Source organism: Martinezella sp. CNPSo 3964 (assembly GCF_057784375.1).
In genome coordinates this window covers 56,477-111,396 of record NZ_JBXSOW010000015.1, presented here as the reverse complement: position 1 = coordinate 111,396, position 54,920 = coordinate 56,477, and the positions used below count along the sequence as shown (strand labels likewise).

The following is a 54,920-nucleotide window of genomic DNA, read 5'->3' as shown; positions in this document are numbered from 1 at the left end:
GGTTGTCGAAGCCGATCTGTTTCAGCACGCTGCGCTTGATTTCGGCGACGGTCACCTTGAGCGTTACCTGATCTTCGCCTTCGATCTGCAACATGTTGACGATCTGTGACGTCTGCCGCGCTTCGGCGAAGATGGCGACCGCATTGTTGTCGCCGCTGCCCGAGGCAGTCTGGTTTCTGGTCGTCGCTTCGCCGCCTTTGAGGAAAGCCTGTGCAAGCTGCTCGGCGCGTGTCGCATCCTGCGGCGTACGCACCGTACCGGTCATGACGATGTTGTCGGAAACGATCTCGACGTTGATATCGGAGTCCGGAATGAAGCGTTTGAGGTTGGCCTGCAGGCCGGCAATGTCGCGCTCGATCTGGAGATCGAGGCTGACGATCTCCTTGCCGTCGGCGCCGAAGATGAAGATGTTGGTCTGGCCGACCGTCTTGCCGAAAAGGTAGATGCGGCGCGAGGTCCGCGTCACCGCATCCGCCATCTTGGGATCGGAGACAAGGATGTCGTGGGCATCGGCCGGCAGATCGACGACGAGCGCCTTGTTGAGACCAAGCTTCAATGTGCGCTTCGTGCCAAGGCCGGCTATCGTGACGATGCTGTCTGAGCCGCCCGCAAAAGCGGTGGGCATGCGCAGAAAGGCCGGGACATCTGCCAAGGGCAGGCCGGCGAAGGCAACCGAGAAGGAGAGGCTCACGGCAAGGGGGAGGCTGGCTTTCTTGCTTGTCTTTAACATGGTCTCGCCCCTTCTCACTGCGGTTTCGGCCCGCTTGGGCCGTCGGTCACGATCGCTCCCGATTTGATGACCTGGATCATGCTGCCGCCATTGTCGCCGGCCAGCAAATAGTCGGCCGCTGTCGTATCGGGCTGCTGCGCGTCAGCAACGGAGCGCAATGCCAGCGTGAGGCGATCGGCCATCTGATGCGCGACGGCCAGGACCTTCGTCTGGTCCGGCGTCAGCTCCAGCGTCGCCGTTGCGCCGACGACGGCCTTGCTTCCGTCCTGCTTTTCCTCGATCTGCTGATCGACAGCCAGCACGCGAACGTTGCTGAGCACGGTTTCGGTGACGAGTTGCTGCTGCGAACCCTTGCGCACCATGATGACATCGACACGGTCATTCGGAAGGATGAAACCGCCCGCGCCGGTAGCGACGGAAATCTCGGTGGCGACGGCCCGCTTGCCTGCCGGCAGCAATGAGGAAAGGATACGGCTGTTGGAATCGGCGACCTTTTCCTCGCGGATCGGCTCACCCTCGAATATGGGTAGGCGAACAACCGCGCCGGTCATATCCTTCAGCGCACCGGGCCGCTCGCGTTCGGTGATTAAGCCTTTGACGATGCCGCTTTCCGGCCAGGGCATCCAATGGATCGATTGTTCATTCAGACGCGAACCGACCGGCAGATTGGCACCGGCAACGAGGACATTGATCGTTGCCTCCTTCTCCACCACCGCCGCAATCTGCTGGGGAACGATATCGCGCGAACCAGCCAGACGCATCGCGAGCAGACCGGCCATCCCGGCCGCGACGGCTGCCACTGCGAGTATCATTATGCGAGCGGGTTTCATGGTCATTCCTTGAGGAACAGGATTCTTCGCCCTGCAGAATGACCGGCAATTGGTGTAATTATGGTTAATGGGAGGTTACATTTATTGTTACTTAACCATGATTACTTGATGTATATTAGAAATTATATATGTTTGAGTTTAATTTTACTCGACAGCTTCCGGCTCAAGACATGCTGTGCGTCGCCGCGATCAAAAGCGGGGAAGAGGGAAAGGCCATAATGCCGCCGATGGCGATGGCAATGCCGTAGGGGATTTTTTTTGCAACCAACAATGAATTCGGCAATGGAAGCCCGATTGCCATGATGCTCGTCGCTTGCGAGCGAAGCAGAACGATCAGAAACGTGACCATGCCGCCGATAAACGCGACATAGGCGAGGAATTCCACCAGCGACGCATCAAAGCCGAACCAAAGTGTTGCAGCAGCTAAAAGCTTCGCGTCGCCTCCGCCCATCACATTTAATGCGAAAAGGGCAAAGCAGGCCAGGAAGACGGCTATGGCGCCGACGAAATGCATGCCGATCTCTACGAACGGCAGGCCGAAAACCGGCGCGAGCACCAGAAATGCGAGTGCAAGTACCAAAGAAACACGATTGGGTATCGTCATGGTTAGCAGATCAGAGATCGCTGCGATCGACATGCAAAGTGGAAAAATTAGCAATGTCGCGACTTCAAGCATGACGTTGTTCCAATTTCTCGTACCAGAAGATAAAACCGCCCATTTTACTGGGCGGTTTCCGGGATAAACATACCGTGTCGGTAGTTTTTCCGATCAGTGCGCGACCGAAGCAGTGTTCATCTTGGTCGAGATATTCTGGAAGGTCGTGCTCAGCGTGTTACCCAGGGTGGTTGCACCGGTGATGATGGCAACCGAGATCAGGGCAGCGATCAGGCCGTATTCAATTGCGGTTGCGCCCGACTCATCCTTCAGGAAGCGCGAAAAAAGCTTGGACATTAATTTAACTCCACTTTGTTGACAGCACGTCCGCCAACTGTTGCCGTTGATCGGATGAGTTGCACGGTAGCTTCCCGCCGTTTCCATCGCTTTAAAGAATTAGGTTAATGTGCTGTAAATACAGAGGCGAAAATAGAATAGTTAATGTGATCTCCATGTTATTCCGTACGTTTTTAAAGAAAATCTTTAGCTGAATAGAAATTATTAGATGTATGAATATTAGCGCGATATACGATTTGGGTCGAAACAATACATGATCTGCGCAATCAGGTGGCGATGAAGGTCTGCGTGGGACACCTGCACCATAATTGCATGGCGGTAGACGACCTTAATCGTTCATTCACCATTCTTTCTCATTCTATCCAGAAATTCTTTCCACTATCGCTTTCCAAGAGGCCAAATCATGCCAATCGGCGGCAGAACAGCATTCCTTGCCGGCATTGTCGCCATGGCCGGCATGATGCCGCAGCTTTCACACGCTGCCGGAGAAAGCATGCTGCGCGTCTATATGGATCACGCGCGCGTATTGAAGCTTGATCGCCCCGTCAGCAAGGTCATCGTCGGCAACTCGCAAGTCGCCGACGCGACGGTCGCCGATCCGAAAACCATTGTGCTGACCGGCCGCAGCTTCGGCACGACAAACATCATCCTGCTCGACGCCGACGGCAATGCCATCGTGGACGAGCAGATTCTTGTGTCGATCGACGAAGGCAATACAGTGCGCGTTTTCCGCCAGACGGATCGCGCCGTACTGTCGTGCACGCCCAATTGCGAACAGCATGCCCAGCAGAATAATACGACAACGACCCCAACGGCTGCTGCCGGACAATAACTACATTCGATAACGCGAATATTCTAAAGTACTTTCAAAGAATTGTGCAGCAAACGATAATCCTAGTTTCCTCTAAATATGAAGAGAGAAGAGAAACGGATTATCAAGGAAGCAATTCTAGTGTCGTCCGCGTGTAAATCGCCGCGGGCTTCCCATGACGCCAGACAATATCCTTCACGCGAATACAGGCCCTGCACGGCGAAGTGCCCGCGGCAGCTTGCGTGAATTCGTGCGCTCCCGGGACGGGACAGCAGCAATCGAATTTGCCTTGCTTGCAATCCCCTATTTTCTGATTGTCTTTGCGATCATCGAAACCTTCGTCGCCTTTACTGCGGAACAGGTCGTTTCAAACGCTGTCGATGCTCTCGCGCGCCAGATCAGGACGGGCCAGATTACAGCAGCCAACACGACTTCACAGCAATTCCGGCAGTCATTCTGCAACGAGATTGCCGTACTGATCACCTGCTCGTCGACTGAAGTCGCAACACCGGCGAACCTCTACCTCGATGTGGAGAGCTATTCGAGTTTCGCGTCCATGCCGACGACGATCCCGCGCAAGTCGTCGACCGATCCTTATTCCGATCTCAGCACCACCGGGTTCACTTTTACGCCCGGCGGCGCCAAGTCGCTGAACATGGTGCGCGCCTATTATCGCTGGCAGATCATAACGGACCTGCTGCGCCCCTATCTCACCAACGTGCATCCAACCGACGGCTCGGCGTCAGTCTATCTCATCGTCGCAACCGCGGCCTTTCAGAACGAGAATTATCCGTGAGCGGCCTCAAGAGCATGACCGGGAAAGAAAGTACGCGCGTCGGTATCCTGAGACGCTTCGCTCGTGACGAACGCGGTGTCGGCGCGATCGAATTCGCCATTCTTTTTCCCGTCCTGCTGATGCTCTATCTCGGTGCCTTCGAGCTTACCGTCGGCCTGAACGCCTCGAAACGTGCCAGCCGTTCTGCGGGTTCGATTGCGGACATCATCTCGCAGCAATCGTCGGTCACCAAGTCCGTGCTCGCGACGATGCCTTCCGTTGCCGGCGCGATCTTTGCGCCCTATAGCACGACCGGACTGACACTGAAGATCAGCGGCATTGCGATCGACACCACAGGCAAGGCGACCATCGCCTGGTCCTGGGCACAGGACGGAACCACGCCCTACACGGCTGGCTCGACCGTTACGGTGCCGGCCAACATGAATCAGGCGAGCACTTTCCTCGTCCGCAGCGAGCTTGCCCTTCCCTATCAGCTCATGAGCTTCGGCGCCAATTTCCTGCCAAGCGGCACCAGCCAGATCACCATCAGCCGGCAATATTACTACCGACAGCGCGTCGGCAATTCGATCAGCTGCAGCGATTGCTGAGAGCCCGATCGGCGAAACCGTAGCTGAAGCGCTGCTCCAAAACGGAAAATTGCCAAGTCGATGCCTCCGTTATATGGGTGACGTCCTATACCTCGGAAGACCTCCCCGGGGGACGACGACATTCTTATCGGGTGATCTATGGCGCGCGCCTTTCTCTTGGTTCTGGATTCTTTCGGTGTCGGCGGCGGCCCGGATGCGGCAAGCTATGGCGATGAGGGTGCCGATACGCTTGGCCATATCGCCGAGTTCTGCGCCGCCGGCGCTGCCGACCGCGACGGCCTGCGCCAAGGCCCTCTTACCCTGCCGGTCATGTCCGGCCTCGGTCTGCTGGAGATCGCCAAAGCGGCAACGGGCAGCTATCCCGCCGGCATGCCTTTGCCGGAAAAGCTATATGGCCTTTATGGCTGTGCGAACGAAACCTCCCGCGGCAAGGATACGCCATCGGGTCATTGGGAGATCGCCGGCACGCCCGTTATGTTCGACTGGGGTTACTTTCCGGCCGAGGGTGATGCCTTCCCGCCGGAGCTGGTGAAGGCGATCTGCGAGGCAGCCGATTTGCCCGGCATTCTCGGCAATTGCCATGCCTCGGGCACGGATATCATTGCAAGATTGGGTGAAGAACACATCCGCAGCGGCAAGCCCATCTGCTACACCTCGTCCGATTCCGTCTTCCAGATCGCCGCGCACGAGCAGCATTTCGGCCTCGACCGGCTGATCGGCCTCTGCAAGATCGTGCGGACCCTTCTCGATTCCTACAATATCGGCCGCGTCATCGCCCGCCCCTTCATCGGCGAGACGGTGGCGACCTTCGAGCGCACCGGCAACCGCCGCGATTTCTCGGTGCTACCGCCGGAACCGACGCTTCTCGACCGCCTGGTCAAGGCCGAACGCACGGTGCATGCCGTCGGCAAGATCGGTGATATCTTTGCCCATCAGGGTATTTCCAGGGTCATCAAGGCCAATGGCAACATGGCGCTGATGGATGCGACGCTGAAGGCCATGGACGAGGCCGAGGATGGCGATCTGGTCTTCACCAATTTCGTCGATTTCGACATGCTCTATGGTCATCGCCGCGACGTGCCGGGCTATGCCGCAGCGCTCGAAGCCTTCGATGCGCGCCTGCCTGAGGTACATAAGAAGCTGAAGGCCGGCGATCTCGTCATTCTGACGGCCGACCATGGGTGTGATCCCACGTGGCGCGGCACGGACCACACGCGCGAGCGCGTGCCCGTCATGGCTTACGGACCAGGCATTCGCTCCCGTTCTATCGGCGTCCAGCAGACCTATGCCGATATCGGTGAGACGGTCGCGAAACATTTGGGAATTGCGGCCGGGCCGCACGGGAGGAGTTTCCTTTGACATCGCATTTGAAGAAAGTGGAGCTGCACTGCCATCTGGAGGGCGCAGCCCCGCCGGCATTGACGCTGGCGCAGGCAGAGAAATACGGCGTCGATACCAGCGTCTTCCTGAAGGACGGCGTTTATCTCTGGAACGATTTTGCCGAATTCCTCGTCTGCTACGACAAGGTTTCCGAGGTCTATCGCACCGAGGAAGACTATGCGCTGCTGACGGAAACCTATCTGGAAGAGCTTGCCGGCATCGGCACGATCTATAGCGAGCTCATCGTTTCGCCCGACCATGGCGACCGCATCGGCCTCGGCGCCGACGCCTATATGGTGGGTGTTTCGGCCGGTATCCGTGCCGCCAAGGCAAAGACCGGCATCGAGGCACGACTCATCGTGACGGGCGAACGCCATTTCGGTCCGGACCGCGTGGTGAAGGCAGCGGAATATGCCGCCAAGAGCGACAATGCGCTGATAACAGGCTTCAACATGGCCGGCGAAGAGCGCATGGGCCGCGTTGCCGATTATGCCCGCGCCTTCGACATCGCCCGGGAGGCCGGCCTCGGCATCACCATCCATGCCGGCGAGGTCTGCGGCGCCTTTTCCGTCGCCGATGCCGTCGAGCTGGTGCGCCCTGATCGTATCGGCCATGGCGTGCGCGCCATCGAGGATACGGATCTCGTCAAGCGCCTTGCCGATCTCGGCACCGTGCTGGAGGTCTGCCCTGGCTCCAACATCGCACTCAAGGTCTTCCCGGACTTCCACTCGCATCCGCTGCGCAAGCTGCGCGATGCCGGCGTAAAGGTCACGATCAATTCCGACGATCCGCCGTTCTTCCACACCTCACTGAAGCGCGAGTATGAGCTGGCCTCGACAGCCTTCGGCTTTAGCGACGACGAGATCAATGCGATGACGCGCACGGCAATCGAAGCGGCCTTTGTGGACGAGCCGACACGAGCAGCATTGCTTGCGAAGCTGTAAAACGAGGATTTTGGCCGCAGATTGGGGATGAAATCTGCCAAAGCGGCCTATTTTCTTGCACCAGAGGCGATTTCCGTGGAAGAACCATCTCATATCACGGAATTACTGGAAGGCTGAAACCATGGACGGCGTCACTGTCATCGATCACCCGCTTGTGCAGCACAAGCTCACAATCATGCGCAAGAAGGACACGTCGACGGGAAGCTTCCGCCGGCTGCTGCGCGAGATCTCGACGCTGCTCTGTTACGAAGTGACGCGCGACCTCGAACTGACGATCGAGACCATCGAAACGCCGCTGCAGCCGATGGATGCGCCGATCCTCGAAGGCAAGAAGCTGGTCTTCGCCTCGATCCTGCGCGCCGGCAACGGCCTGCTCGAAGGTATGCTCGATCTCGTGCCCTCGGCCCGCGTCTCGCATATCGGCGTCTATCGCGATCATGAAACGCTGCAGCCGGTTGAATATTACTTCAAGGCGCCCGAGGATATCTCCGAACGCCTCATCATCGTCGTCGACCCGATGCTGGCGACCGGCAATTCCTCGATCGCCGCGATCGAAAAGCTGAAGGAGCGCGGCGCGCACAATATCCGCTTCCTCTGCCTGCTGGCTGCTCCCGAAGGCATCGCCAACTTCCGCAAGGCGCATCCGGACGTGCCGGTCTTTACCGCAGCCATCGACAGCCATCTGAACGAGAAGGGCTACATCGTGCCCGGCCTCGGCGACGCCGGCGACCGCATGTACGGCACCAAGTAACGTCCAGAATTATACTTTTTATCGAGCCCAGCAGTTATTCAACTGCCGGGCTTTTTATTGATTGCATTAGCGGCATTTCAGCAAAGCTGGCCTATAGATGGCATGGCCCGCTGGAGGGGCTTTGCCGATGCTCGTTCGCGTTCTTGTCTTTGCCGGTATTATTGCCGCTGCGGCGACCCAGGTGCCGATGCTGGTGAATAGCTATGGCGGGTACGCCGCAAAGCCTGCACCGGTCGAAGCAGTTTCTCTTGCACCGCCAAAGGTGGAGGCAGCTATTTCCTATGGCAGCGTTCAGCTGCGCGCCAATGCAGGCGGCCACTATGAGGGTGATTTCACCATCAACGGCCGGTCCGTACACGGGATGATCGATACCGGCGCAACCTATGTGGCGATGAACGAGAGCACTGCGCGCAGTCTCGGTTTCAGCGGCGTCGATCTCGACTATCGCTACACGGTCCAAACCGCGAATGGCACTTCCAAAGTCGCCTACATCAAACTCGACCGTCTGGAGATCGGCACGATCCGGGTTCGCGATGTCGACGCCGTGGTGGCAAAGGACAGCGCACTAAGCACGACGCTGATCGGCATGAGCTTCATGAAGAAACTGAATTCCTATGGCGTGCAGAATGGCACCCTGCTTCTGAAGCAATAAGACGACGCATCTCACGCGACTGCCAAGCGGCCCTAACACTGCCGCCTTCAGATCAAATCCTGCTGACAATGACAGGTGAGAGAGCAGGCGCCGTATCCGCGATGCGATAGTTAGCCGACAAATCGGCCGTAGCCTTCCGCGCACTTGCCTCGTCCGCCGCATGAACGATGGCGATGCGGTCGCCCCTGCTGATCTTCGTGCCGAGCGGCAGAATATCGCTGAACCCGACGCGATGATCGATCTTGTCCTGCGGACGCCGGCGGCCACCACCGAGATCGATCACGCTCATGCCAATTCCGCGCGCATCGCAGGCACCGAGCCAGCCATCGGCGACGGCCAGAACCGGCTTCTGCACCGGCGCGCTCGCCAGATAGCGATCGGGATGTTCGAGCAGATCGACCGGCCCGCCAAGTGCATGCACCATGCGGCCGAAGATCTCTGCCGCCTTGCCGGAAGCCAAAGCCTCACGCGCCCTGCTCTCCGCCTCGGCGGCATTCGCGGCGATGCCGGCCTGAACCAGCATTTCGGATGCGAAGGCTAGAACGACTGTTTCGAGGCGTGTGCCTGCCTTGTTACCCTTCAGGAAGTCGAGGCAATTTTGAAGTTCGACCACGTTGCCGGCGGCATCGGCCAACGGCTCGTTCATGTCGGTGATCAGCGCCAAGGTCTTGACCCCGCCGCCATTGGCTACCTCTACCAGCGAACGCGCCAACGTTTCAGCTTCCTCCAACGACGTCATGAAGGCGCCGCTGCCGATCTTCACGTCCAGCACCAACGTTTCCAGCCCTGCGGCCAGCTTCTTCGACAGGATGGAGGCAGTAATCAAGGGTACGGAGTCAACCGTCGCAGTCACATCACGAACCGCATAGAGCTTGCCATCGGCTGGCGCCAGCGCGCCGGTCTGGCCGATAATGGCGCAACCGATCTCGTCGACCACCTTGCGGAACCGTGCCGCATCCGGCGTAATTCCATAGCCGGGAATGGATTCCAGTTTGTCGAGCGTGCCGCCGGTGTGGCCGAGGCCACGGCCCGAGATCATCGGCACGGCGAGACCGCAGGCGGCTGCGATCGGCGCCAGCATCAGCGAGACATTGTCGCCGACGCCGCCCGTCGAATGCTTGTCGGCGATCGGCTTGTCGATCCCCTTCCAGGACAAGATATCGCCAGAGCGGGCCATGGCGAGCGTCAGGGCCACGGTCTCCTCCCGTGTCATGCCGCGAAACCAGACGGCCATGGCAAAGGCGCCGATCTGGCTTTCAGCCAGTTCGCCACGGCCCAATGCGCCGATAAATGCATCGATATCGGCGACCGAAAGGATCGCGCCGTTACGCTTCTGCCGGATGATCTCCTGCGGGATCATGGGTCAGTAGCCTGAAGACGCCGTCTTGGACTCGCCGCCGGCCAATACGTTCAGAATGTCGTCGAGCAGGCTCGAGGCACCGAAACGGAAGGTCGAGGGCATGGCCCAATCGGGCGCCATGATGGTCTCGGCAAGGCTCAGATAAAGAGCCGCATCAGCAACCGAACCGATGCCGCCGGCGGGCTTGAAACCGACCTTGCGGCCACTGGCGCGGATCGCCCGCAGCATGATGTCGGCAGCCTCGAGCGTCGCGTTAACGGCGACCTTGCCCGTAGAGGTCTTGATGAAATCGGAGCCGGCGTCGATCGCAAGTTCCGACGCACGCCGGATCAGCGTGGTATCCTTGAGCTCACCGGTTTCGAGGATGGTCTTCAGGAGAACCGTGCCTGTGCATTCAGCGCGGATGGCCGCGACCATATCGGTGACTGCCTGCTCATTGCCGGCCAGAAAGGTGCGATAGGGAATGACGAGATCTATCTCGTCGGCGCCGTCGGCAATGGCTTCACGCGCTTCGGCAGCGACATCGGCCACCTCCATGTCGCCGCCTGGGAAGTTCACCACGGTCGCGATCTTCACGGCGTGATCGGCACCGAGAATGCCGCGCGCCTGGGCGACGAAACGCGGCCAGATACAGATGGCGGCGGTATTGCCATAGGGCGATTGCGCGCGGGCGCACAGCGCCTCGATCTGAGCCGGCGTGCAGTCGTCCTTGAGATTGGTCAGGTCGAGAAGGGAAAGCGCAACAGCTGCCGTTTCTCTCAGGGAATGGCCCGTCATTCTGGGTCTCCTTCGTCCGCGATCATTTCTTTCAGGATAGCGGCGAGGCGTGCGCCGCCGACCGGAGCCATGTCCTTCGTCTCGTCATGCGAGAGCTCGCCACCGGTCATGCCAGCACCATAGTTAGTGATGACGGAAGCAGCGGCAACCCTTAAATCGAAAAGCCGCGCCAGGATGACTTCCGGCACCGTCGACATGCCGACGGCATCGGCGCCCAGGATTCGCGCCATGCGGATCTCTGCCGGCGTTTCGAAGCTCGGGCCGGAAAACCACATATAGACGCCGTGTGACAGCTTGATCTCGGCCTTTTCCGCCGCCTTGCGCATGCGCATGATCAGATCGATGTCATAGGCGCTCGTCATGCCGACGAAGCGCCTGTCGCTTTCCTCGCCGATCAGCGGGTTCATGCCGGAATAGTTGATATGATCGGTGATCTGCATCACCGAGCCCGGGGCCATCTCTTCTCGCAGCGATCCGGCCGAGTTCGTCAGGATCAGCGTGTCGACGCCGAGAGCCTTCAGGGTCTCGATCGGCTCGCGCATGGCATTGGCGTCACCCTTTTCGTAATAATGCACCCGGCCGGACAACATGATGACCGGGACATCGCCGAGCTTGCCTGCGACCAGCGTGCCGGCATGGCCGGAAACCGCGCTGACCGGGAAGCCGGGCAGATCGGTATAGGGAATACGCAGGGCATCTTTGACCTCGTCCACGAGAGAGCCGAGGCCGGAACCCAGGATGATACCGTAGCGCGGCTTCAGTTCGCCGAGCTTCTCGGTGAGGATATCGACGGCCGCGCTCATCCGAGCACCTCCGTTTCGAAGCTGAATGGCAGCATCTCGTCCATGGTCATGGTCTTCTTCACGCCGGTTTCGTCGCAAAGATAGATCCGCGTTCCCTTATCTGCAAATTCGGCGATCTTCTGCCGACAGCCGCCGCAAGGCGGGCAAAGCGGCAGCTTCTCGGCGATGACGGCCATTTCGACGATCTTCTTGGCGCCGGCCATGATCATGTGGCTGATCGCGGTCGGTTCGGCGCACCAGCCCTGCGGGAAGGACAGGTTCTCGATATTGGCGCCGGTGTATATCTTGCCGTCCTCGGCACGGATCGCCGCGCCGACCGGAAATTTCGAATAAGGAGCATGGGCAAAGGCCATCGCGCCGCGAGCGGCCTCGAACAGATCATGCGACATGGTTTAGCGCTCCTTGGTATAGGGCACGCCACCGGCCTTCGGGGGCTTGGCGACACCGATAAAGCCTGCAAGCAGGATGCAGGTGAGGATATAGGGCAGCGCCTGGAAAATCTGTACCGGCACCTCGCCAATGCCCGGAACCGACTTGCCCTGCATGAAATTGGCGAAGGCATCGAGGAAGCCAAAGAGAAGGCAGGTGAACATGACCGGCACAGGCTTCCACTTGGCGAAGATCAGTGCGGCGAGAGCGATATAGCCCTTGCCCGCCGACATGTTGTTGATGAAGGCTGCCGACTGGGCAATAGCAAGATAGGTGCCGGAGAAGCCGCAGAGGATACCGGCAACGATCAGCGAGCGATAGCGCAACCATTCGACCGAGATGCCGGCAGTATCGACGGCGCCGGGATTTTCACCGACGGCGCGCAACCGCAGACCGAAACGGGTTTGATAGAGAATCCACCAGGAAATCGGCACCGCCAGGAAGGCGAGATAGGTCAGGATATTGTTGCCGGAGATGACATTGGCGTAGAGCGGTCCGATGAACGGGACCTCGCGAATGGCATCAGCGCCCGGCAGAGTGATGCCGGAGAAGCGCGCGGTAGCAGGCAAAGTCGGCGTACGGCCACCCTGGCCGAACCAGGCCTGGCCAAGAACGATTGTCAGGCCGGCCATCAGGAAGTTGATCGCTACGCCCGAAACGATCTGATTGCCGCGGTTGGTGATCGATGCGAAACCATGCAGCAGACCGACGAGGACGGAGACGAGAACACCGGCGCCAAGGCCAGCCCAGGGCGAGCCGCTGATCGAGGCGACGCAAGCCGCAGCGAAGGCCGACGCCAGCATCTTGCCTTCGAGGCCGATATCGAAAATGCCGGCGCGCTCGGAAAACAGGCCTGCCAGCGCGGTGAAGATCAGCGGAATCGACAGACGGATGGTCGAGCCCAATATGCTGATGAGAAGATCATAATAATCCATCGTCCGATCCTCACGTCCTGGCGAATGTCTGGTAGATGCGCACGAGCGCAGGTCGGAACATATATTCGAGCGCACCGGCAAACAGGATGACGAGACCCTGGATCACCACGATCATGTCGCGCGTGATGTTCGGCATGTCGAAGGAGAGCGCATCGCCGCCCTGATAGAGAATGCCGAACAGGATCGCCGCCAGGATGATGCCCAGCGGATGGTTGCGTCCCATCAGCGACACGGCGATACCGACAAAGCCCGCACCAAGCACGAATTCCACCTGCAGGCGCGCAGAAGCGCCCATGACGGGATTAAGCGCCATCATGCCGGCAAGACCGCCCGAAATCAGCATGGCGATAACGACCGTGCGAGCATAGGGAATGCCTGCATAAACAGCAGCGGTGGGGCTGAGGCCGAGCGTGCGCATCTCATAGCCGAGCTTGGTGCGCCAGACGAGCACCCAGACCAGGAAACACATGACGAGCGCGATCAGGAAGGACACGTTGAGCGGAGCGGCACCGATGGTCGAACCGAATATTTCCATCAGCCAATCAAGCTTGGGAAGCTGACCGCCCTCGAGGAAGGTACGGGTCTCAGGCGCCATCTTGCCGGGCACGATCAGCACATGCACCAGCAGGAAGTTCATCATCGCCGAGGCGATGAAGTTGAACATGATCGTGGTGATGACGACGTGGCTGCCGCGCTTGGCCTGAAGCCAGGCCGGAATGAAGGCCCAGAGCGCCCCGAAGATCGCAGCACCAATGACCGCAAACGGCATCGTCACATACCAGGGCACGTAACGATCAAGCGTCAGCGCCACGAGGGCACAGCCGAGACCCCCGAGATAGGCCTGGCCTTCCGAGCCGATATTGAACAGACCGGCATGGATGGCGACGGCGACCGAAAGACCGGTGAAGATGAAGCTCGTGGCATAATAGAGGGTGAAGCCGATGCCTTCGCCGCTGCCCAGAGCGCCCTGCAACAGTAGCACGAGCGCATCGAGCGGGCTCTCGCCAATGAACCAGACGACGAGGCCGGAAATCAGGAAGGCAACAATCAGGTTGAGAAGGGGGATCAGGCCGTAGGTGATCCAGTTGGGGAGCGGAACGGAAGCCGTGCTCATATACGCCTCACGCGGCAATGCCGGCCATCATCAGGCCGAGTGTTTGTTCACCGGCCTCAGCCGACTTTTCACCGACGATGTGGCCGGCGAACATGACGAGGATACGGTCCGAAAGCGCACGGATCTCATCCAGCTCCACCGAAACCAGCAGGATGGCCTTGCCGGCGTCGCGCATCTCGATGATGCGGCGATGGATGAATTCGATGGCGCCGATATCGACACCGCGTGTTGGCTGACCGATCAGCAGAGCCTGCGGGTCGCGCTCGATCTCGCGGGCGACGACGATCTTCTGCTGGTTGCCGCCGGAGAAGTTTGCGGTCTTCAGTCGCGCATTCGGCGGGCGGATATCGTATTTCTCGATCTTCTCGATCGCATCCTTACGCATGGCATCGAGATCGAGCATGCCGCCACGCCCGTATTTACGGTCGCGATGATAGCCGAGCATGGAATTCTCATATTCCTCGAACTTGAGGACGAGGCCCATGTGATGGCGATCTTCGGGAATATGAGCAAGACCAAGGTCGCGAAGTGCGGAGGGATCGGCATTGCCGATCGGCTTGCCATGGAGCAGGATCTCACCCGAGGCCGGCTTGCGGATACCGGCGATGGCTTCCAGCAGTTCCGACTGGCCGTTGCCGGCAACACCGGCAATGCCGACGATCTCGCCGGCGCGGACATCGAAGGAGACGTTGTCGACCATGGTGACGCCACGGCCGTCCTTGACGGTGAGGTTGCGCACCGACAGCAGGATCTCGCCCGGATTGGGCGCACCCTTCTCCACGCGCAACAGCACGCGGCGGCCAACCATCAGCTCAGCCAGCTCCTCGACGGTGGTTTCCGCCGTCTTGCGGGTGGCAACCATCTCGCCACGGCGCATGACCGATACCGTGTCGGTGATCGCCATGATCTCGCGCAGCTTGTGGGTGATGAGGATGATCGTCTTGCCCTGGTCGCGCAGGACGCGAAGAATACGGAAGAGGTTGTCGGCTTCGGCAGGCGTCAGAACGCCGGTGGGTTCGTCGAGAATGAGAATCTCGGCGCCGCGATACATCGCCTTCAGGATCTCGACACGCTGCTGCTGGCCAACGGGAAGCTCTTCGATCAACGCATCCGGATCGACTTCCAGGCCATAATCCTTCTCCAGCCGGTTAAGCTCGGCACGCGCGGCCGCGACGCCCTTGGCGAGAAGCGCGCCGCCTTCGGCGCCCAGCATCACATTTTCAAGAACGGTGAAATTGTCGACCAGCATAAAATGCTGGTGCACCATGCCGATGCCGGCTGCGATCGCCGTCTGGCTGTCGCGGATGGCGATAGGATTGCCGTTGATGCGGATCTCACCGCTATCGGCCTGATAGAATCCGTAGATGATCGACATGAGAGTCGATTTCCCAGCACCGTTTTCGCCGATGATCCCGTGGATCGAGCCCTTGGCGACGGTGAGATTGATATCTTTATTGGCGTGGACAGCACCGAACTTCTTGTCGATGCCCACGAGTTCGATGGCAAAGGTTTGGTTCACTATAGGGGCTCCAGAAACCGGTTTCCGGATAAGAAAAGGGCGTATGACGTTTTTGCCTCGTCATACGCCCTTGTTTCATATCAGTTCTTCGGGCAGGCGTTGTCGGTCAGATAGTCGTGAACCTTGATGGTACCGGCCACGATGCCAGCCTTTGCCTTGTCGACGGCCGTCTGGATTTCCGGCGTGACGAGCGGCTTGTTGTTATCGTCCATGGCAACGGCAACGCCGTCTTCCTTCAGTCCGAGCTCCTGGGTGCCGGGCGTGAACTTGCCATTCTTGGCGTCGCTGAAGGCGTTGTAGACGGCGAGGTCGACACGCTTGACGACGGAGGTCAGAACGGAACCCGGATGCAGGTAGTTCTGGTTGCTGTCGACGCCGATCGACAGCTTCTTGTTATCGGCAGCCGTCTGCAGCACGCCGAGGCCGGTCGCGCCGGCAGCCGCGTAAACAACGTCGGCACCCTGGTCGATCTGGTTCTTGGTGAGTTCGCCGCCGCGAACCGGGTCGTTCCAGGCCGCACCGGTCGTGCCGGTCATGTTCTGGAGGACTTCGATCTTCGGATTGGTGGCGCGGGCACCGAGCTCATAGCCGCACTCGAACTTGCGGATCAACGGAATATCCATGCCGCCGACGAAGCCGACCTTGCCGGTCTTCGAGGCCAGGGCGGCCATGACGCCAGCGAGGTAGGAGCCTTCGTTTTCCTTGAACTTGACCGAGCGAACGTTCGGCAGATCGAGGCTATCGTCGATCAGGACGAATTCGGTCTTGGGATATTCGGCAGCAACCTTCTGGAGAGCCGAGGTCCAGGCGAAAGAAACGGCGATAACTGGATTGAAGCCCTTGCTGGCGAAGTTGCGCAGCGCCTGTTCGCCCTGGGTGTCGCCCGTCGGCTCGAAGTCACGGTAAGCGATGCCGGTTTCCTTCTTGAACTTCTCGGCGCCGTTATAGGCAGCTTCGTTGAAGGACTTGTCGAACTTGCCACCGGTTCCGTAAACGATTGCCGGCTTGATGTCGGCCGCAAGCGCCGTTGCCGACATGGCAGCCAGGGCGAAAAGGGTCAAAAGGGATTTTTTCATGTGTTGCAGCCCTATTGTTTCTATCTTGTTGGGTCCTCCCGCAAGCCCGTTGATCGGGCAAGTCTGCGGAACCGCCGGCCTCCCCCGAGGCCAAGCTGGCGCGCATCCTTGCATGGCTGCACGAAAAATTCACGAGAAATTTTTCAGTTGGTAAAGATTTGTGGGAATTGGTGAAAACCCATCCAAACGACCCGTTTTTTAAACAATTTCGGCCCAAAACTGCAATTTTATTGGTCAGAATAGCTGTCGATCGACTCTCCGCAATCGCTAGCTCCGCTCGTTGCGACCATGCAATAGGCCGATCGTCGAATGCTCCCCAACGTCACCGAAATCCAGCAATGGCACAGGCCAGAGGGGCCGGCGATGTCCCGATCAGGCGCTGAAGCGGCCGGCGGCGGGCTGGCGCTTGTAGGCGACCATCCACAGCAACAGGGAAATCACCAGAAAGACCGCGAAGGCCGGCTGAAACAGGAGCCATTGCATCGCCATGTCATAGAAGCGGGGATGGACGTAATAGGCAATCGCCGAGCGAAGGCTTGCCAACGACGAAGGGCTGACATCGTTCCAGGCATCGCCCATCGGGGTCATGACCACGGCAGAAGCCGCAACGGATTGAATGGAATCGATAGTGCCGGCGATAACGGCCACCACCAGCGCGACAAGGCTCGCAAAACGCAACAGGAAACGCATAAACCCCTCCGGATACTCCCTACGGCCGGCCTTTTCGGGCCGATCGGTCTTACGCCGCCTCATCTATTTCCTTAGATAGGTTGCGCGCCAAATAAGCGCAATGGGGAGGAGATTCGGAGTTTTGCGCCGACAAGTCAAAAATCTGTCAGATTCGGGTTGATTGCCAGGAATTCATCGGTATATATCGCGGCCGTTCCGACGATTTGCTTCCTGACCGGGTGCGAAACGCCAAAGGACAGGTGGCCGAGTGGTTTAAGGCGCACGCCTGGAACGCGTGTGTACGTGAAAGCGTACCGAGGGTTCGAATCCCTCCCTGTCCGCCATTTTATCCTTTCCATACCGGAGACATGGGTAACGGCTTATCCCTGAGAGATGGGAGGCAATTTCGTCCCGAACCATCGCGACGCGGCCGCTGCTGCTTCTCCCATGTCCGGCTCAGCTTCACCAACCCAGGCAACCACGCCGTCGGGCCGCACGAGCAGCGCGCTCAAGCCCAGCCGATCTTTTGCGTCGGTCGCGACATAGGTGATCCGGTCACTCCAGCGACTTGCTAGCGCTTCAAGCGGTGCACAGACATCAAAGTCCAGCAACAGGCCTTTGCCCGTTCTGAGGTGATCGCCAAGTTTCGTCCCATCGGTCAGCTCGAAATCGGGGGCGCTGCGGCCGACCAGCGGATTGGCGTCGCCAAGATCGTAACGCAGAGAGACGCCCCAGACACGCTCGGCGAAATAGGTGGCGCCGTCGCACGTATCGACCAGATCGCGGATGATGGCTTCGAGCGCACGCGAACTGCGGCTTGGGCGCATGAGCGCGACCTGGGCGCGCGACCAGTCGAGCACCTGCGCGCCGACCGGATGCCGTTCGCTGAAATAGGTATCGAGCAAGCCCTCCGGCGCCTCGCCGCGGATGGTGGCGGCAAGCTTCCATCCCAGATTCATTGCGTCGCCCAGACCAAGATTGAGGCCTTGGCCGCCCAGGGGGGAATGGATGTGCGCGGCGTCGCCGGCTAGCAGCACGCGTCCTCTTCTATAGGCTGTCGCCTGGTAGGCACGATCCGTCCATGTGGTGGCAAGCTTGAGCGCCGTCACCGTGACATCGGTGCCGGAAATGCGGCGCAGCACGGCCTGCACATGCTCGCGCGTGATTGGCTGGATCCGATGGAAAGCGCCGCCATCGAAATCGACCATCGCGATCGTCCCCGGCGGCGAATAGGTGTACATGCCCGTCGCAGTGTAATGGCGGCCGGAACGAAGCTCGTCCGGGTCCGCCATCTCGATTTCGGCGGAATAGCCGGTGAATTCGGGATCCGTCCCGACAAACTCGAAGCCGCCGGCCTTGCGGACGCTGCTGCGGCCGCCATCGCAGCCGACGAGCCAGCGCCCGCGAAAGGTCTCGCCTCCGGCGCAGACGGTGACACCTCCATCCGACTGCGCGAAGCTCTCGACACCGAAGCCGCGCCTGATCTCGGCCCCCATCGCCTCCGCGCGAGCGGCCAGGATGGTTTCTAGGCCTTCCATCTCGACCATCATGCTGGTGCCGGCTGGGCTCGGCAGGCGATAGGGCCACTTCGAAGTATCAATCTTATCGTGGAAAAACTGGATGCCGGCGAAATGACCGCCTGGGCGACGCGACTGGTGCATCCAGTGCGCAGCCGATGAGGCGCGATCGCCCGAGCCGTCCTTCGCAGGCTTGGGCGCAGCGACGTCGTCCAGCAGGCCGCGACGATAGAAGGCTTCGATGGTCGGGGCGGAAAGGCCGCGCATGCCGAACGGAAGGCGCTTCAGGGGCGCGCGCGGATCCTCGGCCCGCTCCAGCACCAATACGGAGAGACCGGCGAGACGCAGCTCACAGGCGAGAAACAAGCCGACAGGTCCGCCGCCGGCAATCAGAACATCATAAATCAAGACGGAACTCCTCAAGCGAGCGGCGCCGCAAGGGCGCCAAACATTCCGGCTTCGATCACTCTCGGCCGGCGCGAGTCGTTGGAAAAAGCCCAGCCCTATTCGGGCAGGCGACGGTCCGGTCACAGGAACAGCCATAAAGTCTGTGCCGATTGCACCGATTTTGTGATCACAACACAATTTTTACACTCGGTATAAATTTACCTATGGTATAAATATCTCCATGTCAAACCGAATCAAACTCCGGGACCGAAAGAAGGAGATGACGCGTCAGGCGATCTCCGAGGTCGCAACGCGCCTGTTCGTCGAACATGGCTTCGATAATGTCTCCGTCGCCGATATCGCCTATGAGGCTGAAGTCGCCAGAAAGACGGTGTTCAACTACTTCCGCCGCAAGGAGGATCTGGTCTTCGATCGCGAGGATGAGGTGCGGGAGCTGGTGCGCAAGGCAATTGCCGATCGCGGCCAGCAGCCGCCGGTCCGCGCCTTCCAGACGCTGATGCGGGAACTTTTGGAAGCGCAGCATCCCTTGTTCAGGATTACGGAGCGACCGATTGCGTTCTGGCGCATGGTGGGGGAGAGCTCGGCGCTGACGGCGCATGCGTGCGGACTGCAGGTGAGCCTTGCCGACGATCTCTCGGGAATGCTGTCCGACGCTGTGGGCCGGCCCGCTTCCGATCCCGAAGCGCGGCTCGCCGGCACCATGCTGATGGCGACACTGGTGACGGCCTATGGCGAGGCGCTTCGCGCCTTTCGCGAGAACCGAAAGCCCGAGGCAGCGCTGTCGAGCGTCATGGACCGAGGCTTTGCCGGCGTCGACGCCGCACTTGCGGGGACGCCGTACGTCTGACTCTGGAAATCTCCAGATCGCAGCCTGAAAAGGCAAAAACCCGGCCGAGGGAGCGGCCGGGTTTTCGAATGCGTGGTCAGTCAGACCGTCGACCATTCGTGGATCAGCTTGCCGGCACCGGCATCACGCCGCGGATACCTGCAGCCTTGCAAGATCCTCAAGCAGCATCGGGCCGGTCGGCTCCCAGCCGAGCTTCTGCCGTGTCTTGGCGCTGGAGGCCGGCATGTCGTGGCCGGCGAACAGGGAGAGCCAACCGAAATAATCCTGGGCCTCTTCCTTGGCGACGGATTTGACCGGCAGGTTCAGACGCCGTCCAATGGTCTCGACGATATCGCGCATCGGCACGCCTTCCTCGGCGGCCGCGTGATATTTGGCGTTCGGCTCGGCGCGTTCCACGACGAGGCGATAGAGGCGGCCGACATCGGTAAAATGCGCCGCCGGCCAGCGGCTTGATCCATCTCCGACATAGGCGCAGACGCCCTTTTGCCTGAATATCTCGATCAACGGGGTAATAAGCCCCTGGCTGACCGGATCATGCACCTGCGGCAGCCGCACCACCGAGACATTGACGCCGATCTCGCTCGCCAAAATTCCAGCTTCCTCCGTGGCCGCCCGGGGATGCCTGTCGGAGCCGACGATCGGATTGTCTTCCCTGGCCGGTTCGCCCGGCACCGTGTTGGCGATCGGCGTGCCTGAGGTGATGACCAGCGGACGGGGCGAGCCGGCGAGCGCCGAGGCGAGCGTTGCAATGACGCGGCGGTCATCCTCGCAATTCTGCGCGAATCTCGAGAAGTCGTGGCTGAAGGCAAGGTGAATGACGCCATCCGATTGCGAGGCGCCGCTTTTCAGGATTTCCGCATCCTCGATCGCGCCGTGAAGGACCTCGGCGCCGGCGGCGGCAAGCGCCACCGCCTTTTCTTTCGAGCGCGAAAGGCCGAGCACCTGATGGCCGGCTCCGATCAACTCCCTGACGACATGCGAGCCGATATTTCCGGTCGCACCGGTAACGAATATACGCATATGCACTGTCTCCTTATTTCGTCGGAGACAAATCTGTGCCCATCGTTTATTCTGGTAAAGTAGTGACCTTATCATAGTAAAGACACTAACAGGATGACCGATCTCATCGAAACCGAAAACGTGCTCGGGACCTATCTGAGGGATCGCCGCGCCAAACTCGACCCATCCGCGCTCGGCTTTGGCGGCGAGCGGCGGCGCACGCCCGGGCTTCGGCGCGAAGAGGTGGCGCAGCGCGCCAACATCAGCCCGACATGGTACACTTGGCTGGAACAGGGGCGCGGCGGTGCGCCTTCCGCCGACGTGCTCGACCGGATCGCCCGCGCGCTGATGCTGACGGAAGTGGAGCGCGAGCACCTGTTCCTGCTTGGCCTCGGCCGGCCGCCGGAAGCGCGTTACCGCAGGAATGATGGCGTGACGCCGCGCTTGCAGCGCGTGCTCGATGCGCTGGAGCCGAGCCCTGCCCTCATCCGGACCGCCACCTGGGACGTCATTGCGTGGAACCGGGCCGCACCCGTGATGCTGATCGACTACGGATCGCTGCCGCCGGAAGAACGCAATATCCTGCGCTACATCTTCCTCGATCCGCGTGCGCGCGCCGTGCAATATGACTGGGAAAGTGTCGCCCGTTTCGCCCTGGGCGCGTTCCGTGTCGATGCGGCCCGCGCAGGCGCATCAAGCGAGATCGAGCCTTTCGTGGCGGAGCTGTGCCGCATCAGCCCGGAATTCAGGGCCATGTGGCGCGAAAACGATGTCCCCGGTGCGCATACCGAAGCCGTCAAACATATACGCCATCCGATCCTCGGCCCGCTGGCGTTCGAATATTCGGCCTTTTCGGTCGATGGTCGCACGGATCTCAGCATGATCGTCTACAACCCCGCGACGCCAGACGATGCCGAGCGGATCAGATCGCTGCTGCCCGCCTCGCCCCCGCATCGTGCCGCTTCCGACAGCGCGCCACATGGGGAAGAGCAAGCTTCATGAGCATAGGCAGCGACGCCCGTTTCTGGGACCGGGCTTCACGCAATTACGCCAAGGGCGCGGTTGCCGACCCGGCAGGATACGAGCGCACGCTCACCCGCACACGCGCCCTGCTAGGCCCGGGCGACAGGGTTCTGGAACTGGGTTGCGGGACAGGAACGACGGCGCTGCGGCTTGCCGGGAATGTTAGAGACTATCTTGCAACGGATTTTTCCGCGGAGATGATTGCAATTGCCAAGGAACGGCACGCCGCCGAACCGATGCCAACCCTCACCTTCCAAGTCGCCACCGTTGAAACGCTCACATCCGAACCGACGCGATTTAACGCCGTACTGGGCTTCAACTATCTCCATCTGGTCCGGGACCTGCTGGGCACGCTGTGCCACATCCACGGCTCGCTTACCCCGGAAGGCCTGTTCATCTCCAAGACACCCTGTGTCGGCGAGATGAACCCGCTCATCCGGCTGGCCCTCCTGCCGGCGATGCGCGCTATCGGAAAGGCACCCTATGCCGGCGTCTTTCGGGCATCGGAACTCGGCGAGCAGATATCCGCGGCAGGCTTCGATATCCTTGCCACGGAAAATCACGCAACCAAGGGCAACGACAACAGGCCCTACATTGTCGCCCGCAAGAGGTAACGACACCAGCCAGGGTCAATCTCCCCATTGACGCCGGTCTCGAAGCGGACCTAAATTCCTTTCGTCGAAAATGGCTGGCTTGGTCTCGGTAGGCCCAGGCCCTTCTCCTCGGACGGAGAAGCTCTGTTCCGCGCCCGGCGCGGATACCCCGACAGTCCCTGCGCCTCGTGCGCGTTTCGGGTCTGCGCGGTAGCCATTTGACGATGCTCCCTCGGCAGACCCTGTTTGAAGGAGCCGTTTGATGTCCACTATCGATCAATCCCAGCCGATTCTCATCTATCTCGCCGCCGGCGTGCAAGGCAGCGCCGTCGTTCGCGCCGCACTTCGACGCGGCCTCAAGGTCAGGGCGCTTGTCCGGGACCGAAGGCGCGCTTCGGCACTCTCGGCGCTCGGCATCGAGCTTGCCGAAGGCGACCTTAGCGATCCCACCTCGCTTCGCACCGCCAGCGCCGGCATCGCGCATGCCGTGTTGCAAATCCCGATCGGATCTCGGGAGGACATGCGCATCCAGGCCGGCAATGCGGTATCCGCATCTCTCGCCTGCGGTTTGAAATCCGTTGTCCTGAAGCTCGCCAGCGCCAGTCGCCTGGCACCTTGCGAGGAACCAAGCTTCGTCGCCAATGCCATGATCGAAGAGGTGGTTCGCGCATCCGGGCTGCACTTTTCCATCGTCCGCCCGACCATGTATCTCGACAATCTCTTGAAGCCGTCGGCACGCATGGACATTGTCAGACATGGGGTCTTCGCGCCGCCGATTGCTGAATCCCAACGCATCGCGTGGACCTCGGTCGATGATTGCGCCCGCGCCGCCGTCACCCTCTTGGAACGGGGCATTTCATCCGGCGACCATCGCATCGCCGGGCCGGAAGGCGTTGATGGAAACGAGCTCGTCGCGCGGATCGGGGTCGGGCTCGGCCACACCATCGCCTATCGCCAGCAGCCCCTCGACGAGTTCGAGCGGGATGTCGATGCGGCGATGGGGCCGGGAACGGGGCGCCGCGTCGCCTCGAAATTCCGCTTCTTCGCATCGCATCCGGACGAAGCAGATACAATGCTGGCCGCGCCCTTCAAGCCGCAGGCCGGTCTTGAGGGCTTCCGGCCGACCGGTATCGAGGAATGGGTTCGGCAGCATCGGGCACGGTTCTTCGATGCGGAGCAAGTGCCATCAGGCGAACGAGGCTGATCGATAGCATGGGCTTCAATCGTAATAGGCTGGGGCCTGCATGAACCGAGGCCATGCCTCGGGATCATGCCCCGTGACCACCATGGCATCGGTCTCTTCGGCAAGTGCGCGCAGCTTGCCGACGGATCGCACCGTGTCGACGGCGGAGGCCATGAAGCCGGGGAGCGCCCTTTCGTTCCAGTGATCAAGGGTATAGGCGGCGTCGATCGCCAGTAATATCGCGCCGCTCTTTGGCAGCTGCACGAGGAAGGATTGGTGGCCGATGCTGTGGCCCGGCGTGAAGATCATTCGCAGCACTCCGTCGCCGTAGAGATCGTAGGTATCGGCCTCGAGGAGGTGCCATTTCAAGCCGGGCCGGTCGAAATCCCTTCGGGCATAGGCGCCGGCGGCGAACCAGTCCGGCGCGAAGGCATATTCATATTCCCGGCGTTGGACGATGTGGGTCGCGTTGGGGAAGCGGCCGATGGCGCCGCTATGGTCGGAATGCAGATGGGAGAGCGCGACGAAGCGGATGTCCTCACGAGAGATGCCGAGCCTTGCCAGCTGCGCGACGCATCCCTGCTCCTCCGTCATCACAGGCTGATAGCTGTCGACCACATCGCCCCAATAGCCGCGCGGATCGCCAAGGCCCTCGGCCGCCAGCCCGCCATCGATGACGACATTGCCTTTGGGATGGGTGAGCAGAAACCATGGCACCGGGATTTCATAATCGGCATCGCCGCCCTGGTTCATCCTGATGTCATGGGCCTTGCACCGCTGCGTGCCCGATTGAAACATGTAAAGCCTGATATCGCTCATGTGCCCGACCTGTGGTTGACGTTCGAGCGCCGTTTTCTGTTATCGAGGCCTCCACCACTAGGTGGCATCATCCACTTACATTTATCGGCTGAGCCGATATATTGCGCTCATGGATCTGCTAGTGGCGATGCGCGTCTATGTCAGGGTGGTGGAAAGGGGCAGCATGTCGGCGGCTGCTCGCGACCTCGGCATGGGCCAACCCGCCGTCAGCGAGCGGATTGATCGGCTGGAGCAATATCTCGGCGCGCGGCTGCTCATCAGAAATACCCGCAAGCTTGCCGTCACCGATGCCGGCGCCGCCTTCTACGAACGAAGCAAGCAGGTGCTGGAAAGTGCCGACGACGCGCTCGCCGTCGTTAACGGCGATCAGTCCTTGCGCGGCACGCTGAGGATTGCGGCGCCGCATGGCATCGGCGAGGTCGTCCTGCCCTCGATCCTGCTAGAGATGCGCAACCGCCATCCGCTGCTGAAGATCGAGTTGATCCTCAACGACAGGATCGTCGATCCGGTGACGGAGGGTGTCGATATCTCGTTGCGGCTGGGCGATCTCGGTGAAGGCAACTTCATCGCCCGCAAGCTCGGCCATATCGGCCGCGTGCTGGTGGCATCGCCAGACTATCTTCAGCGGAATGGGACGCCGACGAAGCCTGAAGAGCTTGCCGACCACCCTTTCCTGCGGGTCGCCGGCCTATCAACGGCGGGCGGCTTTCGTTGATAGGCCTAGGCGGGCAGAGCGAACTTGCCGCCATCGACATCGTCCTCAGCACCAGCCATTGGCGGCCGCTGCACAGCCTCCTTCTCGATGGTGCCGGCATCGGCGTCTTGCAGGCGCCGGTCTGCACGGAAGATCTGGCGAGCGGCAGGCTGATCCGCCTGCTGCCGGAATTCTCCGTGCCGGGATTCGATCTGCATGCGCTCTATCCGGCCACAAGGCCGATTCCACCGCGCATTCGGGCAGTCCTCTCGCTGTTGGAAGAGCAATTAGGTCCCGTTTCCCTGCGCGAAAGCTAGATGGTAGCCCGATCGACGCTTTGCGTCGCCACCTCAGGCGTTGCCCGCAGGGTGAGTGCCCAGAAGAGCAGCGTTGCGAGGCTTATGGCGGCACCGGAAATGCAGACGCCCGTCCAGCCCGCATGGGCATAGATGATCGTCGATGTCGATGATCCCACGGCGCTGCCGATCGAGTAGAACACCATGTAAGCGGCGGTCAGCCTGTTTTGCGCATCGGGCCTCACACGATAGATCATGCCCTGGTTGGTGACGTGCGTCGCCTGCAAGCCGAAATCGATGACGAGGACGCCGAGGATCAGCCAGAGGATCGAGCGATCCAGCATGGAGATCGGTAGCCAGGCAAGCAACATCAAAGCAAGCGCGATACCCGTGGTGCGCTGGCCGTAGCCACGGTCAGCCCAGCGCCCTGCCCTTATGGCGCCGAGGGCACCCGCCGCGCCGGCAAGGCCGAACAGGCCAACTTCGGTGTGGGACAGAGAGTAAGGCGGCGCCGTCAACGGCAGCACGAGCGGCGCAAGCAGCGTGGTGATATTGGCGAAGATGAGCATTGCGATGATCGCGCGGATGCGCAGCACCGGCTCTTCGACCAGCAGGGTGCCCAGCGAGCGGATGAGACCGAAGTAGGACAGCCCGCCCTTCGGCTTTTCCTGCCGCGGCAGCGCCCGGCAGAGGAGAAGTGCGATCACCAGCGTCAGCACCGCGGAGACGATATAGACAGTCCGCCAGCCGGAGAGATCGGTCAGCGTTCCCGCAACGCTGCGCGCCAAAAGGATGCCGAGCACGATGCCGCTGGTGACCATGCCGACGATATGGCCGCGCTCTGCGGGATGCGCCAGGCTCGCCGCATAGGCAACCAGCGCCTGCGTGACCACTGCCAGAAAGCCGACCGCAGCCATGGAGGCAAGCAGCATCGCCGCGCTGGAGGAAAGGCCGACACTGACAAGTGCCGCAACGCTCAACAACGACTGCACGATGATGAACTTGCGCCGATCGATCAGATCGCCAAGCGGCACCAGCAGAATGAGGCCGAGGCCATAGCCGAGCTGCGTCGCGCCGACGATCAGGCCGGCAACCGTGCGCGACAGTTTGAGATCATCGGCCATGACATCGAGAAGCGGATGGGCGAAATAGGCATTGGCGACGGCAAGGCCGCTCGCGACGGCAAACAGGAAAATCGTCGCTCGTGTCAGCGGCGAATTGGCCTTTTCAGAATATTCGCTCCCCTCAAGTGAACTTTCTCGCGCGGAATGAAGGCGCACGCCATCCTTCGCGCTGCCGGCCGGCGGCGCGTCCTGATCGATTGTCATTGCAAAGCTCCCGATTATTCGGTTTAATAATGAAACCATCGATCGAGTAACATTATTGGTTTAATCATGCAACCATTCTTGCAGACAAAAGACCGGGAAGGCTGAGCGCATGGTCGCGCGGAAAAGCCTGAAGGGTGATTATTGCCCGAGCGCCCGCTCACTCGACGTGATCGGCGACTGGTGGTCGCTGCTGATCGTGCGCGACGCCTTCGACGGGCTGACGCGCTTTGGCGAGTTTCAAAAGAGCCTTGGCATTGCCAAGAACATTTTGACCGAACGCCTACGCACGCTTGTCGCCAGCGGCATCCTGGAGCTGGTGCCGGCGAGCGACAGCGGCACGCGTATGGAATATCGGCTGACAACGATGGGAAAGGATCTTTTCCCGGTCATGGTGGCGCTGCGCCAATTCGGCGAGCGCTATCTCTTCGCACCGGCAGAAGAGCATTCGCTGCTGGTGGACCGGACGACGGGTCAGCCGGTGCGGCTTGACATCCGGGCGCAGGACGGCAGGTCCGTCGGCCCGGACGAGACGATTATCTTGAAGGTGCCGGAAGAGACCTAGGCGAAGAACCGGGGTCGCGCGAAGCGGTCAGTCCTGTTCTTCCGCCTCCCCGCTTCTTTCCAGCTTGCTGCGCAGAGCCAGCATGACATCCCGCATCGTTTCGATATCCTCGATCCGAAGCCCTTCCGCCAATTCGTTGACCCATGGCGCCTGCAGCCGCATGGCGGCATCGAAGGTTTGCTTGCCTTTATCCGTCAGCACGACTAGCTGCGCCCGCCGGTGATGCGGATTGGTCTCGAAGGTAACGAGGCCTTCCTTTTCCAGATCATTGACGATGCGCTGGATGTTCTGGCGATTGGCACCCATGTCGCGTGCCAGCCACGCAACCGGCTGCGGCCTGCCTGCCGCGATAATGGCACCCAGAATTTGCCAACGCGCACTCGTCAGACCAAGCGGAGCCACCAGCCTGTCACCGGATGCAAGCACCCGGCCGTGCAGTTTGAACAGCTCGAGAATCAGGCCGGTCAAAGCGCTCCCGACTGCGGTTTGTTTCGCGTCATCCATTTGTCACCATATAATTTAATTGACATCATGGTGTCAATTTACTAGATATGCACCACACCACATTGACATCATATAACCATATTGAACGGAGCACGCCATGTCTCACATGCGCCCAATGGACCCAAACTTTCCGATAGAGCGGCAAGTCGGCATCGATGCCGCCCCCGTCGTTCTTGTGAACATCTTCACCCTCGACAAGGCGGATGAGGAAGTCTTTCTCGAGGCATGGCGCGACGATGCCGCATTCATGAAGCAGCAGCCGGGCTTCATCTCGACCCAGCTTCACCGGGCGATCGGCGAAAGCCCGACCTATCTCAACTATGCCATATGGGAGACGATGGCGGATTTCCGCGCCGCGTTTACACATCCGGAGTTCAGGGCAAAGATTTCGCACTATCCGTCCTCGGCCGTTGCGTCTCCGCACCTGTTCCAGAAGGTCGCCGTTCCCGGCATCTGCGTGGCGTGAACACGCGTCGGCAAGAACCCGGATCCATTGGATCGAACTCAAGAGACCTTAGGGAAAATTCCGATGCGGCTCCTCTTCAATATTCTCGCCATCTCGGGCTCGGCGACATTTGCCGGCGTCATGCTCATGATCGGTGTGACGCTTGGCGGCTACTGGAGAAGCCTTCCAGCCCCAGATTTCCTCGACTGGTTCAGCCAAAACGGCCAGTTCATCACACAGACCATTCCGCTCGTCGTCGCTCCGACGCTCATCGGCCTGATCGGATCGCTATGGTCGGGCTGGGGCGAGGCAACGGCAAGGGCGTATTGGATTGGAGCGGCCGTCTGTATCGCCGCAGTGCTGGCTGTCACCCTTGCCTGGTTCCTGCCGACCAATGCGCAGTTCGCATCGAAATCGATCCCTGTGGATCAGGTACCGGCGCGGCTCGATACCTGGTTGATGATCCATGATGTGCGAATCGCGCTTGCCACGATTGCTTCAGTGCTCGGGATCGTCGCGATCAGCCGATAAAGACAACTTGTCCAATTCAGATGGTTCGAGCTTCAGACATGGGCCATGCCGCCATCAACCGTAATTTCTGCCCCGGTCGTGAAGCTTGCGGCGGGCGAGAGCAGGAAGGCGATTGCTTCGGCGACCTCTTCTACATTACCCCAGCGTCCCATCGGAATCATCCTCTCGACATAGCTGCGGATTGCGGGAACGGCGGTGGCCACTTCCGTCAGCCGCGTCTCGATCGGGCCAGGCGAAACCACATTGACGCGGATGCGCCGCGCCATGATATCGGGTGACGTTCCAAGATTGCGAGCGAAGGCGCGGATGAAGCCCTTGCTTCCGGCATAGAGCGCATCGCCGGGTTGGCCCTTGCGCCCGGCAACGGAACCTACGAAGACCACCGAGGCGCCATCCGCTAAAAGCGGTAATGCATGAACGAAGGTGAAAACGGCGCCTTTGACGTTCACATCCATCAGCCGGTCATAGCTGCCAACATCGAGTTCGCCGATGTCAGGTGCATTCGAAACGCCGGCATTGACCACAAGGCCGTCCAGGCGGCCGTGGCGGGATGCCACCTCGCCAACCAGACGGGCAATATCATCCGGTTGCCCAACGTCGGTCCGGATATATTCGCCCCTGGAACCAAGATCACCAGCCAATGCGGTCAATCGACCGTCGTCTCTGCCAGTCGCGACGACATATGCACCGGCATCAGCAAGGCACAACGTGGTCGCACGGCCAATGCCGCTACTGGCACCCGTAACCAGGACGATCTTGTTGGGGAGATGCGCGGACGTATCTGGAGTCATCGGTCGGCCTCTGTTATCAACACTCGTTGATGATTCAGATAGAAGCGAACCAACGAAATGTCAACGAGTGTTGATAATGAAAGACGAACTCCTCGCCTTTCCGCGGCGGAAAGCCGCGCGCGCATTCTTGCGGCGGCGCGCGCAGCCTTCACCCGGGCTGGATACGATGCCGTCGGCGTGCGCGAGATCGCGGCAGCGGCTGGCGTCGATCCGGCAATGGTGCCCCGGCTGTTCGGCTCCAAGGAAGCGCTGTTCACGATAATCGCGGATGACGCCTTCGGACTGGAACCGGCCTTCGAGGGGCCGATCGAGGGCATGGGCGAGCGCGTGGCGCGCCATCTGATGGGGCCGATCGCCCATTCCGATGCGGAGGATTTTGACGAATTCGCCTTCCTGCTGCGGTCTATCGGCAGCCCGACGGCAGCGCCGATCCTTTCGGCCGCACTGCATGCGACCTTCATCAGGCCGCTGTCGGAACAACTGACGGGGCCTGCGGTCGAAGCGAGGGCAGCCCTTGCCACGGCCTATGTGATGGGCTTTGCAGTGCTGCGCGCCGGGCTCGGCTCACCGAGCATGGAGTCGGCGGGAGAAGAGATGATCGTCGACAGGCTCGGAAGCGCCATTCAAGCCTGCCTGACACCCTAGACAATGTCCTTCGCCGGCGAATCGGAGCCGCCCTGACTTCAGAACACCAGCGATCGATGCAACTGCGTACCGGCCCAGGCACCATCGCCAACGGCGAGCGACACCGAATGCGGGATGCGGGCGACGTCGCCACAGGCAAAGGCGCCCGAGACGGTGGTTTCCTTCATGGCGTCGGTCTGGATCTGCGTGCCGAACAGCGTTTCTTCGATTACGCAGCCGAGCCGCTCGGCAATCGGGCTTGCGGGCGACACGCGCGTCGCGGTGAAGAGGCCGGCAAACGGCAGCAGGCGTCCATCGGCAAGCCGCACATCGGCCTTTCCTTCCAGCCTTGTGATCGGTGCCTCCTCGATCGTTACACCCCGGGCGGCGAGATCGGTGCGTTGCGCCTCATCCGGGACAAAGCTGCCGTTGAGGAAGAGCGTCACCTTGCCCCATTCCGGCAGCAGTTGCGCCTGATGCACCGACATCGGGCCGGTGGCGAGGCAGCCGATACGGCCCTGATCGAGCTCGTAGCCATGGCAATAGGGGCAATGGAAGATGCTCTTGCCCCAGCGTTCGCCGAGGCCCTCGATCTCGGGCAAGGCATCGGAAACCCCGGTCGCGAAGAGAAGGCGCCGGCCATCATGCCGCGCGCCATCTGCCGTGGTCACGACAAAGGCATCCTTCTCGCCCTCGGCCTGTTCGGCCATGCCTTCGATCCAGCTCAATGTCGGATAGGCGAAAAGCTGCTCGCGCGCCTTGCGGGCGATCTCGCCGGGATTGACCCCATCCTGGCCGAGAAAGCCGTGGGATTCCTCGGCGAAACGATTGCGGCGCCTGCCGGCATCGATGACCAGTACCTTGCGGCGGGCACGGAGAAGCTGGAGGGCGGCCGCCATTCCGGCGTAGCTCCCCCCGATGACGATGACGTCATGGGTCATGACAAGGTCCTTTCTGAGCGCCAATGCGCATGACGCCGCGCAAATTCGGCGGCGAGATCGGCAAGCGTGACATTTTCGAAGCGCTTGAGCAGCAGGGCCTCGGCCTCCGCAAAAGCATCGTCGAGCACGGAATTGACCGATTGCTCGACGAGGCACTCCGGCGTTTCGTTGCGATTGCCGATGGCGAAGACGGCGGGCTCGCCAAGCGCCTCATGCAATTGGCGCAGCGTGACGGTTTTCAGATCGGCGGCGATCGTCCAGCCGCCTGTATGCCCCTTGCTGGAGTTGACGATGCCAACCTCACGCAGCAATCCCATGGTGCGGCGCACGACGACGGGATTGGTGTGCATGCATTGCGCCAGGGTTTCGGAGGTCAGCGGTCCATCCTGCTCGGCCATATGGAGCAAGGCATGGAGAACGGAGGAAAGTCGGCTATCGCGTTTCATGTAACTTCAATTATTACGATTCGACGCGAGTTTCAAGAGCCGACCTCATCCCGGCAGTGGCGGGACCTTTGGCTAGGATCTCTTTCTGAAGTGAACGTCGCGCGCGGAGGCGCAGATCCCGATCTCGTCTCCCAATGACCATTCCGCGGCTCTTGCCGCCATGGCGGCGGGCACATCTTGCGATCCCGGCCCGGCCGGAACGTCATAGGTGGCGTGCGCGTCATGCGGCAGCAGCACGCCGTAGCCGCGCTCAAGCGCTCCCCGCGCCGTCGCCGCCACACACATCTCGGAAAGCACGCCGCAGACTGCCAGTTCACGCACATCGAAAGCGGCGAGGATGGCGTCCAGGTCGGTGCCGTCGAAACCATCATCCTTCGTCTTCCGAATGACCACTTCGCCTGACAAGGGTTGGAAGTAGAGCTTCCATCCCGGCTGAAGTGGCTCGTCCAGCGCACCGGCCGGACCATCGTTCTGCAGGAAAATCACCGGCGCCCATGCCGACCGTGCCCTGTCCAACAGGACCTCGACCATCGACGTCAAAGTGGCATGGCCGGGAACCGCATTGGGGCCTTGCACGAAGGCATTCTGCATATCGACGACAAGCAAGGCGTCAGCAAGCGGGTGGTCATCGGAAATCTCTTGCTGCTCTCTTTCCATCGATCGGTCAGGCCCCACTTGAAACAAACTCGGAAGCATATGGGTACCCACAGGGCGACCCGGCAATATGAGACCGTGTCAGAAAGCGGCTTTGACGATCATCTCGGCGCCAAGCACCAGAAGGCAGACCAGAAACCAGCGACGGAAGGTTGCCGGGCTGACGCGATTGCGGATGATCTGGCCGGCCCACATGCCGGCAAGCGCCGGGACGATCGCCAGAGTGGACAGCGCGAGATTGTCGATACGGAAGGCGCCATGCCAGGCGAGCGCTCCGGCGAGTGCCACGGTGGAGATGGTGAAGGAGAGGCCGAGCGCCTGGATCAGGTCCTCCTTCTCCAGTCCGAGTGACTGCAGGTAGGGCACCGCCGGCACGACGAAGACGCCAGTTGCCCCGGTGAGCAGGCCAGTGACCGCGCCGACGAGCGGCGATAGCAGCGGCTCGAACCTTGCGGGCACATGCAGTTGACGGGCGAGCAAAGCATGGCCGGCATAGACGATGAGCGCCGCACCCAGCGCAGCGGTCGTCAGACGCGTATCGCCGCCGGCGAGAAGATATGAGCCGGCGAATGTTCCGACGGTCACGGCAATAACCAGAAGGAGGAAACGACGGGCAAGCGCGCCAAAACTCGGACCTGCGAGCAGCTGCCAGACATTGGTGACGAAGGAAGGCACGATCAGCAGGCTCGCGGCCGAGAGCGGCGAGATCAGCGTGCCCAAAACTCCCATCGCCACCGTCGGTAGCCCCATGCCGGTGACGCCCTTGATCGTGCCGGCGACGAAGAAGGTCGCGAAGATCGCCGCGACGAGCCATATCGAATGATCCATCATTCCCTTTCACTAGCAGAGACGAGGGTGGGCACAATGCGGATGATGCGAAGTGAGCCTTCGGCTGTTCCGAAGGCTGGATATGCGGTAGTCTGCGCTCCATGCGCTTCGATCTGACCGACCTTCGCCTGTTCCTTGCCGTCGTCGATGCCGGCAGCATCACGCATGGGGCTGCCGATGTCGGGCTTTCGCTGCCGGCCGCCAGCGAGCGACTGCGCGACATGGAGGCGAACGGCGGCGTGCAGCTTCTGGAGCGCGGTCGACGCGGCGTGAGCCCGACTCCGGCCGGCGAGGCACTGGCGCACCATGCCCGGCTGATCCAGCGGCAACTGACACAGATGCGCGGCGAGCTTGGCGAACATGCAAGCGGCCTGCGCGCGACCATACGGCTTCTCGCCAACACCGCCGCGATCGTCGAATACCTACCGCCGCGCCTTGCCGAATGGATGGGAAAGCACCCGCGAACCGATATCGACCTCAAGGAGCGCCAGAGCATCGAGATCGCGCGGGCCGTTTCGGTCGGGCTGGCCGAGATCGGCGTTCTGTCGGATGCGGTCGACACATCGGGCCTGATGTTGCGGCCCTTTGCGATCGATCGTCTGGTGGTGGTGATGCCTCGCGATCATGCCCTTGCTGCATCAAGGCACATCGCCTTTATGGAAATCCTGCATGAGCATTTCATTGGACTTGCCGGCGGCGCGCTGCAGGATCACATCGACGCGCAGGCTGCCCGGCTCGGCACTCGGCTGAAGATGCGCGTGCGGATGCGGACGTTCGAAAGCATTTGCGACATGGCAGGCCGGGGCATCGGCCTTGGCATCGTGCCGGAAGCGGCGGCACGTCGCTGCGGCCGATCCGCAAGAATCGCGGCGCTTCGCCTCACCGACAGCTGGGCCACCCGCCAGCTTTCGGTCTGCGTTCGTTCCCTCGAAGACCTGCCATCGCCGGCCCGCGATCTTTTCGAGCATCTGGCAACGATATGACCACGGCCTGTTGAAAAGACGCGTTGGGATCGACTAGTCTCGCCATATGGCTGTCGGGAGGAGACGGTGCAATGGGAGGTGGGCATGGAATTTCACGACGACGAGCTTCATCGCTTCGAAGCCGAAGGGGCTGCGCCATTGCCGCATACCGAGACGGAGCGTCACATCGATCATGATGGTGCCCGCATCTGGTATGCCTCCTATGGCAGCGGCGCGCCCGTGATCCTCCTGCATGGCGGGCTCGGGAACAGCGGTAATTGGGGCTATCAAGTGCCTGCGCTCATCGACGCAGGCCATCAGGTTACCGTCGTCGACAGCCGCGGGCATGGGCGCAGCACGCGGGACGAGCGGCCTTACACCTACGAGCTCATGGCCTCGGACGTTCTCGCCGTCATGGACAGGCTGAAGATCGAAAAGGCTGTCATTGCCGGATGGAGCGACGGCGCCTGCATCGGCATGGTGCTCGGAAAAACCCATCCGGAGCGTGTTTCCGGCGTCTTCTTCTTTGCCTGCAACATGGACCCGAGCGGTACGAAGGAATTCGTGGCGACGCCGGTCATCGAGCGCTGCTTCTCGCGCCACACGAAGGATTATGCGGCCCTGTCGGCCACGCCGGACAAGTTCGATGCCTTCGTCGAGGCTGTCGGCCTGATGCAGCGGACGGAGCCGAACTACACAATCGCCGATCTCGGCCAGATCAATGTGCCCGTCGCCATCGTGCAGAGTGAGCATGACGAATTCATCAAGCGCGAGCATGCCGATTATCTTGTGCGGCACATTCCCGGTGCAAAACTGATCCTGCAGCCCGGCGTCAGCCATTTCGCGCCGCTGCAGCGCCCGGCGCAGTTCAACGCCGCCTTGCTCGGCTTTCTCGCAACAATCCCAGCCTGATACGAGATTCAGTTGCGCACGTCCGATTGTTGGAATAAATGATGACCATCATCTTATTCGAACTCCCGAGACCGAATCGCCGCTGACAGGCCCTTCCGCCCCGGGGAGCATTTTTGGCTCCAGGCAGGAGAATTTTATGACAGCCACTTTGTTTTCGCCGCTTTCCATTGGTCCTTATGAACTTTCGCATCGCATCGTCATGGCGCCGCTGACCCGGATGCGGGCGAGCCAGCCGGGCAATGTGCCCTCGGCACTGAACGCTGAATATTACGCCCAACGCGCCAGCGAGGGCGGGCTGATCATTTCCGAAGGCTCGCAGATTTCCCGCGCCGGACAGGGCATGCCGGCAACGCCCGGCATCCACACAGCCGAACAGATCGCCGGCTGGAAGGCGGTGACGGACGCTGTTCATTGCAAGGGCGGCAAGATCTTTCTGCAGCTCTGGCATGTCGGCCGCATTTCCCATTCTTCGCACCAGCCGGGCGGCGCTCCGCCGATCGCTCCTTCCGCCATCGCCGCCAAGGGTGATGCCTTTACAGCCTCCTTCGAACGCGTGCCTTTCGAGACGCCACAGGCGATCGACATCGACCTGATGCCGCTTCTGATCGACGTCTACGCTCAGGCTGCCGCCAATGCGAAACAGGCCGGCTTTGACGGCGTCGAGATCCACGGCGCCAACGGCTATCTGATCGAACAGTTCCTGCAGGCCCGTACGAACCAGCGCACCGACCAATATGGCGGCTCGATCGACAACCGCACGCGACTGCTGCTGGAAGTGGTCGAGGCGGTTTCCGAAGTCTGGGGTTCGGAGCGCGTCGGCGTGCGCCTCTCGCCCTTCGGTATTGCCAATGACAGCGGCGAGGACGATCCCTTGCGTCTCTATGGCCACGTCATTCGCGAGCTGGACCGGCTAAACCTCGCCTATCTGCATCTGATCGAGCCGCGCGCCAGCGGTGCCGGCCAGGCGGAAGTCGACCACAAGAACGTGCCGTCGGCTGCGGAATTGTTTAGGCCCGCCTGGTCGGGCACGCTGATCGCTGCGGGCAATTTCCGACCGGATACGGCCGAAGCCATGCTCGCCGCCGGCCATGCCGATGCGATCGCCTTCGGGCGGCTGTTCATCGCCAATCCCGATCTGCCGGAGCGCATCCGCCGCGGCGCGCCTCTCAATCCCTATCATCGCCCGACCTTCTATGGCGGCGGTGCCGAGGGCTATACCGACTATCCGACGCTCGATGCCAGGGAAGCGGCCGAATGAGTACTCCAAGCGCCATTATCGTCGGAGTGGGTGCCGAGCAGGGTCTGGGTGCAGCACTCTGCCGGCTTCTTGCAGATAAGGGCTATCATGTCGTCATCGCCGGCCGGACGGGAGTGAAGATCGACCAGGTGGCGGCTGCGATACAGACAGCCGGCGGCAGCGCCGAGGCGATCGAAACAGATGCAACGGACGAAGCTGCGGTCGTCCGGCTGTTCGAACACGCCTTTACTGACCGGGACGACATCGCTCTGCCCGATCTGGTCGTCTTCAATGCCGGCATCAACCGCCAGATCGGCTTTCGCGATCTGACGGCCGCTCAGTTCGAAGAATTCTGGCGCATCTGCTGCTTCGGCGGTTTCCTCGTCGGGCGTGAGGCGGCGCGTCATCTGGCGCCGCTCGGCCGAGGCACGGTGATCTTCACCGGCGCTTCCGCCAGCCTGCGCGGCAAGGCGGGCTTTGCGCAATTCGCCGCCGCCAAGGCGGGTCTGCGAATGATCAGCCAGAGCATGGCGCGCGAGTTCGGTCCGCTTGGCCTGCATGTCGCCCACACCATTATCGACGGTGGCATAGACGGGGAACGGCTGCGCTCGCGGCGGCCGGATGTCGATACTGATGGGCTGCTGAACATCGATGCCATCGCCGAGAGCTACTGGCACATTCATCGCCAGCATCCTTCGGCCTGGACGCAGGAGCTCGACCTACGCCCCTACAAGGAAAACTTCTGAAACTGTCGCGGCGACGGAGCGCATCGCGACGTTGTCCCAGAGCTCCTTTACGCATTCCGGACGGAAAACCGCTACGCATTTTTCCTGGAAATGCTCTAACAATTCCGCGACAGGGCCTTGGCGATCGCGAGGAACTTCGGGTCTTCAAGCCCGGTGCTGCGCCCGGCACTGGTTTCGCTTTCGGTGTCCGATGTCTCGCTCGGTATCGTGAAGGACCACGCCGACGGCCGCTTCCGGCGGCGGAAAAGTCCTGCAAACCGGCGAAGCATGCTCTGCCTGCCGGCCCTGCCCTTATGTTCGGGCGACGGCGGATCGACGGCATTCGGATTGCAGGGATCGCCCCATCGATCGTCGTAGAGATCCTTGAAGAGATAATTGGTCAGCATCGGTTCGTCTTTCATTTTTGAATCGATTCAATATCAGCTTACATTACTTTCTTGAATCGGTTCAATCGTACGCTTCGAAAACTCACTGTCAAGCAGAATTGAACCGATACAACTTCATTGCTAATATCCGTCGGGAACATATGGAGGATTCATTGGCCAAGGGCACCATCAGGCTCGCGGACGTCGCCAAGGCGGCGGGCGTATCGCAGGGAACCGCTTCCAATGTTTTCAGCCGGCCCGAAGTGGTGCGCGAAGAGGTACGCGAGCATGTGCTTGAGACGGCCAAGCGGTTAGGCTATGCCGGGCCGAGCCTGACAGGCCGTCTGCTGCGGGCCGGAAAGGTCAATGCCATCGGCGTCGCCGTCGTCGAGCCGCTTGCCTATTTCTTCAACGATCCCTGGGCCAGGGCGCTCCTGGCGGCCATATCCGAGGTCTGCGACGCCAGCGGCACGGGTCTTGCCCTGGTCTCGGCCAAGGACCGGCACAAGCTCGACTGGAACATCAAGAGCGCGCTGGTCGATGGTTTCATCCTGCTCTGCGTGGAAGGCGGCGAAAAACTCGTCCAGCTGACGCGAGAGCGGCAATTGCCCTTCGTCGCGCTCGCCCTGAATGATGAAGATGCCTCAATCCCCTCCATCAGCGTCGACAATCTCGGAGGTGCCGCCGCCGCGGCCCGGCATCTGGCCGAACTCGGCCACAGGCGTTTCGGCGTGCTCGCGACCGAGCTTTCGGACGACCATGTCGGACCCGTCAGCATCGCCGGGATCGGGCGAGCGATGTATTCCACCTCGCGCGATCGTGCGCTCGGCTATTGGCAGGCACTCGAAGCGTTCGGAATTGAGCGCAAGGACGTACCGATCTTTGAGACGCTTAACGACAAGCCAAGCGTCGAAGCCGGGCTCGACTATCTGTTTTCCGCGTCGGAACCGCCGACGGCAATCCTCGCCATGTCGGACAATATCGCCTTGCTGGCGATCAACTGGCTGCGCGCACGGGGCCTTTCGGTTCCGCAAGACATCTCCGTCATCGGTTTCGATGGCGTACCGGAAGGCGGCATGGTGGAGCCGGGCCTGACGACGATGGCCCAGCCCTTTACCGAGATTGCGCAGCGTGCGGTACGCGCCGTTCTTCATGATGCCGTACCAACCGAACGCGAGATGATCGATGTCACGCTGATCGTGCGCGGCAGTACGGCGGCCCCGAAACCATAACAGGATCTAGAGCAGTTCACGGAATCCCTGAGCCGCTCCATCTCTTTGTTTTCACGCAATTCCTGACGGAAAAACACTGCGCACTTTTCCTGGAATTGCTTGTCTTATGGCTTCTAGCTCGCCTGCTGCGCGCCATCCACGTTCGCCGCTCGCATCTCGATAAGCTGCCGGGCAGCGGCAGCCGCGGCATCCTTGTCGCTTGCCACCTGTACGGTCGGAAAGGCGAACTGGATGCCGTTTTCGTCGAAGGACTGCTTGATCAGGGCCAGCGCGCTGCGGCGGATGACCGAGAGTTCGTTGGGCTTGGCGGTGATCGCCAGCCTGATCTCGATCGCGAAATCGCCGAACTGCTCGACGCCCTTCATCTTCAGCGTCTGAATGATGCTCGGCTTCAGATCCTCGTCTTCCAGCAAGCGCTGGCCGATATCCTTGACGATGCGCTTCAGCTTCACGAGATCGGTATCGTAGGTGACCTTGACGATGATCTTGTCGATGGCCCAGTCGCGATTCATGTTGTTGACCGCACCGAGCGAGCCGAAGGGGATCGTCGCCAGCGGGCCACGCTGATGGCGCAGCTTGACGGAGCGCAGGCTGAAGGACTCCACCACGCCCTTGTAGTGGCCGCTTTCGATATATTCGCCGATACGAAAGGCATCGTCCCAGAGATAGAAGACGCCGCTGATGACGTCCTTGACGATGGTCTGCGCACCAAATCCGACCGCCACGCCGACGACGCCGGCGCCGGCGATCAACGGACCGATCTGAACGCCGAGGCCCGACAGTACCATCATAACGGCGATGATGCCGATGACGACGGCAAGTATATTGCGGAAGATCGGCAGCAGCGTTTGCAGCCGGGCGCGGCTCGCCCTCATCTCGTCCGATTCTCCGGCGGCGGGAAGCGATTGCATCACCTTGCCGTCGATATAGGTTTTCGCCAGCTGCCAGACGAGATCGGCAACGAGGAGGATGATGATGCCGCCGAGAATGCCGCGAGCGACGCGGCCGACATTCGATTCGCTGCCGCTCATCATCGCATGCGCCTCGACGCCCAGCATGTGGCCGAGCCACAAAGCCGCAAAGGTGATGATGAGCGCCCGCAAGCCACGGTCGAGCAATACAGCCGCGATCTTGCCTGCGCCGAAAATGCCGTCGGCCGCATCGTGCAGAGCCTCGATCGCCTGCGTGGATACCGAGAGGACACGCGGCAGCAATATCGCATAGATACCGATCCACAAAAGGCCGTCGAAGCCGGCGACCCAGAGACACCAGAGCGCCACGAAGAAAATCGTCAACAGCCAGGAAACCGTCCGCGCCCCACGCTTTTCCAGCGCGAGCGGCCTGGACCACACCGCCGCCGTAGCGATCAGAAACAGGCCGATGCCGAGCGTGTAACCGATGAGGTCGCGCGCGCCTGCGGAAAAGTCCAGCGACGTGACAGCCTGTATGATCGCCCAGCCGCAGGCAAAATAGATGGCAAACAGCGTGCATCGCCGATACCAGTAGGTCGCCACGCGTCGCCGTTCGGCGATGCGGGCGATGCCGCCATCCTCGTCCAGAACATCGTTGGCGCGACGCATCGCGATCAATTCCATGACAAGCTTGCCGATGGAGATCGCCAGCCTGATCGATACCATCGCAATGACGCAGGCGATGGCGAAATTTTCAATGGCCGGCGGCCAATCGAAGGCCAGAAGCGGAACGAGCGTCACCAGGCCATGAATGATGGCGGGCACGACGCCGCCCAGAAACTGGAAGCGCGCCGCCTGCAATTCCGTCTCGGTACCGGCAGCCTTCTCGGTGCGCTGCATATGCTTGGTGTTGATGAAGCGCGCAACGGCGAGTTCGGCCACCAGCCCCAGGAAGAAGAGGAGGACAATCTGGATGATGATGCGCACGAGGCCGACCGACTTGCCCTCGCCCTCCAGCTTTTCGGATGCGGTCATCACCTCGTAGGGCAGCGTCATCGCGGCGCCGGAGACCAACTCCAGGTGATGCCGCGTATGGCCGAGCATGCCCGACAGGACCGACATCTGGTCATTGCCCGTCGCCCCGGAATCGCCGGCGGGCGCGGGTTGAGGGTTGAGCTGCGTGGTCAGCCATTGCCTGACATCCGGCTCGTTCATCAGCTGGATCAGCTCGCGGACCTTATCGGGCGGCGGAGTGGCCGGTTGCGGCGCTGCCGTATTCTGCGCGAGCACCGCGACAGGCGCCGCCAATGCGAACAGACAAAAAAGCAGGCCTCTGATCGTCCGCCTGCCGCCCCCGACATTTCTCATTTGCGCTGCCCTTCCCGCAATCGGACCATCCGGTCCGTTCCCGCAGACTATACGCGTTTTTTATACGGGCAAGCAGGCACTTACGGCGCCTAATCCCCATTAGGCCGCCATTGCCCCGCAAGGACAGCCGCGCTAGGTTCTGCGGCGATACCGTTCAGTACTCGGGGATGCGCGTGTTCAATTTCCTGAAAAGGCTCTTCGGCAAAGGCAAGCGCGCGGAGATGCGTCGCGGCCAAACCTTCTCGATGCCGGAGCCCGAGAGCACGGCCGCCACCAAAACGCTCGATCTCAATATTCCCGACGAAGCCTTGCAGGATGAAGCAGCCTTTGCCGCCTATCTACAGGAGCGGCTGCCGTTCTTCGGCGACCTGATCCGCGTCGACTACGATCCTGCTGCCGGCAGCCTGACGCTACACAACCGCAACGGCGACACGATGACGAAATTCCTGAGCAATGCGCTACTGGCTCTGCGCGAAAAGCGCGGACAGGCGCGCGCGCAGGCACTCCTCAATTACCTCAACATGACGGAAGCCATGGTTGACAGCGGCGAGCTCGCCAAGGTGCTGCCGGTCCTGAAAGCACGCGATTTCGTCGAGGTTGCGCGGCAGCAGATGATGCAGGCCGTCAAGGACGAGCCCAATCCGCCACAATTCGTCTATCTCGACGAGGCCGAAAACCTGATCAAGCTCTTTGTTGTCAACGGCGAGACGACGGTCAACTACGTTATGGCCGAGGCACTCGACGACTGGGGCATCGATGCCAGGGAACTTGCCGAGATGGCGCAGGCCAATCTGCAGAAATTTCTCGCCAAGACCGGCGTTCAGATCGCCAAACGCAGCCGGTTCCAATATGTCGAAGTGGATGGCCAGTTCGAATCCAGCATCGCTTTCCTGCCGAATTTCTGGGCTCAGGTGCAGGAGCAATCCGGCGGCGTCGCGCCGATCGCCGCCTTCCTGTCCCGCGACAAGGTGTTCTTCACGCATGAGAATGACGTTGAAGGCCTGCAGCTTCTGGAGCTGATCAGCGCCGACCTCAGCGACGTGCCTTATGTTATTTCGCCGGATCAGTATCGCTGGGAAAACGGCCGCTGGACGCTTTTCCGGCGCGTTGCCCGGATGGAAGCCGCCATCCGCCACTAGCCGTTAAGGCGACTTACCCGCAAAAGCCTCAGACAAGTACTTCCTGATCGACACGATCTTCCGCGCCGAAGAACTTCAGGTAACGCTCGACTTCCGCAGGCTCGCCGGTCGCCTTCTGTGGATTGTCGGAGAGCTTGACGGCCGGGCGACCGTTGGCCTCGATGACCTTGCAGACGATCGAGATCGGGTTGAGGCCCTTGAGTTCGGTCGGCGCGCAACCGGCGAAATCATTGGTCAGGTTGGTGCCCCAGCCGAAGCTCATGCGCACGCGGCCGTCGAAATGTCTGTAGGTATCGATGATGGCATCGACGTCGAGGCCGTCGGAGAAGATCAGCAGCTTCTGGCGTGGGTCGCGGCCCATCTTCTTCCACCAGTCGATGATCTTCTCGCCGCCTTCGATCGGAGGAGCGCTGTCGGGGCGGAAGCCGGTCCAGTCGGCCACCCATTCCGGCGCGTTGCGCAGGAAGGAGGCGGTGCCGAAGGCATCCGGCAACACCACGAGAAGATTGCCGCCATAGAGGCGATTCCAGTCACGCAGCACCTTGTATGGCGCCTTGCCAAGCTCTTCGTCATTCTTGGCAAGTGCTGCTGCGACCATCGGCAGCTCATGGGCATTGGTGCCGACGGCTTCGAGATCGGAGTCCATGGCGAGCAGCACGTTGCTGGTGCCGGTGAAGGCATGGGGCACGCCTTCCTTCAACGCCTCGACGCACCAACGCTGCCAGAGGAAGCTGTGGCGGCGGCGGGTGCCGAAATCCGAGATGCGCAGGCCCGGCAGTTCCCGCAGCCGCTCCACCTTTTCCCACATCTTGGCCTTGGCGCGGGCATAGAGGACATCGAGCGTGAAGGGGCCGAGCGCCTTCAGCGCCGTGCGCGAACGAAGCTCGTTGATGATGGCGAGTGCGGGGATTTCCCACATCGTCGTTTCCTTCCACGAACCGTGGAAATCAAGGATATACTGACCGTCGCGCTTCGACAGCTCGTATTCCGGCAACTGGAAATTCGACAGCCAGGCGAGGAATTCGGGCTCGAAGATCTGGGCACGACCGTAGAAGCTGTTACCCGCCAGCCAGATCATCTCCTTTTTGGAGAGGCGAAGCGTTCGGGCATGATCGAGCTGCTCGCGCAACTCCTTCTCGTCGATCACTTCGGCAAGACGAACGCTCTTGGTGCGATTGATGAGCGAGAAGGTGGCGTCGACATCCGGGTAAAGCTTCCAGATCATCTGCAGCATCAGAAGCTTATAGAAATCCGTATCGATCAGACTGCGAACAATCGGATCGAGCTTCCAGGTATGGTTATAGACGCGGGTGGCGATATCCGTCTTGGTCATGTCGTTCCTGCCCCGTCTCCTGCCCTGCGGACGTCATGCTTCTCGCCGGCGTCGTGCCGGCATGCGTATCTAGCGCCCTGTTATCAAAAAATGTTGAGCGAAAGTCCAGTCGCTGAAAGAAAATTGATACCAGAGCAAATGGGGTCGCATTTTGCCGGCAACAGTCGAGGCATCAGGCTCCGATCACCGCCATCCGAGGATAGACTTAGTAACCCCGGCTGCGATCTACCAGATGCTGCAGCAGTTCACCGCGTTCGAAGCGGGCGATCTGTTCCTCGACATGGCGCATCAGTGCCTTTTCGTCCGATACAGCGGAGTCATGCGGCGTGATGATGACATTTTCCAGGCCCCAGAGCGGATCGTCCGCCGAAAGCGGTTCGACGGCGAAGACATCGAGCGAGGCACCGCCGAGAATGCCGGTACGAACAGCCGAAGCGATATCGGCCTGAACCTGGCTCTTGCCACGGCCAGCGTTGATGAAGACCGGCTTGCCGAGCGGTCCGTTGCGGTGCAGCTTGGAAAAGAGCGAGGCGTTGTAGATCCCGGTCGTATCCGGCGTCAGCGGCAAGAGGCCGACGAGGATATCCGTGCGCGCCAGAAAGGCATCGAGCCCGCCGGCGTCGAAGGTTTCCATGCCGTCGATCTCTTTCTTGCTCCGGGACCAGCCGATGACGTTGAAGCCCATGACTTTCAATTTCGCGGCGGCATCGCAGCCGAGAACGCCGAGACCCATGACGCCGACGGTGACGTCAGCGGCTTCCGGACCATGCTGCGGCGCCCAGACGTGCTGTCGCTGGTTCCTGAAGTGCCCCTGCACGTCGCGCAGATGCATCAGGCACTGCATGACGACCCATTCGCTCATGCGCACCGTCAGGCTGCGATCGACGAAACGGACCATCGGAACGTCAGGCAGGCCAGCGATCGACATCATCGAATCGACACCGGCGCCACCCGAGAAGATCACCTTGAGATTGGGTGCGCGCTCGAAAAGATCGGCATCCGGCTTCCACAAAAGCGCATAATCGACATGGGAGAGATCAATGCCCTTGCTGGCGGGATCGGCCAGATTGATGCTGCCGCGATCGGCAAAGGCCGTTTCGAGCGACTTGGCAACGGTTGCAGGGTCGAACTTGAGATCGACAAGAACGGGGCTTTTGGCCGGCATGGCGGTGGCCTTCATTGCTGGATGGCGGCGGTCGGCACCGCCTCGATGTTGAATGCAGCGGCGAGAAGCGCCTTGGTGTAATCTTCTTTCGGCGCGCGGAAGATATCGGCCGAAGCGCCCTGCTCAACCACCTTGCCGAAGCGCATGACGATCAGCTCATTGGCAAGCGCCTTCACCACCTTCAGATCGTGGCTGATAAAGAGATAGGCAAGATCGTGCTTCTTCTGCAGGTCGCGCAGCAGATCGACAACCTGTGCCTGCACGCTCATGTCGAGCGCCGAAGTCGGCTCGTCCAACATGACGAAGCGCGGCTTCAGCACCATGGCGCGGGCAATGGCGATGCGCTGGCGCTGGCCGCCGGAGAATTCGTGCGGGAAGCGCCAGCGGGTGGAGGGATCGAGACCCACCTCCTCCAGCGCCCAACAGACGCGCTCGTCACGCTCGTCGGCCGAAAGCGACCGTTCGTGCACCTTGAGCCCCTCGGCGATGATTTCGCCGACCGACATGCGCGGGCTCAGCGACCCATAGGGGTCCTGGAAGACCACCTGCAGCTGGTTGCGCAGCGGCCGCATTTCGCGGAACGAATAGCCCGCTATATCCTTGCCGACGAAGGCGATACGGCCTCGCGAGGAAATGAGGCGGGCGAGCGCCAGACCAAGCGTCGTCTTGCCCGAGCCGGATTCGCCGACGACGCCAAGCGTCTGGCCGGCCCGGAGCTTCAGATCGATGCCGTCGACCGCCTTCACATGATCGACGACCTTGCGCATGAAGCCGGCCTTGATCGGGAACCAGACGCGGATGTCGCTGCCTTCCATGACGACGGGCTTGTTCGCATCGCTTACCGGCGGTTCGCCGCGCGGCTCGGCGGCCAGCAGATGACGGGTATAGTCATGCTGCGGCCTCGTGAAGACGTCCTCCACCGTGCCGGTTTCGACAATGTGGCCCTTGGTCATCACGCAGACGCGGTCGGCGAATTTGCGGACGATGCCGAGATCGTGGGTGATGAACAGCATCGACATGCCGTGCGTACCCTTGAGATCACGCAGCAGCTCGAGGATCTGCGCCTGCACTGTGACGTCGAGCGCCGTCGTCGGCTCGTCGGCAATCAGCAATTCCGGGCGGTTGGCAAGCGCCATGGCGATCATCACGCGCTGGCGCTGGCCGCCTGACAGTTCGTGCGGATAGGCCTTGAGGCGCTTTTCCGGCTCGCGGATGCCGACCTGATTCAGGAGCTCCAGCGTGCGATTACGGGCGGCCTCGCCCACCATGCCCTGATGCAGGGCCAGAATCTCGGTGATCTGCTTCTCGATCGAGTGGAGCGGATTGAGCGAGGTCATCGGCTCCTGAAAGATCATCGTGATGTCGTTGCCGCGCACGGCGCGCAGTTCGTTGTCCGATGCCTTCAGCAGGTCCTTGCCCTTGAACAGGATCTCGCCGGAGGGGTGGCTTGCGGCCGGATAGGGCAAAAGCTTCAGGATCGAGTTGGCCGAGACCGATTTGCCGGAACCGGATTCGCCGACCAGCGCCACGACCTCGCCCCGATGGATATCGAAGGAAACGCCGTCGACGGCGATCGAGGTCTGCCCACCCTGATGAAAGGCGACGGACAGATTGCGGACGGACAATAGCGGAGTGGAGTTTTCGCTCATCGGAACGTCTTCCTCGGATCAAAGGCGTCGCGCACGGCCTCGCCGATGAAAATCAGCAGCGACAGCATGATCGACATGGTGAAGAAGGCCGACAGCCCCAGCCAGGGAGCCTGCAGGTTGGATTTGCCCTGGGCGATCATCTCACCCAGCGACGGCGAGCCGGGCGGCATGCCAAAGCCTAAGAAATCCAGCGAGGTCAGCGTGGAGATCGAGCCCGACAGGATGAAGGGAACGAAGGTCAGCGTCGCGACCATCGCGTTCGGCAGCAGGTGGCGGTACATGATGGTGCGGTTGTTGACGCCGAGCGCGCGGGCGGCGCGCACATATTCGAAATTGCGCGCCCGCAGGAATTCGGCGCGCACGACGCCGACGAGCCCCACCCAGGAAAACAAAAGCAAGATGCCGAGCAGGATGAAGAAGCCGGGCGGCAGCACCGATGCTATGATCAGCAGGATGTAGAGCACCGGCATGGACGACCAGATCTCGATGAAACGCTGCATCAAGAGATCCGTCCAGCCGCCGAAATAGCCCTGTATCGCACCGGCGCAGACCCCGACGACGGCCGAGCAGATAGTAAGCGCCAGGCCGAACAGCACCGAGATGCGGAAGCCGTAGATCAGGCGAGCAAGCACGTCGCGGGCTTGGTCATCGGTGCCGAGCCAGTTGAAATTGCTCCAGTTGCAGTTCGGATCGGCAGTACCAGCTGCGTAGCCCGAGCAGCGTGCCTCCTTGTTCATCGCCCAGAAAGGCGGCGTCGGCGCCGACATGCCCTTGGGCAGGTTGGAGTTGGCGGTCTGGTAGGAATAGTGGATCGGCGGCCAGATCATCCAGCCATGGGCGTTGATCTCGTCCTGAATATCCGGGGCGCGATAATCCGTCTGCGCCAGGAAGCCGCCGAATTTCTCCTCGGGATAATCGACGAAGACCGGCGTCAGGATCTCGTCCTTGTAGGAAACGAGGATCGGCCGGTCGTTGACGATGAATTCAGCACCGAGGCTGAGAATGAAGAGAACCAGGAAAATCCAAAGCGACCAGTAGCCGCGGCGGTTTGCCTTGAAGTTCTCCCAGCGGCGCGCGTTGGTCGGCGAGAACAGGCCCTTGCGCGGCGGCTTCACAGTCGTCGGAATTGCCTGCTGGTTGGCTGCGTCCATCACACGTCCCTCCGCTCGAAGTCGATGCGCGGATCGATCCAGGTGTAGATCAGGTCGGAGACGAGGCTGACGACGAGGCCGAGCAGCGAGAAGATGAAGAGCGTCGCAAAGACCACCGGATAATCGCGCTGGACGACGGAGAGATAGCTCAAGCGTCCCAGGCCATCGAGCGAGAAGATATTCTCGATCAGCAGCGAGCCGGTGAAGAAGGCGGAGATGAAGGCGCCGGGAAAGCCGGCGATGACGATGAGCATGGCGTTACGGAAGACGTGACCATAGAGCACGCGCCGTTCGGAAAGACCCTTGGCGCGGGCAGTGATGACATATTGCTTTTTGATCTCTTCGATGAAGGAATTCTTGGTAAGCAGCGTCGTCGTGGCGAAGGCGGCGAGCGACAGCGAAATCAGCGGCAGCACCAAGTGCCAAAGATAATCGAGGATCTTCTGCCACCAGTTGAGGTCGGCGAAATTATCCGAGACGAGGCCGCGCAGCGGGAACCAGTCGAAGAAGGAGCCGCCGGCAAAGAGCACGATCAGCATGATGCCAAAGAGGAAGCTCGGGACTGCATAGCCGATGATAATGATGCCCGACGTCCAGACATCGAAGGTCGATCCATCCTGCACCGCCTTGCGGATGCCGAGCGGAATGGAGATGGCATAGGAAAAGATCAGGATCCAGATGCCGAGCGAGATCGACACCGGCAGCTTCTGGGCGATCAGGTCGATGACCGTGGTGTTGCGGAAGAAGCTCTCGCCGAAATCGAAGCGGATATAGTTCCACATCATCTGGCCGAAGCGTTCGAGCGGCGGCTTGTCGAAGCCGAACTGCTTGTCGAGCTTGGCAATCAGCTCGGGGTCGAGTCCCTGCGCGCCACGATATTTCGAGCTGCTGTCATCCAGGGATTGCTGGGCCAGCATGTCGGTGCCGCCGGACAGGCGGCCGGTGGCATTGTCGCCCTGCCCGGTCAGCTGCGCAATGACCTGCTCGACCGGGCCGCCCGGCGCAAACTGCACGATGGTGAAGGAAATGGCCATGATGCCGACGATGGTCGGGATCATCAGCAGGAGACGTCGCAGAATATAGGCGCCCATCAGTCCGCCGCTCCCCTGAAGAGGGGTATGCTCCGCCTCGCCTCAATCCGTCTCTCGATCAAATCATATTCCCTTCCACCGGATTTGAGACCGGCGCAGTCATGTCAGCTTGAAACCATCCCGAATCAACCCCGAGCATTTGGAGCCTAGCGGCCCCTTATTGCAAGAGAGGCTCACTTTCCGGCGCTTTTCGACCACCAGACATCGGGGAAGCCGATCGAATATTCAGGCAACTGTGCCGGATGTTGGAACTTGTCCCAATAAGCGATGTGGAAGCTAGTCGTGTAGAACAGCGGCACCACATAATGGTGGGCGAGTAGGACTCGATCGAGGGCCTTGGCGGTCGCATCCTTTTCTGCAACGTCCTTGGCGAAGATGACCTTCTTGATGAGGGCATCGATACCGGGATCGGAAATGCCGGCAAAATTGCGTGAACCGGAACGAGTGGCGGAGGCGGTGCCCCAAAAATCGATCTGCTCATTGCCGGGATTCAGCGTTTGAGCCCAGACCGTCCAGATCATGTCATAGTCGAAATTTTGGACACGGTTGATGTATTGCGATGAATCGACCGTGCGCACGGTGGCGTTGATACCGATCTTCTTGAGGTTCTGCGTGTAGGGAAGGACCCATTTTTCCACGAAGGGGCTACCGAGCAGAATTTCGATGGAGAGCGGTTTGTTCGTCTGGGCGTTGATCATCTGGTTGCCCTTGAGAACATATCCTGCCTGCTTGAACAGATCGAGCGCCTTGCGCAGATTGTCGCGAGACTTCTGAGGATCACCGCCCACAGGATTGGAATAGGGGGTGGTGAAGACCTCGGCGGGAACCTTGTCCTTAATCTCGTTCAAGATATTCAGCTCATCGCCCTGGGGCAGCCCGGACGAGGCCAGCTTCGTGCCGAAGAAGAAGCTGTTGATGCGGCTGTACTGATTGAAAGCGATCGTGCGATTGAGCTCCTCGAAATCGAAGGCATAGTTCAACGCCTCGCGAACACGCTCGTCCTTGAATTGGTCGCGACGCATATTGGGCACCAATGCCTGCATAACGCCGGTGGCACGCAACGGATTGGGCACTTCCTCGCGCTTGATGCGGCCGTCCTTGGCAGCGGGGAAATCATAGCCGGTGACCCAGCGACTTGCGACGTTGTCCTGCCAATAGTCGATGGTACCGCCACGGAAGGCCTCGAACTCCACATCATTGTCGGCGAAGTAGGTGTAGGAGATCGACTTGAAATTGTTCTCGCCGACATTGACGGGCAAGTCCTTGCCCCAATAATCGTCGCGCAATTCATATCGGATGGTGGAGCCAGGCGAGACCGAAGCGATTTTGTAGGGTCCGGACCCCATGACTGGCTCGAGCGTGGTCCGGGAGATGTCGCGCGGCTTGCCATCCGGCCCCGTGCCTTCCCACCAATGCTTCGGCACGATCGGGAATTGGCCGAGAATTGAAGGCAGCTCGCGATTGTTCTTCTCATCGAAATAGAAGGTCACATCGCGATCGCCGGTCTTTTCGGCACGCGTCACATGGCTGTAGTAGCTGGTGAAGAGTGGATTGAGTTCCTTCGCCTTGTCGAAGCTGAAGACGACATCCTCGGGCGTCACCGGCTGCCCGTCAGCCCATTTTGCCTCCGGCCGCAGGCGGAAGGTGGCGCTGGCAATATCGTCCGGATAGGAGACGCCTTCCGCGAGCAATCCGTAAGAGGAGGAAATCTCGTCATCAGCCGACTTCAGCAGGCTATCGAAGACAAGGCCCGCACCCAGCGCGCTTATCCCCGCTACCTGATTACCTTTGTACAATACCGGATTGAGGGTATCGAACGTGCCGTTGCTCGACAGCTTCACCTCGCCGCCCTTCGGCGCATCCGGATTGACGTAGTCGAAATGCTTGAAGCCCGGCTGGTATTTAAGGTCGCCGAGAATGGCCGTGCCGATGCGGAATTGCGGCTCTTCCGCTTTCGACGATACCGGCATTGCCAGCAGGCAAAAAAGAGAAACGACCAAGCCTGCTTTCAACCGCGACAATGCCATTCATGATCTCCTGTGATTTTTCTAGAATCAGCATAAGGCAAATGAGGGCAAAAAACAGGACGCAACAACTCATCTCTTTGCAACGACACCAAAGATCATCTCCTGGAATCAGCCCTTTGCCGCCGCTTCCTCAAGGCGTTTGCGCAGCATCAACCGCAATTCGTGGGCCACACGGCGGTCCTCGACAGCATCAGGCTCAGCGGCGACGACGACAACGATGCGCAGCAGTTCGAGCACGAGGCCCGACATCAACACGACATCGTCCGATATCGACGGCTCGGCCTGCCGCAGGACATCCGCGATCAGTTCCTTCAGCTCGACACGCGAACGCGCCTTCCGCTCCTTGGGAATATCGCGGCGGCCGGCGAGCACCGAAAGCTCCGGATACTTTTCCATGAAGACACCAAGCGCATCGAAGATCGCCTCGCCGCAATCGGCTGCCGAAAGGCCGGCGCTGCTTTCCGCCACTTCCCGAAGCCCAGCCTTCAACCGCTCAAGGCGTTCGATATGCAGCGCCTCGGCAAGCAGGGGCTTGGTCGGAAAGAACTGATAGAGCGAGCCGATGGAAGAATGCGCCTCGGCGGCGATCTCCGTCATCGTTGCAGCGTCATAGCCCTTGCGCGCGAAGACCCTTGCCGCCGCGTCAAGCAGAATGATGACGCGCTCATGGCCGCGCTGCCGCTTCGGCGTGCGCGTCTTCAATTCTTCACTTGATTTTTGTGAGGTTGTCCTCATATTTTCCATTGTGAGGATATCCTCATGTTTTTATCGGAGCCCCCAGATGCCATTTTACGATCCCAAGACCACCGCTCTTATTTCCATCGACCTGCAAGGCCTCGTTCTTAGCCGGCCGCTCGCGCCCTATCCCGCCCAGCAGATCGTCGCCAATACGGTCGCCATCGCAAACAAGCTGAAAGCCGATGGCGGGACGACCGTTTTCGTAACGGTCGGATTTTCCTCGGACTATGCCGACGCTGTCAATCAGCCGACTGACGAAACCTTCGCGCTTCCCCCGGGAGGTTTACCGCCGGCCGCGTTGGAAGCGCCTGCCGAGATGTCGGCGCTGACGCCTGACGTCGCCATCGTCAAGCGCCAGTGGAGCGCCTTCTACGGCACGGAACTCGATCTGCAGCTTCGCCGCCGCGGCATCAAGACGCTGATCCTGACGGGTGTCGCCACCAATTTCGGCGTGGAAGCGACCGTGCGCGACGGCTATGCGGCAAATTATGCCGTGATCGTCGCGGAAGACGCGGTGACGACCCTCTCGCAGGAGATGCAGGATTTCGCTTGCACGAAAGTTTTGCCGCGACTGTCGCGCATCCGCAAGACGGCGGAAATTCTGGCGAACTGACCCATACGAAGCCGCGACCATGCAAGCGAAGGCGGCCGGTCATCGGCGACTTGTGATTGCCGCGGATTAACTTCCGTCCTTTTTCAGGATAGTCTCGCCGCAAATCACTTCGGATAATGCCGACCGCCTTTCAAGGATATGCATGGCTTCACTTCTGGCTCGCGCCTTTCGAACGATCGGCAAATTCTCTCTCGCGACAATGATCGGAATGGGCCTTGTCGCCAGCGATACGCTGGCACAGCAGGCCACCCCTTCACCCGGCAGCGCCAAGGCCGTTTTCGGCGCTGTGACGCTGCCGACACAGGGACCACCGCAATCGATCGGCTTCTATGCCAAGGGCTGCCTTGCCGGCGCCGTCGCGCTTCCGGCTGACGGCCCGACCTGGCAGGCCATGCGCCTGTCGCGCAATCGTCGCTGGGGCCGGCCGGAAACGATCGGCCTCCTGGAGCGGCTGTCGCGCGATGCGGCCAAGAATGACGGCTGGCCGGGCCTGCTTGTCGGCGATATCTCACAGCCGCGCGGCGGCCCGATGGCCAACGGCCATGCCTCGCACCAGATCGGCCTCGACGCTGATGTCTGGCTGACGCCGATGCCACGGCGCAAGATGACGGCCGAGGAGCGCGAGGCCCTGCCCTTCACCACCATGCTCGCCAAGGACAAGTTCCTGACGATCAACGACAAGGTCTGGACGCCGGCACATGTCCGCCTCTTGATGCGTGCAGCAAGTTACCCCGAAGTCGAGCGCATCTTCGTCAATCCGGCGATCAAGAAGAAGATGTGCGAGACGTGGACGGGCGATCGCAGCAATCTCGGCAAGCTGCGGCCGGAATATGGGCACGACTCGCATTTCCACATCCGCCTTCGCTGCCCTCCCGGCTCGTCCGGCTGCACGGGGCAGGCGCCGGTCGCCGCCGGCGACGGCTGCGACAAGACGCTCGCCTGGTGGTTCGGACCCGAGCCCTGGGCGAAGCCGAAGCCCAGCACCAAGCCACCGGTCAAGCCACGCGAGGTCATGGTTTCCGATCTGCCCAAAGCCTGCCAGGCCGTGTTGGCGGCACCCTCGGTTGCCTCCGCGCGCCCTGCCACCTCGGGTACCAAGGGTGCGGCCGCTTCAGCCGATACGAACGCAATGCCGGTCTCAGGCGATACGCCGCCCGGCCAAATCCCGCAGCAATGAGGTCCAAGCCGTCATTGCCGGGCAGTCTTTCAAAACGCAGTCCCTTGGTATAGAAGGCGGATAAATCGATTGAAAGCATCGGGTGGAGCAAGGATTTCATGGCCGGCAGCAAATGCATCGCCTTGATCGCGCATGATGAGAAAAAAGATGCGATGGCGGAGTTCGCACGGCGCAACCAGGCAGCCCTTGTCCACTGGAAGATCGTTGCGACCGGCACGACGGGTGGCCGCGTGCTTGATGCCTGCCCCGACCTCAAGGTCGTCAGGCTGAAAAGCGGCCCGCTCGGCGGCGATCAGCAGATCGGCGCCCTTATCGCGACCGGCGAAATCGACATGCTGATCTTCTTCATCGATCCTCTTACGCCCTTGCCGCACGACGTCGACGTGAAGGCATTGACGCGGCTTGCCGTTCTCTACGACATTCCGATGGCGCTCAACGAATCCACCGCCGAGCGGCTGATCAAAACACTGAACCATTAATCCGCCTTGCCGGCGGCAGACCACGGACCTGGCCATGCCCGAGCTCAATCACAGCGATGCCCCCCTGCCTTTCCCCATCCTGATCGGCGATATTGGCGGCACCAATGCGCGTTTCTCCATTCTTGCCGATGCGGACTCCGAGCAGGAGCATTTTCCGGTCGTACAGACGGCGAACTTCGCGACAATCGACGATGCGATCAAACTTGCTCTTGAAAACAGCAAGGTGCAGCCCCGCTCGGCAATTCTCGCCATGGCCGGCCCCGTTCAGGGCGATGAAATTCCGCTGACCAATTGCGACTGGGTGATCCGTCCGAAGACCATGATCGCCAATCTTGGCATCGAGGACGTGCTCGTCATCAACGACTTCGAGGCGCAGGCGCTGGCGATCGCCGAGATTTCCGACGAGCATCGTCAGACCATTGGCCAGGCATCTGGGAACATGACCGCATCGCGCGCCGTGCTCGGCCCCGGCACCGGGCTTGGTGTCGGCGGACTGGTCCATACCCAGCATCAATGGGTGCCCGTGCCGGGCGAAGGCGGCCATATCGATATCGGTCCGCGCACGGAACGCGACCTGCAGATCTGGCCGCATCTGGAGCCGATCGAAGGCCGCATTTCCGCCGAACAGGTGATCTGCGGCCGCGGGCTGCAGAACATCTATCATGCCGTCTGCGCGGCTGACGGCATTGAGCCGAACCTGAAGGAACCGGCCGACATCACCAACCACGCGCTTGCCGGCACCAATAAGCAGGCCGAAGAGACCTTGACGCTGTTCGTCACCTATCTCGGCCGCGTCGCCGGCGATATCGCCATGATCTTCATGGCGCGCGGCGGCGTCTATCTTTCCGGCGGCATCCCGCAGAAGATCCTGCCGGCGCTGCAGAAGCCGGAATTCCGCGCCGCCTTCGAGGACAAGGCGCCGCACACCGAATTGATGAAGACGATCCCGACCCATGTGGTCGTCAATCCGCTGGCTGCCCTTTCCGGACTTGCGATCTATGCCCGCAAACCGGCAAGCTTCGGCCTTGCGACAGAGGGCCGCCGCTGGCGGCGTTAACCGCCTCGCAAACAACCGATGGCGCGCTGAAATAGCCGGCGCGCTATCCCTTTTTGAAGGGACCGCCTTCCTCTATAGTGAGGCCGGCTCCGTGATCGGCCTTAACCAGCGCGGCAAGCCATGTCTAGCCAAAGCCGTGCTAACTCTTTAATAGAGCCGCGCAAGCACGTGCCATATGCGGCTCGCTTGGTTCAAGACAGGAAGCCGATTATTGAAATTGCCTGACCCGAAAAGCAAAAGCGTCGACAGCGAAGCCATTACCGGCATGCTGAAGCGTATTATCGCCGAGAACGGCCGCGACCACATCCGCGGCTATGCCGTCGCGATCACCTGCCTGATCCTCGTTGCGCTTTCAACTGCTTACATCGGCTATATCGTCAAATCGGTCATCGACAGCGCCTTCATCGCGCGCGATATCGT

At 60.8% G+C, this 54,920-nt stretch carries 60 protein-coding genes and 1 tRNA gene (2 of these 61 running past the window's edge); 29 read left to right on the top strand and 32 right to left on the bottom strand.

Annotation, left to right across the window (positions count from 1 at the left end; all coding sequences use genetic code 11):
* The 4 genes from AC13Q5_RS31515 to AC13Q5_RS31500 form a co-directional block, all read right to left on the bottom strand.
* Positions 1-730, bottom strand: the 5' portion of a protein-coding gene (locus AC13Q5_RS31515) for a type II and III secretion system protein family protein (protein WP_488504330.1). 776 nt of this gene lie to the left of the window's left edge; the window shows 730 of its 1,506 coding nt (coding positions 1-730); its start codon is at positions 728-730; the stop codon falls past the left edge of the window.
* A 14-nt stretch (positions 731-744) separates the two neighbouring features.
* On the bottom strand, positions 745-1,560 hold the full coding sequence (cpaB, locus tag AC13Q5_RS31510; protein WP_075856376.1) for a Flp pilus assembly protein CpaB: 816 nt from the start codon (positions 1,558-1,560) through the stop codon (positions 745-747).
* A gap of 163 nt (positions 1,561-1,723) precedes the next feature.
* Positions 1,724-2,236: an A24 family peptidase gene (locus AC13Q5_RS31505; protein ID WP_457880930.1), complete on the bottom strand. Its 513-nt coding sequence runs from the start codon at positions 2,234-2,236 to the stop codon at positions 1,724-1,726.
* Positions 2,237-2,329: 93 nt separating this feature from the next.
* The gene (locus AC13Q5_RS31500; RefSeq protein ID WP_075856378.1) at positions 2,330-2,512 is read right to left on the bottom strand and encodes a Flp family type IVb pilin; all 183 of its coding nucleotides are present in this window, start codon (positions 2,510-2,512) and stop codon (positions 2,330-2,332) included.
* Positions 2,513-2,915: 403 nt separating this feature from the next.
* Here AC13Q5_RS31500 and AC13Q5_RS31495 point away from each other — a divergent pair, with 403 nt between their 5' ends.
* From AC13Q5_RS31495 to AC13Q5_RS31465, 7 genes are all read left to right on the top strand, one after another.
* Positions 2,916-3,344 carry a pilus assembly protein N-terminal domain-containing protein gene (locus AC13Q5_RS31495; protein WP_075856379.1) on the top strand — a complete coding sequence of 143 codons (429 nt, stop codon included), beginning with the start codon at positions 2,916-2,918 and terminating at the stop codon, positions 3,342-3,344.
* Between the two features lie 154 nt (positions 3,345-3,498).
* Positions 3,499-4,119 carry a TadE/TadG family type IV pilus assembly protein gene (locus tag AC13Q5_RS31490; RefSeq protein WP_488504329.1) on the top strand — a complete coding sequence of 207 codons (621 nt, stop codon included), beginning with the start codon at positions 3,499-3,501 and terminating at the stop codon, positions 4,117-4,119.
* Positions 4,120-4,133: 14 nt separating this feature from the next.
* Positions 4,134-4,706, top strand: coding sequence for a TadE/TadG family type IV pilus assembly protein (locus AC13Q5_RS31485; protein WP_075856479.1), 573 nt, complete (start codon positions 4,134-4,136; stop codon positions 4,704-4,706).
* A gap of 138 nt (positions 4,707-4,844) precedes the next feature.
* On the top strand, positions 4,845-6,065 hold the full coding sequence (locus AC13Q5_RS31480; protein ID WP_488504328.1) for a phosphopentomutase: 1,221 nt from the start codon (positions 4,845-4,847) through the stop codon (positions 6,063-6,065).
* Positions 6,062-7,030, top strand: coding sequence for an adenosine deaminase (locus AC13Q5_RS31475; RefSeq protein WP_488504327.1), 969 nt, complete (start codon positions 6,062-6,064; stop codon positions 7,028-7,030). Before AC13Q5_RS31480 ends, AC13Q5_RS31475 begins: the two co-directional genes overlap by 4 nt.
* 121 nt (positions 7,031-7,151) lie before the next feature.
* Positions 7,152-7,781: a uracil phosphoribosyltransferase gene (upp, locus tag AC13Q5_RS31470; RefSeq protein WP_015338410.1), complete on the top strand. Its 630-nt coding sequence runs from the start codon at positions 7,152-7,154 to the stop codon at positions 7,779-7,781.
* A gap of 127 nt (positions 7,782-7,908) precedes the next feature.
* Positions 7,909-8,433, top strand: a complete 525-nt coding sequence (locus AC13Q5_RS31465; RefSeq protein WP_075856383.1) for a TIGR02281 family clan AA aspartic protease — start codon at positions 7,909-7,911, stop codon at positions 8,431-8,433.
* 52 nt (positions 8,434-8,485) lie between these two features.
* On the opposite strand, the gene deoA is transcribed toward AC13Q5_RS31465, so the two are convergent.
* The 9 genes from deoA to AC13Q5_RS31420 form a co-directional block, all read right to left on the bottom strand.
* A complete protein-coding gene (gene deoA, locus AC13Q5_RS31460; protein WP_488504326.1) occupies positions 8,486-9,793 on the bottom strand; it encodes a thymidine phosphorylase in 1,308 nt (435 codons plus the stop codon).
* A gap of 3 nt (positions 9,794-9,796) precedes the next feature.
* Entirely contained in the window at positions 9,797-10,570 is a 774-nt protein-coding gene (gene deoC / locus AC13Q5_RS31455; protein WP_488504325.1) for a deoxyribose-phosphate aldolase, read from the bottom strand.
* Positions 10,567-11,373, bottom strand: coding sequence for a purine-nucleoside phosphorylase (locus tag AC13Q5_RS31450; protein ID WP_488504324.1), 807 nt, complete (start codon positions 11,371-11,373; stop codon positions 10,567-10,569). Before AC13Q5_RS31450 ends, deoC begins: the two co-directional genes overlap by 4 nt.
* Complete coding sequence (locus tag AC13Q5_RS31445) at positions 11,370-11,762, bottom strand: cytidine deaminase (protein WP_075856387.1); 393 nt, start codon at positions 11,760-11,762, stop codon at positions 11,370-11,372. The genes AC13Q5_RS31450 and AC13Q5_RS31445 overlap by 4 nt, the downstream gene beginning before the upstream one ends.
* A 3-nt stretch (positions 11,763-11,765) precedes the next feature.
* The gene (locus tag AC13Q5_RS31440; RefSeq protein ID WP_075856388.1) at positions 11,766-12,737 is read right to left on the bottom strand and encodes an ABC transporter permease; all 972 of its coding nucleotides are present in this window, start codon (positions 12,735-12,737) and stop codon (positions 11,766-11,768) included.
* A gap of 10 nt (positions 12,738-12,747) precedes the next feature.
* A complete protein-coding gene (locus AC13Q5_RS31435; protein ID WP_075856389.1) occupies positions 12,748-13,851 on the bottom strand; it encodes an ABC transporter permease in 1,104 nt (367 codons plus the stop codon).
* Between the two features lie 7 nt (positions 13,852-13,858).
* The gene (locus AC13Q5_RS31430; RefSeq protein WP_488504323.1) at positions 13,859-15,370 is read right to left on the bottom strand and encodes an ABC transporter ATP-binding protein; all 1,512 of its coding nucleotides are present in this window, start codon (positions 15,368-15,370) and stop codon (positions 13,859-13,861) included.
* 80 nt (positions 15,371-15,450) lie between these two features.
* Positions 15,451-16,446 (bottom strand): BMP family lipoprotein, encoded by a 996-nt coding sequence (locus AC13Q5_RS31425; protein WP_075856391.1) that lies wholly within the window; start codon positions 16,444-16,446, stop codon positions 15,451-15,453.
* Positions 16,447-16,818: 372 nt separating this feature from the next.
* Positions 16,819-17,136, bottom strand: a complete 318-nt coding sequence (locus AC13Q5_RS31420) for a hypothetical protein (RefSeq protein WP_075856392.1) — start codon at positions 17,134-17,136, stop codon at positions 16,819-16,821.
* A gap of 233 nt (positions 17,137-17,369) precedes the next feature.
* Here AC13Q5_RS31420 and AC13Q5_RS31415 point away from each other — a divergent pair.
* Positions 17,370-17,459, top strand: a tRNA-Ser gene (locus AC13Q5_RS31415).
* Between the two features lie 36 nt (positions 17,460-17,495).
* Here AC13Q5_RS31415 and AC13Q5_RS31410 read toward each other — a convergent pair.
* Complete coding sequence (locus AC13Q5_RS31410) at positions 17,496-19,040, bottom strand: FAD-dependent monooxygenase (RefSeq protein ID WP_457880952.1); 1,545 nt, start codon at positions 19,038-19,040, stop codon at positions 17,496-17,498.
* 259 nt (positions 19,041-19,299) lie between these two features.
* Between AC13Q5_RS31410 and AC13Q5_RS31405 the strand changes: the two genes are divergently transcribed.
* Complete coding sequence (locus AC13Q5_RS31405) at positions 19,300-19,887, top strand: TetR/AcrR family transcriptional regulator (protein ID WP_208621597.1); 588 nt, start codon at positions 19,300-19,302, stop codon at positions 19,885-19,887.
* A gap of 123 nt (positions 19,888-20,010) precedes the next feature.
* On the opposite strand, the gene AC13Q5_RS31400 is transcribed toward AC13Q5_RS31405, so the two are convergent.
* On the bottom strand, positions 20,011-20,907 hold the full coding sequence (locus AC13Q5_RS31400) for an SDR family oxidoreductase (protein ID WP_488504322.1): 897 nt from the start codon (positions 20,905-20,907) through the stop codon (positions 20,011-20,013).
* Positions 20,908-21,000: 93 nt separating this feature from the next.
* On the opposite strand from AC13Q5_RS31400, the gene AC13Q5_RS31395 reads away from it, so the two are divergent.
* The 3 genes from AC13Q5_RS31395 (at position 21,001) to AC13Q5_RS31385 (ending at position 23,706) form a co-directional block, all read left to right on the top strand.
* The gene (locus tag AC13Q5_RS31395) at positions 21,001-21,888 is read left to right on the top strand and encodes a helix-turn-helix transcriptional regulator (protein WP_075856396.1); all 888 of its coding nucleotides are present in this window, start codon (positions 21,001-21,003) and stop codon (positions 21,886-21,888) included.
* Complete coding sequence (locus AC13Q5_RS31390; RefSeq protein ID WP_488504321.1) at positions 21,885-22,523, top strand: class I SAM-dependent methyltransferase; 639 nt, start codon at positions 21,885-21,887, stop codon at positions 22,521-22,523. The genes AC13Q5_RS31395 and AC13Q5_RS31390 overlap by 4 nt, the downstream gene beginning before the upstream one ends.
* 241 nt (positions 22,524-22,764) lie before the next feature.
* Complete coding sequence (locus AC13Q5_RS31385) at positions 22,765-23,706, top strand: SDR family oxidoreductase (protein ID WP_488504320.1); 942 nt, start codon at positions 22,765-22,767, stop codon at positions 23,704-23,706.
* A 15-nt stretch (positions 23,707-23,721) separates the two neighbouring features.
* On the opposite strand, the gene attM is transcribed toward AC13Q5_RS31385, so the two are convergent.
* Complete coding sequence (attM, locus tag AC13Q5_RS31380; RefSeq protein WP_488504319.1) at positions 23,722-24,504, bottom strand: AttM family quorum-quenching N-acyl homoserine lactonase; 783 nt, start codon at positions 24,502-24,504, stop codon at positions 23,722-23,724.
* Between the two features lie 109 nt (positions 24,505-24,613).
* Here attM and AC13Q5_RS31375 point away from each other — a divergent pair, with 109 nt between their 5' ends.
* Complete coding sequence (locus tag AC13Q5_RS31375; protein WP_488504318.1) at positions 24,614-25,219, top strand: LysR family transcriptional regulator; 606 nt, start codon at positions 24,614-24,616, stop codon at positions 25,217-25,219.
* Complete coding sequence (locus tag AC13Q5_RS31370; RefSeq protein WP_488504317.1) at positions 25,216-25,515, top strand: LysR substrate-binding domain-containing protein; 300 nt, start codon at positions 25,216-25,218, stop codon at positions 25,513-25,515. The genes AC13Q5_RS31375 and AC13Q5_RS31370 overlap by 4 nt, the downstream gene beginning before the upstream one ends.
* Here the strand turns inward: AC13Q5_RS31370 and AC13Q5_RS31365 are convergent.
* Positions 25,512-26,822 (bottom strand): MFS transporter, encoded by a 1,311-nt coding sequence (locus tag AC13Q5_RS31365; RefSeq protein ID WP_488504316.1) that lies wholly within the window; start codon positions 26,820-26,822, stop codon positions 25,512-25,514. The two genes, AC13Q5_RS31370 and AC13Q5_RS31365, sit on opposite strands and share 4 nt — an antisense overlap.
* Before the next feature lie 109 nt (positions 26,823-26,931).
* Here AC13Q5_RS31365 and AC13Q5_RS31360 point away from each other — a divergent pair, with 109 nt between their 5' ends.
* The gene (locus tag AC13Q5_RS31360; RefSeq protein ID WP_488504315.1) at positions 26,932-27,384 is read left to right on the top strand and encodes a winged helix-turn-helix transcriptional regulator; all 453 of its coding nucleotides are present in this window, start codon (positions 26,932-26,934) and stop codon (positions 27,382-27,384) included.
* 27 nt (positions 27,385-27,411) lie between these two features.
* Here the strand turns inward: AC13Q5_RS31360 and AC13Q5_RS31355 are convergent, their stop codons facing one another.
* Positions 27,412-27,888, bottom strand: a complete 477-nt coding sequence (locus AC13Q5_RS31355; protein WP_488504314.1) for a MarR family winged helix-turn-helix transcriptional regulator — start codon at positions 27,886-27,888, stop codon at positions 27,412-27,414.
* Between the two features lie 97 nt (positions 27,889-27,985).
* Between AC13Q5_RS31355 and AC13Q5_RS31350 the strand changes: the two genes are divergently transcribed.
* Both AC13Q5_RS31350 and AC13Q5_RS31345 read left to right on the top strand, forming a co-directional pair.
* A complete protein-coding gene (locus AC13Q5_RS31350; RefSeq protein ID WP_075856404.1) occupies positions 27,986-28,354 on the top strand; it encodes an antibiotic biosynthesis monooxygenase family protein in 369 nt (122 codons plus the stop codon).
* A 63-nt stretch (positions 28,355-28,417) separates the two neighbouring features.
* Positions 28,418-28,864 carry an anthrone oxygenase family protein gene (locus AC13Q5_RS31345; RefSeq protein ID WP_488504313.1) on the top strand — a complete coding sequence of 149 codons (447 nt, stop codon included), beginning with the start codon at positions 28,418-28,420 and terminating at the stop codon, positions 28,862-28,864.
* Between the two features lie 32 nt (positions 28,865-28,896).
* Here the strand turns inward: AC13Q5_RS31345 and AC13Q5_RS31340 are convergent, their stop codons facing one another.
* Positions 28,897-29,655, bottom strand: a complete 759-nt coding sequence (locus AC13Q5_RS31340) for an SDR family NAD(P)-dependent oxidoreductase (protein WP_488504312.1) — start codon at positions 29,653-29,655, stop codon at positions 28,897-28,899.
* A 57-nt stretch (positions 29,656-29,712) separates the two neighbouring features.
* On the opposite strand from AC13Q5_RS31340, the gene AC13Q5_RS31335 reads away from it, so the two are divergent.
* A complete protein-coding gene (locus AC13Q5_RS31335; RefSeq protein ID WP_457880963.1) occupies positions 29,713-30,300 on the top strand; it encodes a TetR/AcrR family transcriptional regulator in 588 nt (195 codons plus the stop codon).
* A 38-nt stretch (positions 30,301-30,338) separates the two neighbouring features.
* On the opposite strand, the gene AC13Q5_RS31330 is transcribed toward AC13Q5_RS31335, so the two are convergent.
* The 4 genes from AC13Q5_RS31330 to AC13Q5_RS31315 form a co-directional block, all read right to left on the bottom strand.
* A complete protein-coding gene (locus AC13Q5_RS31330) occupies positions 30,339-31,220 on the bottom strand; it encodes an NAD(P)/FAD-dependent oxidoreductase (RefSeq protein WP_488504311.1) in 882 nt (293 codons plus the stop codon).
* Positions 31,217-31,666 (bottom strand): RrF2 family transcriptional regulator, encoded by a 450-nt coding sequence (locus tag AC13Q5_RS31325; protein WP_075856409.1) that lies wholly within the window; start codon positions 31,664-31,666, stop codon positions 31,217-31,219. The genes AC13Q5_RS31330 and AC13Q5_RS31325 overlap by 4 nt, the downstream gene beginning before the upstream one ends.
* Before the next feature lie 72 nt (positions 31,667-31,738).
* Positions 31,739-32,323 (bottom strand): isochorismatase family protein, encoded by a 585-nt coding sequence (locus AC13Q5_RS31320; RefSeq protein WP_488504310.1) that lies wholly within the window; start codon positions 32,321-32,323, stop codon positions 31,739-31,741.
* Between the two features lie 78 nt (positions 32,324-32,401).
* Positions 32,402-33,151 carry a sulfite exporter TauE/SafE family protein gene (locus tag AC13Q5_RS31315; RefSeq protein WP_488504309.1) on the bottom strand — a complete coding sequence of 250 codons (750 nt, stop codon included), beginning with the start codon at positions 33,149-33,151 and terminating at the stop codon, positions 32,402-32,404.
* A gap of 98 nt (positions 33,152-33,249) precedes the next feature.
* Here AC13Q5_RS31315 and AC13Q5_RS31310 point away from each other — a divergent pair, with 98 nt between their 5' ends.
* The 4 genes from AC13Q5_RS31310 (at position 33,250) to AC13Q5_RS31295 (ending at position 37,005) form a co-directional block, all read left to right on the top strand.
* Positions 33,250-34,131 (top strand): LysR family transcriptional regulator, encoded by an 882-nt coding sequence (locus AC13Q5_RS31310; RefSeq protein WP_488504308.1) that lies wholly within the window; start codon positions 33,250-33,252, stop codon positions 34,129-34,131.
* An 84-nt stretch (positions 34,132-34,215) separates the two neighbouring features.
* Positions 34,216-35,022, top strand: coding sequence for an alpha/beta fold hydrolase (locus AC13Q5_RS31305; RefSeq protein WP_488504307.1), 807 nt, complete (start codon positions 34,216-34,218; stop codon positions 35,020-35,022).
* Between the two features lie 136 nt (positions 35,023-35,158).
* Positions 35,159-36,280 carry an alkene reductase gene (locus tag AC13Q5_RS31300; protein ID WP_075856414.1) on the top strand — a complete coding sequence of 374 codons (1,122 nt, stop codon included), beginning with the start codon at positions 35,159-35,161 and terminating at the stop codon, positions 36,278-36,280.
* Entirely contained in the window at positions 36,277-37,005 is a 729-nt protein-coding gene (locus tag AC13Q5_RS31295; protein WP_488504306.1) for an SDR family NAD(P)-dependent oxidoreductase, read from the top strand. The genes AC13Q5_RS31300 and AC13Q5_RS31295 overlap by 4 nt, the downstream gene beginning before the upstream one ends.
* A gap of 95 nt (positions 37,006-37,100) precedes the next feature.
* Here the strand turns inward: AC13Q5_RS31295 and AC13Q5_RS31290 are convergent, their stop codons facing one another.
* Positions 37,101-37,406, bottom strand: coding sequence for a hypothetical protein (locus tag AC13Q5_RS31290; RefSeq protein WP_488504305.1), 306 nt, complete (start codon positions 37,404-37,406; stop codon positions 37,101-37,103).
* Positions 37,407-37,543: 137 nt separating this feature from the next.
* Here AC13Q5_RS31290 and AC13Q5_RS31285 point away from each other — a divergent pair, with 137 nt between their 5' ends.
* Positions 37,544-38,602, top strand: a complete 1,059-nt coding sequence (locus AC13Q5_RS31285) for a LacI family DNA-binding transcriptional regulator (RefSeq protein ID WP_488504304.1) — start codon at positions 37,544-37,546, stop codon at positions 38,600-38,602.
* 113 nt (positions 38,603-38,715) lie between these two features.
* On the opposite strand, the gene AC13Q5_RS31280 is transcribed toward AC13Q5_RS31285, so the two are convergent.
* Positions 38,716-40,881 carry a mechanosensitive ion channel family protein gene (locus tag AC13Q5_RS31280; RefSeq protein ID WP_488504303.1) on the bottom strand — a complete coding sequence of 722 codons (2,166 nt, stop codon included), beginning with the start codon at positions 40,879-40,881 and terminating at the stop codon, positions 38,716-38,718.
* A gap of 173 nt (positions 40,882-41,054) precedes the next feature.
* Here AC13Q5_RS31280 and AC13Q5_RS31275 point away from each other — a divergent pair, with 173 nt between their 5' ends.
* Complete coding sequence (locus AC13Q5_RS31275; protein WP_488504302.1) at positions 41,055-42,020, top strand: DUF1444 domain-containing protein; 966 nt, start codon at positions 41,055-41,057, stop codon at positions 42,018-42,020.
* A gap of 28 nt (positions 42,021-42,048) precedes the next feature.
* On the opposite strand, the gene pncB is transcribed toward AC13Q5_RS31275, so the two are convergent.
* The 7 genes from pncB to AC13Q5_RS31240 form a co-directional block, all read right to left on the bottom strand.
* Positions 42,049-43,353, bottom strand: a complete 1,305-nt coding sequence (gene pncB / locus AC13Q5_RS31270) for a nicotinate phosphoribosyltransferase (protein ID WP_075856418.1) — start codon at positions 43,351-43,353, stop codon at positions 42,049-42,051.
* A gap of 205 nt (positions 43,354-43,558) precedes the next feature.
* On the bottom strand, positions 43,559-44,518 hold the full coding sequence (locus AC13Q5_RS31265) for a 2-hydroxyacid dehydrogenase (protein ID WP_488504301.1): 960 nt from the start codon (positions 44,516-44,518) through the stop codon (positions 43,559-43,561).
* Between the two features lie 11 nt (positions 44,519-44,529).
* A complete protein-coding gene (locus AC13Q5_RS31260; RefSeq protein WP_488504300.1) occupies positions 44,530-46,167 on the bottom strand; it encodes an ABC transporter ATP-binding protein in 1,638 nt (545 codons plus the stop codon).
* Positions 46,164-47,318: an ABC transporter permease gene (locus AC13Q5_RS31255; RefSeq protein ID WP_488504299.1), complete on the bottom strand. Its 1,155-nt coding sequence runs from the start codon at positions 47,316-47,318 to the stop codon at positions 46,164-46,166. The genes AC13Q5_RS31260 and AC13Q5_RS31255 overlap by 4 nt, the downstream gene beginning before the upstream one ends.
* Entirely contained in the window at positions 47,318-48,409 is a 1,092-nt protein-coding gene (locus AC13Q5_RS31250) for a microcin C ABC transporter permease YejB (RefSeq protein WP_075856421.1), read from the bottom strand. The genes AC13Q5_RS31255 and AC13Q5_RS31250 overlap by 1 nt, the downstream gene beginning before the upstream one ends.
* Before the next feature lie 173 nt (positions 48,410-48,582).
* Positions 48,583-50,436 (bottom strand): extracellular solute-binding protein, encoded by a 1,854-nt coding sequence (locus tag AC13Q5_RS31245; RefSeq protein ID WP_075856422.1) that lies wholly within the window; start codon positions 50,434-50,436, stop codon positions 48,583-48,585.
* A 108-nt stretch (positions 50,437-50,544) separates the two neighbouring features.
* Complete coding sequence (locus AC13Q5_RS31240; RefSeq protein ID WP_488504297.1) at positions 50,545-51,180, bottom strand: TetR/AcrR family transcriptional regulator; 636 nt, start codon at positions 51,178-51,180, stop codon at positions 50,545-50,547.
* A gap of 37 nt (positions 51,181-51,217) precedes the next feature.
* On the opposite strand from AC13Q5_RS31240, the gene AC13Q5_RS31235 reads away from it, so the two are divergent.
* The 5 genes from AC13Q5_RS31235 to AC13Q5_RS31215 all read left to right on the top strand — a co-directional run.
* Positions 51,218-51,787, top strand: a complete 570-nt coding sequence (locus AC13Q5_RS31235) for an isochorismatase family protein (RefSeq protein ID WP_488504296.1) — start codon at positions 51,218-51,220, stop codon at positions 51,785-51,787.
* A gap of 142 nt (positions 51,788-51,929) precedes the next feature.
* Positions 51,930-52,964: a penicillin-insensitive murein endopeptidase gene (gene mepA / locus AC13Q5_RS31230; protein WP_488504295.1), complete on the top strand. Its 1,035-nt coding sequence runs from the start codon at positions 51,930-51,932 to the stop codon at positions 52,962-52,964.
* Between the two features lie 98 nt (positions 52,965-53,062).
* Entirely contained in the window at positions 53,063-53,443 is a 381-nt protein-coding gene (locus AC13Q5_RS31225) for a methylglyoxal synthase (protein ID WP_488504294.1), read from the top strand.
* 34 nt (positions 53,444-53,477) lie between these two features.
* Positions 53,478-54,500, top strand: coding sequence for a glucokinase (locus AC13Q5_RS31220; RefSeq protein ID WP_075856427.1), 1,023 nt, complete (start codon positions 53,478-53,480; stop codon positions 54,498-54,500).
* Between the two features lie 265 nt (positions 54,501-54,765).
* Positions 54,766-54,920, top strand: partial view of an ABC transporter ATP-binding protein gene (locus tag AC13Q5_RS31215; protein WP_425298726.1) — the 5' end (the start) only. Its footprint extends 1,585 nt past the window's final position; the window shows 155 of its 1,740 coding nt (coding positions 1-155); its start codon is at positions 54,766-54,768; the stop codon falls past the right edge of the window.

Excerpts from the sequence above, each read along its gene's own strand:
- cpaB (WP_075856376.1), bottom strand. The coding sequence starts at position 1,560 with ATGAAACCCGCTCGCATAATGATACTCGCAGTGGCAGCCGTCGCGGCC.
- AC13Q5_RS31505 (WP_457880930.1), bottom strand. The coding sequence starts at position 2,236 with ATGCTTGAAGTCGCGACATTGCTAATTTTTCCACTTTGCATGTCGATC.
- AC13Q5_RS31500 (WP_075856378.1), bottom strand. The coding sequence starts at position 2,512 with ATGTCCAAGCTTTTTTCGCGCTTCCTGAAGGATGAGTCGGGCGCAACC.
- AC13Q5_RS31495 (WP_075856379.1), top strand. The coding sequence starts at position 2,916 with ATGCCAATCGGCGGCAGAACAGCATTCCTTGCCGGCATTGTCGCCATG.
- AC13Q5_RS31490 (WP_488504329.1), top strand. The coding sequence starts at position 3,499 with ATGACGCCAGACAATATCCTTCACGCGAATACAGGCCCTGCACGGCGA.
- AC13Q5_RS31485 (WP_075856479.1), top strand. The coding sequence starts at position 4,134 with ATGACCGGGAAAGAAAGTACGCGCGTCGGTATCCTGAGACGCTTCGCT.
- AC13Q5_RS31480 (WP_488504328.1), top strand. The coding sequence starts at position 4,845 with ATGGCGCGCGCCTTTCTCTTGGTTCTGGATTCTTTCGGTGTCGGCGGC.
- upp (WP_015338410.1), top strand. The coding sequence starts at position 7,152 with ATGGACGGCGTCACTGTCATCGATCACCCGCTTGTGCAGCACAAGCTC.
- AC13Q5_RS31465 (WP_075856383.1), top strand. The coding sequence starts at position 7,909 with ATGCTCGTTCGCGTTCTTGTCTTTGCCGGTATTATTGCCGCTGCGGCG.
- deoA (WP_488504326.1), bottom strand. The coding sequence starts at position 9,793 with ATGATCCCGCAGGAGATCATCCGGCAGAAGCGTAACGGCGCGATCCTT.
- deoC (WP_488504325.1), bottom strand. The coding sequence starts at position 10,570 with ATGACGGGCCATTCCCTGAGAGAAACGGCAGCTGTTGCGCTTTCCCTT.
- AC13Q5_RS31450 (WP_488504324.1), bottom strand. The coding sequence starts at position 11,373 with ATGAGCGCGGCCGTCGATATCCTCACCGAGAAGCTCGGCGAACTGAAG.
- AC13Q5_RS31445 (WP_075856387.1), bottom strand. The coding sequence starts at position 11,762 with ATGTCGCATGATCTGTTCGAGGCCGCTCGCGGCGCGATGGCCTTTGCC.
- AC13Q5_RS31440 (WP_075856388.1), bottom strand. The coding sequence starts at position 12,737 with ATGGATTATTATGATCTTCTCATCAGCATATTGGGCTCGACCATCCGT.
- AC13Q5_RS31435 (WP_075856389.1), bottom strand. The coding sequence starts at position 13,851 with ATGAGCACGGCTTCCGTTCCGCTCCCCAACTGGATCACCTACGGCCTG.
- AC13Q5_RS31425 (WP_075856391.1), bottom strand. The coding sequence starts at position 16,446 with ATGAAAAAATCCCTTTTGACCCTTTTCGCCCTGGCTGCCATGTCGGCA.
- AC13Q5_RS31420 (WP_075856392.1), bottom strand. The coding sequence starts at position 17,136 with ATGCGTTTCCTGTTGCGTTTTGCGAGCCTTGTCGCGCTGGTGGTGGCC.
- AC13Q5_RS31405 (WP_208621597.1), top strand. The coding sequence starts at position 19,300 with ATGACGCGTCAGGCGATCTCCGAGGTCGCAACGCGCCTGTTCGTCGAA.
- AC13Q5_RS31400 (WP_488504322.1), bottom strand. The coding sequence starts at position 20,907 with ATGCGTATATTCGTTACCGGTGCGACCGGAAATATCGGCTCGCATGTC.
- AC13Q5_RS31395 (WP_075856396.1), top strand. The coding sequence starts at position 21,001 with ATGACCGATCTCATCGAAACCGAAAACGTGCTCGGGACCTATCTGAGG.
- AC13Q5_RS31390 (WP_488504321.1), top strand. The coding sequence starts at position 21,885 with ATGAGCATAGGCAGCGACGCCCGTTTCTGGGACCGGGCTTCACGCAAT.
- AC13Q5_RS31385 (WP_488504320.1), top strand. The coding sequence starts at position 22,765 with ATGTCCACTATCGATCAATCCCAGCCGATTCTCATCTATCTCGCCGCC.
- attM (WP_488504319.1), bottom strand. The coding sequence starts at position 24,504 with ATGAGCGATATCAGGCTTTACATGTTTCAATCGGGCACGCAGCGGTGC.
- AC13Q5_RS31375 (WP_488504318.1), top strand. The coding sequence starts at position 24,614 with ATGGATCTGCTAGTGGCGATGCGCGTCTATGTCAGGGTGGTGGAAAGG.
- AC13Q5_RS31365 (WP_488504316.1), bottom strand. The coding sequence starts at position 26,822 with ATGACAATCGATCAGGACGCGCCGCCGGCCGGCAGCGCGAAGGATGGC.
- AC13Q5_RS31360 (WP_488504315.1), top strand. The coding sequence starts at position 26,932 with ATGGTCGCGCGGAAAAGCCTGAAGGGTGATTATTGCCCGAGCGCCCGC.
- AC13Q5_RS31355 (WP_488504314.1), bottom strand. The coding sequence starts at position 27,888 with ATGGATGACGCGAAACAAACCGCAGTCGGGAGCGCTTTGACCGGCCTG.
- AC13Q5_RS31350 (WP_075856404.1), top strand. The coding sequence starts at position 27,986 with ATGTCTCACATGCGCCCAATGGACCCAAACTTTCCGATAGAGCGGCAA.
- AC13Q5_RS31345 (WP_488504313.1), top strand. The coding sequence starts at position 28,418 with ATGCGGCTCCTCTTCAATATTCTCGCCATCTCGGGCTCGGCGACATTT.
- AC13Q5_RS31340 (WP_488504312.1), bottom strand. The coding sequence starts at position 29,655 with ATGACTCCAGATACGTCCGCGCATCTCCCCAACAAGATCGTCCTGGTT.
- AC13Q5_RS31335 (WP_457880963.1), top strand. The coding sequence starts at position 29,713 with ATGTCAACGAGTGTTGATAATGAAAGACGAACTCCTCGCCTTTCCGCG.
- AC13Q5_RS31330 (WP_488504311.1), bottom strand. The coding sequence starts at position 31,220 with ATGACCCATGACGTCATCGTCATCGGGGGGAGCTACGCCGGAATGGCG.
- AC13Q5_RS31325 (WP_075856409.1), bottom strand. The coding sequence starts at position 31,666 with ATGAAACGCGATAGCCGACTTTCCTCCGTTCTCCATGCCTTGCTCCAT.
- AC13Q5_RS31320 (WP_488504310.1), bottom strand. The coding sequence starts at position 32,323 with ATGGAAAGAGAGCAGCAAGAGATTTCCGATGACCACCCGCTTGCTGAC.
- AC13Q5_RS31315 (WP_488504309.1), bottom strand. The coding sequence starts at position 33,151 with ATGATGGATCATTCGATATGGCTCGTCGCGGCGATCTTCGCGACCTTC.
- AC13Q5_RS31310 (WP_488504308.1), top strand. The coding sequence starts at position 33,250 with ATGCGCTTCGATCTGACCGACCTTCGCCTGTTCCTTGCCGTCGTCGAT.
- AC13Q5_RS31305 (WP_488504307.1), top strand. The coding sequence starts at position 34,216 with ATGGAATTTCACGACGACGAGCTTCATCGCTTCGAAGCCGAAGGGGCT.
- AC13Q5_RS31300 (WP_075856414.1), top strand. The coding sequence starts at position 35,159 with ATGACAGCCACTTTGTTTTCGCCGCTTTCCATTGGTCCTTATGAACTT.
- AC13Q5_RS31295 (WP_488504306.1), top strand. The coding sequence starts at position 36,277 with ATGAGTACTCCAAGCGCCATTATCGTCGGAGTGGGTGCCGAGCAGGGT.
- AC13Q5_RS31290 (WP_488504305.1), bottom strand. The coding sequence starts at position 37,406 with ATGAAAGACGAACCGATGCTGACCAATTATCTCTTCAAGGATCTCTAC.
- AC13Q5_RS31280 (WP_488504303.1), bottom strand. The coding sequence starts at position 40,881 with ATGAGAAATGTCGGGGGCGGCAGGCGGACGATCAGAGGCCTGCTTTTT.
- pncB (WP_075856418.1), bottom strand. The coding sequence starts at position 43,353 with ATGACCAAGACGGATATCGCCACCCGCGTCTATAACCATACCTGGAAG.
- AC13Q5_RS31265 (WP_488504301.1), bottom strand. The coding sequence starts at position 44,518 with ATGCCGGCCAAAAGCCCCGTTCTTGTCGATCTCAAGTTCGACCCTGCA.
- AC13Q5_RS31260 (WP_488504300.1), bottom strand. The coding sequence starts at position 46,167 with ATGAGCGAAAACTCCACTCCGCTATTGTCCGTCCGCAATCTGTCCGTC.
- AC13Q5_RS31255 (WP_488504299.1), bottom strand. The coding sequence starts at position 47,318 with ATGGACGCAGCCAACCAGCAGGCAATTCCGACGACTGTGAAGCCGCCG.
- AC13Q5_RS31250 (WP_075856421.1), bottom strand. The coding sequence starts at position 48,409 with ATGGGCGCCTATATTCTGCGACGTCTCCTGCTGATGATCCCGACCATC.
- AC13Q5_RS31245 (WP_075856422.1), bottom strand. The coding sequence starts at position 50,436 with ATGGCATTGTCGCGGTTGAAAGCAGGCTTGGTCGTTTCTCTTTTTTGC.
- AC13Q5_RS31240 (WP_488504297.1), bottom strand. The coding sequence starts at position 51,180 with ATGGAAAATATGAGGACAACCTCACAAAAATCAAGTGAAGAATTGAAG.
- AC13Q5_RS31235 (WP_488504296.1), top strand. The coding sequence starts at position 51,218 with ATGCCATTTTACGATCCCAAGACCACCGCTCTTATTTCCATCGACCTG.
- mepA (WP_488504295.1), top strand. The coding sequence starts at position 51,930 with ATGGCTTCACTTCTGGCTCGCGCCTTTCGAACGATCGGCAAATTCTCT.
- AC13Q5_RS31225 (WP_488504294.1), top strand. The coding sequence starts at position 53,063 with ATGGCCGGCAGCAAATGCATCGCCTTGATCGCGCATGATGAGAAAAAA.
- AC13Q5_RS31220 (WP_075856427.1), top strand. The coding sequence starts at position 53,478 with ATGCCCGAGCTCAATCACAGCGATGCCCCCCTGCCTTTCCCCATCCTG.